The sequence below is a fragment of the Stygiolobus azoricus genome (assembly GCF_009729035.1).
Lineage (GTDB): Archaea > Thermoproteota > Thermoprotei_A > Sulfolobales > Sulfolobaceae > Stygiolobus > Stygiolobus azoricus.
Window position 1 is genome coordinate 1080866 of sequence record NZ_CP045483.1, and the last position, 57671, is coordinate 1138536.

At 37.9% G+C, this 57671-nt stretch carries 46 protein-coding genes (2 of these 46 running past the window's edge); 30 read left to right on the forward strand and 16 right to left on the reverse strand.

Features of this window, described 5'->3' with window-relative positions; all coding sequences use genetic code 11:
• The 4 genes in view from D1868_RS06110 to D1868_RS06125 are tightly spaced (at most 7 nt apart) and all read left to right on the forward strand, a layout consistent with a single transcriptional unit that may run on beyond the window.
• Positions 1-524, forward strand: the 3' portion of a protein-coding gene (locus D1868_RS06110) for an ABC transporter permease (RefSeq protein WP_156006559.1). Its footprint begins 478 nt before the window's first position; 524 of the gene's 1002 nt are visible here — the last part of the coding sequence; the start codon falls outside the window, past its left edge; its stop codon occupies positions 522-524.
• A 7-nt stretch (positions 525-531) separates the two neighbouring features.
• Positions 532-1497 carry an ABC transporter ATP-binding protein gene (locus D1868_RS06115; RefSeq protein WP_156006561.1) on the forward strand — a complete coding sequence of 322 codons (966 nt, stop codon included), beginning with the start codon at positions 532-534 and terminating at the stop codon, positions 1495-1497.
• Entirely contained in the window at positions 1478-2437 is a 960-nt protein-coding gene (locus D1868_RS06120) for an ABC transporter ATP-binding protein (RefSeq protein WP_156006563.1), read from the forward strand. Before D1868_RS06115 ends, D1868_RS06120 begins: the two co-directional genes overlap by 20 nt.
• Before the next feature lie 2 nt (positions 2438-2439).
• Positions 2440-2928 carry a hypothetical protein gene (locus tag D1868_RS06125; RefSeq protein WP_156006565.1) on the forward strand — a complete coding sequence of 163 codons (489 nt, stop codon included), beginning with the start codon at positions 2440-2442 and terminating at the stop codon, positions 2926-2928.
• Between the two features lies 1 nt (position 2929).
• On the opposite strand, the gene D1868_RS06130 is transcribed toward D1868_RS06125, so the two are convergent.
• A complete protein-coding gene (locus tag D1868_RS06130; RefSeq protein ID WP_156006567.1) occupies positions 2930-3118 on the reverse strand; it encodes a hypothetical protein in 189 nt (62 codons plus the stop codon).
• A gap of 129 nt (positions 3119-3247) precedes the next feature.
• Between D1868_RS06130 and D1868_RS06135 the strand changes: the two genes are divergently transcribed.
• From D1868_RS06135 to D1868_RS06145, 3 genes are read left to right on the forward strand one after another with little or no spacing between them, the layout of a single operon-like run.
• Positions 3248-4108 carry an ABC transporter permease gene (locus D1868_RS06135; protein WP_156006569.1) on the forward strand — a complete coding sequence of 287 codons (861 nt, stop codon included), beginning with the start codon at positions 3248-3250 and terminating at the stop codon, positions 4106-4108.
• A gap of 34 nt (positions 4109-4142) precedes the next feature.
• The gene (locus D1868_RS06140) at positions 4143-4598 is read left to right on the forward strand and encodes a hypothetical protein (protein WP_156006571.1); all 456 of its coding nucleotides are present in this window, start codon (positions 4143-4145) and stop codon (positions 4596-4598) included.
• 58 nt (positions 4599-4656) lie between these two features.
• Positions 4657-7533 (forward strand): alpha-mannosidase, encoded by a 2877-nt coding sequence (locus D1868_RS06145; protein ID WP_156006573.1) that lies wholly within the window; start codon positions 4657-4659, stop codon positions 7531-7533.
• A 114-nt stretch (positions 7534-7647) separates the two neighbouring features.
• On the opposite strand, the gene nagA is transcribed toward D1868_RS06145, so the two are convergent.
• Positions 7648-8766: an N-acetylglucosamine-6-phosphate deacetylase gene (nagA, locus tag D1868_RS06150; protein ID WP_156006575.1), complete on the reverse strand. Its 1119-nt coding sequence runs from the start codon at positions 8764-8766 to the stop codon at positions 7648-7650.
• A 34-nt stretch (positions 8767-8800) separates the two neighbouring features.
• Between nagA and glmS the strand changes: the two genes are divergently transcribed.
• Together glmS and D1868_RS06160 are read left to right on the forward strand one after the other, a co-directional pair.
• Positions 8801-10564, forward strand: a complete 1764-nt coding sequence (glmS, locus tag D1868_RS06155; RefSeq protein ID WP_156006577.1) for a glutamine--fructose-6-phosphate transaminase (isomerizing) — start codon at positions 8801-8803, stop codon at positions 10562-10564.
• 297 nt (positions 10565-10861) lie between these two features.
• Positions 10862-12688, forward strand: a complete 1827-nt coding sequence (locus D1868_RS06160; protein WP_156006579.1) for a S53 family peptidase — start codon at positions 10862-10864, stop codon at positions 12686-12688.
• A 58-nt stretch (positions 12689-12746) separates the two neighbouring features.
• Here D1868_RS06160 and D1868_RS06165 read toward each other — a convergent pair whose 3' ends face one another.
• Entirely contained in the window at positions 12747-13682 is a 936-nt protein-coding gene (locus D1868_RS06165) for a dipeptidase (protein WP_156006581.1), read from the reverse strand.
• Positions 13683-14123: 441 nt separating this feature from the next.
• Here D1868_RS06165 and D1868_RS06170 point away from each other — a divergent pair, with 441 nt between their 5' ends.
• The 5 genes from D1868_RS06170 (at position 14124) to D1868_RS06190 (ending at position 21782) form a co-directional block, all read left to right on the forward strand.
• On the forward strand, positions 14124-14792 hold the full coding sequence (locus D1868_RS06170; protein ID WP_156006583.1) for a phosphorylase family protein: 669 nt from the start codon (positions 14124-14126) through the stop codon (positions 14790-14792).
• A gap of 597 nt (positions 14793-15389) precedes the next feature.
• Positions 15390-16571, forward strand: a complete 1182-nt coding sequence (cpsA, locus tag D1868_RS06175) for a carboxypeptidase CpsA (RefSeq protein WP_156006584.1) — start codon at positions 15390-15392, stop codon at positions 16569-16571.
• A 442-nt stretch (positions 16572-17013) separates the two neighbouring features.
• Positions 17014-18252 (forward strand): MFS transporter, encoded by a 1239-nt coding sequence (locus tag D1868_RS06180; RefSeq protein ID WP_156006587.1) that lies wholly within the window; start codon positions 17014-17016, stop codon positions 18250-18252.
• Positions 18253-18360: 108 nt separating this feature from the next.
• Positions 18361-19689 carry an aspartate aminotransferase family protein gene (locus tag D1868_RS06185; protein ID WP_156006589.1) on the forward strand — a complete coding sequence of 443 codons (1329 nt, stop codon included), beginning with the start codon at positions 18361-18363 and terminating at the stop codon, positions 19687-19689.
• 236 nt (positions 19690-19925) lie between these two features.
• On the forward strand, positions 19926-21782 hold the full coding sequence (locus tag D1868_RS06190) for an APC family permease (protein ID WP_156006591.1): 1857 nt from the start codon (positions 19926-19928) through the stop codon (positions 21780-21782).
• Between the two features lie 104 nt (positions 21783-21886).
• Here D1868_RS06190 and D1868_RS06195 read toward each other — a convergent pair whose 3' ends face one another.
• Both D1868_RS06195 and D1868_RS06200 read right to left on the reverse strand, forming a co-directional pair.
• On the reverse strand, positions 21887-23425 hold the full coding sequence (locus D1868_RS06195) for an amino acid permease (RefSeq protein WP_156006593.1): 1539 nt from the start codon (positions 23423-23425) through the stop codon (positions 21887-21889).
• Between the two features lie 788 nt (positions 23426-24213).
• On the reverse strand, positions 24214-25014 hold the full coding sequence (locus tag D1868_RS06200; protein ID WP_156006595.1) for a BtpA family protein: 801 nt from the start codon (positions 25012-25014) through the stop codon (positions 24214-24216).
• Positions 25015-25256: 242 nt separating this feature from the next.
• On the opposite strand from D1868_RS06200, the gene cynS reads away from it, so the two are divergent.
• Complete coding sequence (gene cynS, locus D1868_RS06205) at positions 25257-25706, forward strand: cyanase (protein WP_156006597.1); 450 nt, start codon at positions 25257-25259, stop codon at positions 25704-25706.
• Positions 25707-25856: 150 nt separating this feature from the next.
• On the opposite strand, the gene D1868_RS06210 is transcribed toward cynS, so the two are convergent.
• On the reverse strand, positions 25857-26168 hold the full coding sequence (locus D1868_RS06210) for a hypothetical protein (protein ID WP_156006599.1): 312 nt from the start codon (positions 26166-26168) through the stop codon (positions 25857-25859).
• A 469-nt stretch (positions 26169-26637) separates the two neighbouring features.
• Here D1868_RS06210 and D1868_RS06215 point away from each other — a divergent pair, with 469 nt between their 5' ends.
• From D1868_RS06215 to D1868_RS06225, 3 genes are all read left to right on the forward strand, one after another.
• A complete protein-coding gene (locus D1868_RS06215) occupies positions 26638-28302 on the forward strand; it encodes a hypothetical protein (RefSeq protein WP_156006601.1) in 1665 nt (554 codons plus the stop codon).
• Position 28303: 1 nt separating this feature from the next.
• Positions 28304-28813, forward strand: a complete 510-nt coding sequence (locus D1868_RS06220; protein ID WP_156006602.1) for a hypothetical protein — start codon at positions 28304-28306, stop codon at positions 28811-28813.
• Positions 28814-29027: 214 nt separating this feature from the next.
• Positions 29028-31145, forward strand: coding sequence for a molybdopterin-containing oxidoreductase family protein (locus tag D1868_RS06225; protein ID WP_156006604.1), 2118 nt, complete (start codon positions 29028-29030; stop codon positions 31143-31145).
• On the opposite strand, the gene D1868_RS06230 is transcribed toward D1868_RS06225, so the two are convergent.
• From D1868_RS06230 to D1868_RS06240, 3 genes are all read right to left on the reverse strand, one after another.
• Positions 31137-31517, reverse strand: a complete 381-nt coding sequence (locus D1868_RS06230; RefSeq protein ID WP_156006605.1) for a hypothetical protein — start codon at positions 31515-31517, stop codon at positions 31137-31139. The genes D1868_RS06225 and D1868_RS06230 overlap by 9 nt on opposite strands.
• Positions 31518-31663: 146 nt before the next feature.
• Positions 31664-32797: an arginine deiminase family protein gene (locus tag D1868_RS06235; protein ID WP_156006608.1), complete on the reverse strand. Its 1134-nt coding sequence runs from the start codon at positions 32795-32797 to the stop codon at positions 31664-31666.
• Positions 32798-32843: 46 nt separating this feature from the next.
• On the reverse strand, positions 32844-34430 hold the full coding sequence (locus D1868_RS06240) for an APC family permease (RefSeq protein ID WP_156006609.1): 1587 nt from the start codon (positions 34428-34430) through the stop codon (positions 32844-32846).
• Between the two features lie 301 nt (positions 34431-34731).
• Between D1868_RS06240 and D1868_RS06245 the strand changes: the two genes are divergently transcribed.
• The 4 genes from D1868_RS06245 (at position 34732) to D1868_RS06260 (ending at position 39410) form a co-directional block, all read left to right on the forward strand.
• Entirely contained in the window at positions 34732-35655 is a 924-nt protein-coding gene (locus D1868_RS06245) for a metallophosphoesterase family protein (RefSeq protein WP_156006611.1), read from the forward strand.
• 657 nt (positions 35656-36312) lie between these two features.
• Positions 36313-37638, forward strand: a complete 1326-nt coding sequence (locus tag D1868_RS06250; RefSeq protein WP_156006613.1) for an aminotransferase family protein — start codon at positions 36313-36315, stop codon at positions 37636-37638.
• A 125-nt stretch (positions 37639-37763) separates the two neighbouring features.
• Positions 37764-38933 (forward strand): FAD-binding oxidoreductase, encoded by a 1170-nt coding sequence (locus D1868_RS06255; RefSeq protein ID WP_156006615.1) that lies wholly within the window; start codon positions 37764-37766, stop codon positions 38931-38933.
• A 195-nt stretch (positions 38934-39128) separates the two neighbouring features.
• Positions 39129-39410, forward strand: a complete 282-nt coding sequence (locus tag D1868_RS06260; protein WP_196770210.1) for a hypothetical protein — start codon at positions 39129-39131, stop codon at positions 39408-39410.
• Positions 39411-39651: 241 nt separating this feature from the next.
• Here the strand turns inward: D1868_RS06260 and porB are convergent, their stop codons facing one another.
• The 5 genes from porB to D1868_RS06285 form a co-directional block, all read right to left on the reverse strand.
• Complete coding sequence (porB, locus tag D1868_RS06265) at positions 39652-40557, reverse strand: pyruvate synthase subunit PorB (protein WP_156006620.1); 906 nt, start codon at positions 40555-40557, stop codon at positions 39652-39654.
• The gene (locus D1868_RS06270; protein ID WP_156006621.1) at positions 40526-41713 is read right to left on the reverse strand and encodes a pyruvate ferredoxin oxidoreductase; all 1188 of its coding nucleotides are present in this window, start codon (positions 41711-41713) and stop codon (positions 40526-40528) included. The genes porB and D1868_RS06270 overlap by 32 nt, the downstream gene beginning before the upstream one ends.
• A complete protein-coding gene (locus D1868_RS06275) occupies positions 41710-41970 on the reverse strand; it encodes a 4Fe-4S dicluster domain-containing protein (RefSeq protein WP_156006622.1) in 261 nt (86 codons plus the stop codon). The genes D1868_RS06270 and D1868_RS06275 overlap by 4 nt, the downstream gene beginning before the upstream one ends.
• On the reverse strand, positions 41960-42511 hold the full coding sequence (locus tag D1868_RS06280) for a 2-oxoacid:acceptor oxidoreductase family protein (protein WP_156007970.1): 552 nt from the start codon (positions 42509-42511) through the stop codon (positions 41960-41962). Before D1868_RS06280 ends, D1868_RS06275 begins: the two co-directional genes overlap by 11 nt.
• A gap of 64 nt (positions 42512-42575) precedes the next feature.
• Positions 42576-43796, reverse strand: coding sequence for a DmsC/YnfH family molybdoenzyme membrane anchor subunit (locus D1868_RS06285; protein WP_156006624.1), 1221 nt, complete (start codon positions 43794-43796; stop codon positions 42576-42578).
• Positions 43797-43900: 104 nt separating this feature from the next.
• Between D1868_RS06285 and crn1 the strand changes: the two genes are divergently transcribed.
• From crn1 to D1868_RS06300, 3 genes are all read left to right on the forward strand, one after another.
• Positions 43901-44449 (forward strand): CRISPR-associated ring nuclease Crn1, encoded by a 549-nt coding sequence (gene crn1 / locus D1868_RS06290; protein WP_156006626.1) that lies wholly within the window; start codon positions 43901-43903, stop codon positions 44447-44449.
• A 66-nt stretch (positions 44450-44515) separates the two neighbouring features.
• Entirely contained in the window at positions 44516-44653 is a 138-nt protein-coding gene (locus D1868_RS06295; protein ID WP_156006628.1) for an aCcr1 family cell cycle regulator, read from the forward strand.
• A gap of 686 nt (positions 44654-45339) precedes the next feature.
• Positions 45340-46659, forward strand: a complete 1320-nt coding sequence (locus D1868_RS06300) for an outer membrane protein assembly factor BamB family protein (protein WP_231112316.1) — start codon at positions 45340-45342, stop codon at positions 46657-46659.
• Here the strand turns inward: D1868_RS06300 and D1868_RS06305 are convergent.
• Positions 46638-47765: an MFS transporter gene (locus D1868_RS06305; RefSeq protein WP_156006630.1), complete on the reverse strand. Its 1128-nt coding sequence runs from the start codon at positions 47763-47765 to the stop codon at positions 46638-46640. The two genes, D1868_RS06300 and D1868_RS06305, sit on opposite strands and share 22 nt — an antisense overlap.
• A gap of 699 nt (positions 47766-48464) precedes the next feature.
• Between D1868_RS06305 and D1868_RS06310 the strand changes: the two genes are divergently transcribed.
• The 5 genes from D1868_RS06310 (at position 48465) to D1868_RS06330 (ending at position 56875) form a co-directional block, all read left to right on the forward strand.
• The gene (locus D1868_RS06310; RefSeq protein WP_156006632.1) at positions 48465-50324 is read left to right on the forward strand and encodes a thermopsin; all 1860 of its coding nucleotides are present in this window, start codon (positions 48465-48467) and stop codon (positions 50322-50324) included.
• Positions 50325-50428: 104 nt separating this feature from the next.
• Complete coding sequence (locus D1868_RS06315; RefSeq protein WP_156006634.1) at positions 50429-52075, forward strand: ATP-binding protein; 1647 nt, start codon at positions 50429-50431, stop codon at positions 52073-52075.
• Positions 52076-52080: 5 nt separating this feature from the next.
• Complete coding sequence (locus tag D1868_RS06320) at positions 52081-55026, forward strand: P-loop NTPase fold protein (protein ID WP_156006636.1); 2946 nt, start codon at positions 52081-52083, stop codon at positions 55024-55026.
• The gene (locus tag D1868_RS06325; RefSeq protein ID WP_156006637.1) at positions 55013-55819 is read left to right on the forward strand and encodes a hypothetical protein; all 807 of its coding nucleotides are present in this window, start codon (positions 55013-55015) and stop codon (positions 55817-55819) included. Before D1868_RS06320 ends, D1868_RS06325 begins: the two co-directional genes overlap by 14 nt.
• The gene (locus tag D1868_RS06330) at positions 55820-56875 is read left to right on the forward strand and encodes a DNA double-strand break repair nuclease NurA (RefSeq protein ID WP_156006638.1); all 1056 of its coding nucleotides are present in this window, start codon (positions 55820-55822) and stop codon (positions 56873-56875) included.
• Between the two features lie 255 nt (positions 56876-57130).
• Here D1868_RS06330 and D1868_RS06335 read toward each other — a convergent pair whose 3' ends face one another.
• Positions 57131-57671, reverse strand: partial view of an ATP-binding protein gene (locus D1868_RS06335; protein ID WP_196770211.1) — the end only. 1328 nt of this gene lie beyond the right edge of the window; 541 of the gene's 1869 nt are visible here — the last part of the coding sequence; the start codon falls outside the window, past its right edge — the gene reads right to left on this strand; the stop codon is at positions 57131-57133.

Consider the following 57671-nt stretch of genomic DNA (forward strand, 5'->3'; position numbering starts at 1 on the left):
GGGCTATACTTTTGTTCATTCTAGGTTTCGAGCTTCATATATTCCCTGCTGGAGGAGCGTATTCCCCTACAATAACTCCAGGCTTAAGCTTAGCATTTATAGAGAGTGTTCTTTACCATGCCGTTTTACCAATTTTTACTTTAACCCTTGCTAACCTAGCTGGTTGGGCTCTTCAAATGAGGGCTAACACTATATACACTTTGGGAGAAGACTACGTAAGCTTTGCAGAAATAAGAGGAGTAAAAGATAAATTAATAGAGACTAAATACGTGGGTAGAAATGCAATTCTTCCTCTCTACACCAGTTTAATAATTTCTATTGGATTTTCCATCGGAGGTTCTGTATTCGTAGAAGAGATCTTTAGCTATCCGGGGATCGGTAATCAGCTATATTATGCAATAACTAATAACGATTACACGCTGGAAATGGGAATATTTATTATCATTATAACAGCAGTAGTGGTTGGAGTATTACTGGCTGACCTAACATATTCCTTAATAGACCCAAGGGTAAGGAACGAGTGACAACGTTATGGCATCTTCAGACTTCTTAGAGGTTAAAAACCTCTCAGTATCTTACCGGGTTTATAATACTGAAATAAAGGCTGTGAAAAACGTTAATTTTACGATGGAAAAAGGCGAAATACTAGGAGTCATAGGAGAGAGTGGCTCAGGAAAGTCTACAATGGCAAAGGCCATACTTAGGGCTATCAAACCACCTGGGTTTATAGATCCCTCGTCTAAAATAATGTTCAAGGGAAAAGACCTTTTGTCTATGAAAGAATCCGATTTTAAGAAGGAAGTCTTGTGGAAGTTGATATCATATGTACCTCAAGCTTCACAAAACTCTCTGAATAACACTATGAGAGTAATAGACCACTTTTACGACACTGCTTATTCTCACGGTGTAAGCAAAGAGGAAGTGACTGAAAGAGCTATAGAACTTCTTAAATTGGTGAAATTAGACGTTGATAGAGTAGCTAAAGCTTACCCCTTTCAGCTTAGCGGAGGGATGAAACAAAGAGTGTTAATAGCCTTGAGCTTGTTACTCAATCCTGAACTCATAATAATGGACGAAGCAGTGAGTTCCCTTGATGTAGCAACACAAAAGTATATTCTCGACATTATAAAGGATATTAATAAAAAGTTAGGTACTTCAATAATATTCATTACTCACGAGATTCCAGTAGCTGCGTATATTTCCACAAGAATGTTAGTAATGTACGCTGGAGAGATAGTAGAAGAGGGAAAAGTTGAAGAAATATTAAAGAATCCTTTACATCCTTATTCTAACGCTCTGATAAATTCAGTGCCGTTAATTAGAGGAAGCATGGAGAGGGTTAAGCCTATTAAGGAAGGGCTACCTTCAGAGAAGGGCTGTCCCTTTAACACTAGGTGTGATAAGGTAATGGAAATTTGTAAGGTAGAACATCCAGAGATTTACCAAGTTAACGATAGAGGAGTGAGGTGCTTCTTATATGCTAATAAAGCTAAGTAACCTCACTGTTAAGTTTACTCAAGGAAGATTCAACAAGAGAATTATTTACGCCTTAAATAACGTAAACTTAACTGTGGAAAGAGGTGAAACTGTTGCCATAATAGGGGAAAGTGGAGCAGGTAAGACAACTCTGGCTAGGGTTTTAGTAGCGTTAGAAAAACCAACACAAGGTGAGTACCTATACAAGGGTAAGAACGTCTGGAGGGACAGAAGTACTAGGAAGCTCATAAGGAGGGAAGTTCAGTATATATATCAAGACCCTATAAGCGCTTTAAACCCTTCCAAAACTATAGGTGAGTCATTATCGTATCCTATAAAAAAGCACTTAAAACTTAAAGGAGATAAACTTAGGGAGAAAATAGAAGAACTCCTTAGGGCAGTAGGTTTAGACCCATCGTTAGCAGAGAGATATCCCAGCCAATTATCTGGAGGTCAACTGCAGAGGGTCAACATAGCCAGAGCAATCTCAATAAATCCTAAAGTGGTAATAGCTGACGAGCCTGTAACAATGCTTGATGCATCTTATAGGGTTGGAGTTATTGACCTTTTGGCAAATCTTAAGAAAAAGTTTGATATTACACTGATCCTAATAACTCACGATCTAGCAATAGCAAAGTACCTTAACTACAAGATTGAAGGAGTGAGGGGAGTAGTTATTTACGGAGGTAGAATTGTGGAGGAGGGAAGAATTAACGATATAATAAGTGCCCCATTACACCCCTACACTAAGTATCTAGTAAACTCGTATATAGACATCAACAGTGACGGTAAGAGTAAGATTGAAATAAGAGAGGAATTAAGTACTACCAACGTTTTCTCACCTAACGGTTGTCCTTTCAGTAACAAGTGCCCTTACGTAATGGATAAATGCACTAAGACATTTCCTAACTTTTCCGTAGACCGAGATAGAAAGGTAGCATGTTACTTATACGGTGAGTGAGTATGAATAAGTTGTTAATGATCTCACTTGCATTTTTGATCGTAGGTACACTGATGATCCCTTTAACTTTTTACTACTCAAATCTAGTAATATATACTAAATCCTTTCATATTTTTCTTGGAGAAAGGAGTGGATATTCGATATCCTTTGACGGAAACTCAGGGGATCTAGCTGAAATTAAGGGATTCTCAAGTTCTCCAATCTTAATTTACGAGGAAAATCCACCAGAAGGCGGAGTTTACTTAGGGACTTTTCAAGGTAACTTTAGTAAAAGTTTTGAAGTCTTACCTTTTAAGCAGATATTAATAGAGGGTGGGAATTATCCGTCAAACGTCTCGGCTCAGATTATAGTATACAATACAGATTTCTCACAAGTTGGCTATACAATATCAGGGTTGTTTATATCTCTAGGATTAATACTATTAGGATACTATTTCGCTTTAACGAGAGGGAATAATAAAAGAAGAAAGAAAGAAGGTAAAAATAAATAAATCATAAAGAGCCTTTAGCTTCTTTCCTTATCTTGTAAATTGAATACACTATAGCAAATACTGAAATGCCTAAGGTGAAGAAGATAATTACATCTAGATATAGAATTTTATAGTCAAATATTAAGGAGAATAAGGACAAGAAGAGGAATATATAACCAAAAGCCATTAGACCCCTATACTCGTTTGTCATAGTGTATATCTATCCCAACATCTGAAAATTAAATTTTTCATTGGAAATTAGATATATTATCACTTTGTCCTTCGTTTTTACCTGCAAATTTGTTTAAGTTTTTAAATTTCAAAGCTGATCTTTATTTACATGAAGTTTCTCAATTACCTTAAACTCATATGGAGGAATAACAAGGGCAAGGTTGGACTCATAATAACCGTGTTTTTCATTCTTCTGGGCACTGTCGGACCGATTATAGTACCCAAGCCCGTAGTTGTCAACGTTAATCCTAACATGGTCTTTAGACCACCTAGTCTAAACTTAGAACATTTACTTGGGACGGGGCCATTAGGTGACAGTATCTTAGGGGATATAGTATGGGGTGCTCCGTTTATATTAGAAATAAGTTTCTTAACTGGTCTTTTCACAACCCTCATTGGAATAATCGTAGGTATGATATCAGGCTACTTAGGAGGTATAGTGGACAATATCCTAATGTCAATTAACGATATAGTCATGACGATGCCGAGCTTAATCCTTATACTCATCCTTGCCACTTCGTTGAAGACTACAAATCCCTTCATCCTGGCTGGTATATTGAGCATAAGCGGTTGGACTGGTTTGGCGAGATCTGTAAGGTCTCAAATTCTCCTTATGAAAAATCTACCATATGTAGAAGTCTCGAGGATATTAGGTTTAGGAAGTTTCCACATAATCTTTAGAGAGATAATGCCGACTATTGCCTCTTATATCGCTATACATTTCATATTTAACGTGGAGGGAGCACTATACGCCTCTGTTGGACTGTATTTCTTAGGAATATTACCAGTAAGCCAATACAACTGGGGAGTGATGATTAACGAGGCACTACAAGACGGTGGAATTTACGGTAACCGAGCATTTTGGTACTTATTCTGGCCATCATTCTTCGTAGTAATGTTTATGTTCGGCCTGATAATGTTAAGCTACGGTATTGACGAGATCTCGAACCCAAGATTGAGGAAGATATAAAATGCTTATCCCTTTTTACGTTGTAAATAATATCATGATAGATGCTTACTTTATGGACAAGCTTAGTAATAAAGAGGATAGAATATTGTTAATAAAAGAAAGAAGACAAGGCTTCAGTTCAGGTGAAGTGAAACCAATTCCCTATGAAGCCTTAATATACTATCTCGAAGAGGGATTTTCTGAAGTGAAGAAAAGAGAAAGAAGAAACTTAAGGATGAGTGAAGTATTAGAGTCTATATTTTATAATCAGTCCGTGTATTTAAGGAATAGAGAAAAGGAAATATTAGAGAACACTATGAAAAGGTTTTATGAAGAATTATATTCGCGATTATTTTCAATAATAAGGAAAGCAAATACATATGAAGTAACCTGGCATGATATAAGATTAAATAACGGAGAAGTCATTTTTAATGGTGTGGTAGATAGAGTTTATACGAAACTTTACGTTAACGACCCCGTGTTTAGGAGTGAGTTAAATAGACTACAATAGAACGTGGCCTTATTTCTTGAGGCAACTCTTATTAGCATAAACGACACTACATTTCCTAATGAGAAAAGAGAGCGAAATTCTGACTAGGATTTCTTACATATTAGCTAACTCTTTTTATGACATTAATTATGCTCAATGGAATATTATAGACCATTCTACTTACTCACTGGAACTCGAAAATAAATATGAAGACAGATACCTCATGGTTATTGACTATCAAGGCTCAGCACTCGTAAAGTTAAACTCCGAGCCCTATTACGCTCTTGACGACTATCACAATACATTCCCCTTACCTTTAGGTAAACTCAGAATAGAAGTCCACTTCTCTCCTTTTAAGGCGTTCGGTGAGAGGGTAGAGATCAATCCCGGAACTCCAGTTACGTTCAGGAGAAATAAATCAGCATACGAGTTTTGGATATACGCAAACACAATCTTTCAACTGGCGAAACTAAGTCAAGGCTATTTAAGAGAGAAATTGCTCCAGATATTGACCGATGCCTTGTCCTTAGCTCCTTTTGTCTCCGTGTCCAGGCAACAACTAGTTTTAGCATCGCGGTATTGGAGGGATTTCCCTAAACACCTATTGGACTTCACTCAGGAGATGAAGTACCAAGAGTATACTGGTAACTACGATGACGCACTTAAGTTCTTAAGGGATAAGATGAGTGAACTAAGAAAATATTTCGGAAAAACTGGAACTATTAGTTCAATAGCACATGCACACATTGATACTGCGTGGCTGTGGAACTTTGACGAGACAAGAAGGAAAGTGGCAAGGACGTTTTCAACAGTTCTTAGTCTAATGGAAAAATATGATTTCAGCTTCATACAAAGCATGGCATTGTATTACGAGTGGATAAAAGAGGATTATCCATCTCTCTTTGACAAGATAAAGGAAAAAGTTAAGGAAGGAAAGTGGATTTTAGGAGCTGGATGGGTTGAGTTCGACGCAAACCTTCCCTCAGGTGAGTCTATTGCAAGACAACTACTTTACTCACAGCAGTTCTATATAGAGAACTTCGGGAGGAAAGCTGACGTTCTCTGGCTACCTGATACCTTCGGCTTTTCTGCTCAATTACCACAACTCATGAGATTAGCTAAAATAAAACTTTTCGCAACCCATAAGGTGTTCTGGAATGATACTAATAAGTTCCCTTACTCTGTGTTTAAGTGGATAGGAATTGATGGAAGTGAAATTACTGCAGTCGCTTTTGGGAACGGAAAGGGTGGATATAACTCCGATTTCACCGTGGAGAGCGTTTTAGAGCAATGGAACAACTGGAAGGACAAGGAGCAACCTTTACTTTACGCTTACGGCTATGGAGATGGAGGAGGAGGTCCCACAGAGGATATGATTAATTACGGTAAAGTGATAAATGAATTACCATCACTACCTAACGTGGAGTTTAAAGGTTTACCAAATTACGAGGCTAAAGAGAGCTGGAACGGAGAGTTATATGTAGAAACCCATAGGGGAGTTTACACTTCTCACTCCAGGATGAAATATCTTCATAGAAAAGCTGAAGTAGCGTTAAGGGAGGCTGAGATCTGGTCGAGTATTGCAGAGAACTATGACGAGAAAAAGTTCAAAGCACTTTGGAAGATATTATTTAAGAACGAGTTCCACGACGTTTTGCCTGGATCAGCAATAAAGGATGTTTACGAAACCGTTTATCCCGAGCTTGAAGAGGTAATCAGGGAAGCAGAGGAAATATCCTTTAGCTCTATGAAGAGACTCGTCGGTGAGGGAGATAAGTTAATTGTCTTCAATTCCCTATCATGGGATAGAGAAGATTACGTGTTTCTAAACACTTACATAGAAGGATCACAAAAGACGGAGGACGGTTACCTTGTGAGGGTTAAGGTACCTTCTGTAGGTTATTCTGAGGTAAAGATTGTTAATGTAAATCCAGTAAAAGTAGATGGACTTACGATGGAAAACGAGTACTTGAGAGTTGTCTTAGATGAAAAAGGTAAAGTTATCTCAATCTATGATAAAGAAAATCAAAGAGAGGTACTGAAAGCACCTTCTAATAGACTCGTGATCTACGAAAATATACCGGGTTGGGCTGACGCATGGGATATTGAACCTTCTTATAAGGATACTCAATTCGAAATTAATGCAGAGAAATATGAAGTCAGGGAAAAGGGACCTTTAAGAGCGTGTATAAGATTTAATTATACTTTCAGAAACTCAAGAATAACACAAGATATTTGCCTATACGCAAAAAGCAGGAGAGTAGACTTTAAGACTACTGTTCAAATGTTTGACAGAGAGCTGTTACTGAAATCTTGGTTCTTCTTCGATTTAAACGTAACAGAAGCTACCTTCGAAATACCTTATGGCGTAATAAAGAGACCCACAACTAAAAACACTAGTTGGGAGAAGGCAAAGTTCGAAGTACCCTTCATAAAGTGGTTAGACCTATCTGAGGACGACTACGGTGTAGCAATTTTAAACGACGGAAAATATGGTGCTGCAGTGGAAGGTAGTAATGTGGGAATTTCCTTAGCTAAGACTCCTATTTACCCTGACTATACTACTGACATAGAAACCAACACTTTCATTTACTCTATCTATCCTCATAAGGGAGATTGGAAAGAAGCTAAGGTATATCAGAGGGCTTACGAACTTAATTATCCATTGAGGATCGTAAAAGGTAAAGGTGGTGAAAAGAGCTTTATTAAGGTTAGTCCCGATAACCTGATATTGGAGGCAATAAAGAAATCTGAGGACGGTAAAGGTTTAGTTTTGAGGCTTTACAACATACTAAATAAAAGAGGAAAAGGAGAGGCAGAGCTGTGGTTTAAACCCAGAGAAGCTGAGCTTGTTAATATACTCGAAAATACTATCTCGAAAGACATCAGAGTTGAAGGGGAGAAGTTGGAATTTGATTACCGTAACTATCAAATAATAAGCATTAAAGTGACGTGAAGTTAGCAGTTTTCAAGAGTGAGAGTTTCTTTCTAGTCCAGATACTAGAGTAGACCGAAAGGAGTAGATGTATTATTTTCGACTCCAGTTGACGAGACTTTCTCCTTAAAAGTCTCAGTACTTAGACACCTCGACCTCTTCACCTTTAACGAAAACCTTTACAATTCTCAACTTCTCATCGAGTAGTACTAAATCAGCTCTTTTACCCGGCATTATTACACCCCTATCTGATAAGCCTATTGCTCTAGCTGGATTATAAGAAGTCATCTTTACTGCAGCTTGAAGTCCAGCCAAACTAGCCAGGTTTACGAAGGCTTTGTCCATGGTCAAAGTACTTCCTGCTAGCTTTCCGAACTTCGTTAAAGCCCTACCTCCTTTTACGGTAATACTCATTTTTCCTAAACTGTATTCACCATCCCCTAATCCCGCTGCCATTATAGAATCCGTAACACTAACCAATCTATCCTCACCTACAACCTTTATCAGAAACTTGATCAATTCTTTATCAACATGAATGAAATCTGGGATTACTTCCACAAATGGTGAGAAATTAATAGTGGCTAAAATTACCCCGGGGTCTCTGTGGTGAAGAGGTCTCATAGCATTAAAAATATGGGTTGTACGATCAGCACCTAAGAGAAATGCCCTTGAAGCTATTTCGTAATCAGCATCTGTATGTCCTATAGACACGTGTATACCTAGTGCTACCAAAGAATCTATGAACTCCAGACCCTTCTCAGGAGCTAAGGTAATGGTTTTCACTTTATTCCTACTAAGTTCCATACATTGTTTAACCTCACTAAGGTCTGGAGCACGTATATACCTGATGTCTTGAGCTCCTGCATATTTCTCGCTTATAAAAGGCCCCTCTAAATGCATACCGGGGATTGAATCATCTTGAACTTTTCCTACTGCCTTACAAGCCTCTAAAAGCACCTCTTTCGGAAGCGTGACAGTGGTGGGTAGAAATGTGGTAACTCCATGTTTTATATACTCCTCTTTCATTTTAGTTAAATTGTTAAGAAACTCCTCTTCAGAATTCCATGATGTGAAATCATACCCTCCTATGCCGTGTGTGTGAATGTCAATAAGCCCCGGTACTGCTATAAGACCTTTCATGTCTTCCCCTTCTTCTTTACCCTCAATAACCCTTCTTATTATTCCTCTCTCTATTTCTATCGTCCCTAAGAAGTCCTTATAAGGAGTAATTATTCTAATGTTGGTTATCTTCATAATGTTTAAAGTGTTTAGATAAAGTATAAAACTTATGGGAGGAATCTTCGGCTTCATATGTAAAGAACCTAAGGATGTTTCACTCATTAACATAGGATTGAGAAGATTAATTTACAGAGGTTATGACAGTGCGGGGGTTGCTTACCTTGGTAACAATCTAACTTTGAACGTTATGAAAATTTTAGGTAACGTATCTAAAACACCCCTAAATATAAGCGATAGATCTACTGTAGCATTAGGACACACTAGATATGCTAGCAGAGGCTGGCCTACTATAGATAACGCTCATCCTTTACTAGACTGTAAAAGAAAGATAGCCGTAGTTATGGATGGTATAATCGATGATTACGATAAGATAAAAGAACTACTAATTAAGCGAGGACACGTGTTCGTTTCTACGACAGACACTGAAGTAATTCCACACCTCTTAGAAGGAAGCAAGGACTATGTAAAGTCCGCGTTGGAAGTTATTAGAGAAGTAAGGGGAATATACTCTTTTGCCTTTTTAGTTGAAGGAGTAAACAAGATATTTGTTGCCTCAGCAGGTCAACCAATAGTAATAGGCTTAGGAGAAAATTGTAAGTTTATTTCAAGTGACTTGCCCTCATTGACTGGATTTGCAGAAAACGCCCTAATCATTCCTGAGAATTCAGTAGCAGAGATATCTTCAGAAGACGTTAAAGTCTACGACGTGAATTATAATCTTGTTACTCCTTTAACTAAGAGGGTTAAATATCAAGAACAAATTGCTGAAAAGGGAGGTTTTCCTCATTACATGTTAAAGGAGATTTATGACATACCGTCAAGCCTCATTAGTTCCTTCTCGTCACTAATGGAGAAGTACCTAAGTTTGGCAGCAATGATTGTTTACGGTGCTAAAAATGTTTATGTTATAGGAAACGGGACTAGTTTACATGCAGGATTTATCTCCTCTTACTACTTCTCCGAGGTTGGGATAAACGTTAACGTGGTAAGTGCTGCAGAATTTCCTTACTATGCATTACAGAACGTTAGCACGGGTTCTGTGATAATTGCAATAAGTCAAAGTGGAGAAACCTCTGACGTAATAAGGAGCGTTAAGATGGCAAAACTGAGAGGTGCTGTAATAGTAGGTATAACAAACTCCGTTGGATCTAGACTAGCCTTAGAATCTAACATATATCTTCCCATTACTGCAGGACCAGAATTAGCTGTCCCTGCTACGAAAACATTCACTTCAACATTAGTTGTGCTCAGGACCCTATCGATATATACTGGATTAAATTCAGGAAAAAAGGATAGGAAAGATATTAATGAGTTCAAGGAGAATTTGGAGGAACTTTCCAAGAATTTACTTTCCAGATTACCCCAAATGGAGAGACAGGCGGAAGAGGTAATCTCGAAAGTTGAAAAAGAGAGCCTTTACATAACGAGTAGTGGAATAAACTTTCCAGTTGCTCTTGAAGGAGCTTTGAAGTTCAAAGAAGCAGCTTTGACGCACGCTGAAGGTATACAGTTAGGTGAACTCCTTCATGGTCCCATTGCGTTAACTAATAAAGGATATCCAATAGTGATTGTTAAACCCTCTGAAGCACAAGCCGATGACCTATATAATAAGGTTATAAGATCAGTTTTGGATAGGGGTAGCCCAGTAATAACCGTATCTCCAGAAGGCGATATTAAGAGCTTGGAAACCTCAAGAGATTTAAGCCCAATATCAAATGTTATACCACTTCAGCTTATGGCCTACAAATTAGGAGTGAAAAGGAATTTGCCGATAGATACTCCACCAGGTCTTGTAAAGGCTGTCGTTAGCTGAAATCTAAAAACTAAGCTTGTTTTTTTAACCACTTGAAGCTAAATTTAATGCTTTTAATATTCCTTTTACCAAAATGTGGTAAAACATTAAACAATTTTCTCAATTACTCAGCTTTTCCTTAATTAAGTTTTAAATAACAATCGTGAATTTTTATTTATAGCGGAAATTTTACCGATGCTATTTTACATAAACGATTTTTAATTTTCTTAAGTCCTTCATAAATATTTTGTATTCTAAGATTATTAATTAATACGTAAAGTATTAAAATTAAAAAAGATAATTCCAATATGACTAGTGATGAAAGTAAATATTACTACTCTAAAGAGGAAATATTTTCTATCTTTTTTAGCTGTAATTTTACTTGTAACACCATTGTTATCAACTGCAGACAATGGCGGCTCTGTCTATTATATCTATAACAATTCTCCACAATATTCAATACTACCAGGTTCAATATATGTTCAACCGTTACCACAGAATTACACACTCCCTATCGCAATCTTGTTAAACTTCACTAATTATCAGAAATTAACTTCTATTACTAACGAAATCTCTAACCATGAAGCAAATTACCTATCACCTTCACAGTTTAGAAACGAATTTTATCCTTCTCAGTCGTATAAAGAAGAACTAATAAAATATTTAGAGTCCTACGGAATTAATTTCACCGGTGATTACGGGCTAATTCTCACCTTCCAAGGAACTGTAGGGGAAATAGAGAAAGCGTTTAACACTTACATAAACATATATTACTATCCTCTAAAGAATATTTACTGGTTCGGATTACCGGGAATTGTAAATGTGGGACCCTTCTACTATTTCTCTAATAATGTGACCCCATCTCTACCGTACAACGTAGGTAAATACATAGTAGGTATTGTAGGCATTGACAGTATAGACCCCAAGGTTTATCCGGTAATTAAAGAGGCTTGGAACTTAGAAATTGATAGTCCAAATTTAAATAACTTATCTCTAGTCTCCAGCGTTTTGGTAACGCCCAATGCAATAGCGGATTACTTTAATTTCACTGAGTTGTATAATGAGGGATACCTTGGACAAGGTACAAAGATAGCAATAGAAGGTGTTCCCGAATCATTTGTTAATGCTGACGACATTTATACATTCTGGAAAGAATTTGATATAGTACCGAGAACTGGAGGGTTAAACGTAATATACTTAGGGAATGTAACCACCTCAGGTCAATCCGGAGAAAACGAACTAGATGCAGAGTGGTCTGGTGTGTTTGCCCCTGCATCTGACGTATACATTGTGTTCAGTAACGGATACGTTGGAGGACCAGCCCTAGTCGGTAATTTACTTAACTACTATTATGAATATTACTACATGGTTAACTACATTGACCCTAACGTGATCTCCATCTCTGTATCAGTACCGGAGTCATTTTTAGCCGCTTATTATCCTGCTATGTTATGGATGATACATAATATTATGATGCAAGCAGTTGATGAAGGGATTTCTGTAGTAGCTGCATCAGGAGACTGGGGATTTGAAAGCGATCATCCCCCGCCTAATTTCATTATAGGAGTCTACAATACTATATGGTATCCTGAGAGCGATCCATATGTCACGGCTGTTGGTGGAATTTTCGTTAATGCTACATCTACCGGTCAAGTGCAATCCATTTCTGGCTGGGATTATAGTACTGGAGGAATTAGTGTAGTATTCCCAGTCCAGAACTTCGAACTAACATCCCTCATACCTTTCACTCCGACCATTCAAAGGACTTATCCCGATATAGCTTTCGTATCAGCTGGCGGATACAATATAGTAGAGTTCGGTTTCGGATTACCGTTAATATATCAAGGACAACTGTATTTGTGGTACGGAACTAGTGGAGCTGCTCCTATGACTGCTGCCATGATAGCACTGACTGGAGTTAGACTAGGAGACCTAAACACTATACTCTATCACATATCTTACTCAGGAAGTATATTAACACCTAAAGGCATAATTACGGGAATGGAAGCATGGATACCTATAACCTCAGGTAATAATCCGACGCCAGCTCATTACGGATGGAATTTTGTCACTGGTCCAGGAACTTATAATGCATATGCAATGGTATACGACCTTAGATTGTTTTATACAGTAACTTATTCTTAATATAGAGAAGAAAGATAAATTTTTCTTTTTATTTTTCCGTCTTCCTTCTATAGCCACATTACGTGCCTAAATTATCCATTATGACTCTATAAGCGTTCTTCCACAGAACCTCTTCCTCATGACCTTCAATAGCCTTAGCTAAATCCTTGACTTTCAGTATATTCTCAAACCCTCTAGGAACTTCACTTATTCCCAGAAAGTCCGTTCCTATTGCCACGTGTTCCCAACCGTAAGATTCCCCAATATATTTTATATTATCTATGATGGAATTTATATCGCCTTTCCCTAAAGTGGAAACTATAGCAGTAATTCCTATAACTCCATTAGTTTTAACAATAGCCTCTATTTCCTCATCATCTAAATTCCTCTTATGATCTTTTAATCTCTTCACATTAGCATGAGATACTATAACTGGCTTTTTACTCAAATTACATACGTCGATAACTGTTCTCTTACCTGCGTGAGCTAAATCAATTATAATACCCAAGGAATTAGCAAGTTTAACTAATTCCTCACCCTCTGACGTTAAACCATAATCCTTCTTAGACATACAAGAGGAGGCAAATTTATTATCATAATTCCAAGTTAAACCTAAACTGTAAATATGAAGCTCCTTTAATATGTAAATATCAGTGTAATCTCTTAATACATCAGCACCCTCTAGGGATAGTAAAAGTTTCACTTCTTTACTAGATAAATCATTCTTATCCCTAATAACTTTAGCGAAACCTCTTCTGTCCAGATAATAATAAAATTTAACCTGATCAATAAATAAGTCAAAGGAGAAATATGTACTATGAGTAGGAGTACCGTAAAGTGAAGTCAAAGACTCGCTTCTCTCATCTAAAGTTTCAACATGAGGAAAAATAGAAGCAAAAACTAATGAGTCAAATTCCTTAAGCATTTTAATGCTTGACTGAACATTACCATTTATTACATCAACCTTCATCTGATTTGAATAAGCTAAATCCTCATGAAGATCTACTAATTTCACCACTACCACCAATGAATCTACTAAAAAAAAAAAAAATTTAAAAGCAACAAGCCCTGAGCCGGAAAACTACAAACCAAAGTCCACATTAGACAACGATATATCTCGCTATTACCCTAGAAGAACGTAAAGCATAACTAAATAACTTAGAACAAATTTTACTCTGATAGTGACTCCAAACTCAAATGAAATAAGACAAGTCCTTCGCTATAAGTGTAACCTTACATAAATGTATTTAAGGGCGAAATGGTTAAGACACCAAAGCTAAGCGAGGAAGAAGCAGAGACCCTTAAGAGGACAGAAAGACTTGGAAAAGAAGAGATTTGCCCTGCGTTTAGAAAGCCAATATACCACGTGTAGTAACATCTATGAATTTCTGATTTAAGACTTTAATGAAACAAGCCTAGTTAAATATTAAATATTCACAAACAACCACATATAATAATGCTAGTATTAAACGAGAAAATTCCTGAAAAAGTGATCTTAGTTGAGGAACCTGAAATAGCAGATCTAATCTCACGTTACATGAAAGTCGTAAAGACAATAAGGAGTAGGGGCTATACTATCCATATAGGACTTTACAATAACTCACCAGTTGCAATCTCATCTCACGGCGTAGGTGGGCCATCGTTAGCATTAATCCTTGAAGAACTAATCCAGAACGGAGCAAAAGTGATTTTAAGGTATGGAACAGCTGGTGCAATTGAGTGTAGTAATGTTGGTAAATATCTAATACCACTAGGAGTATCACACCACACTCAAAGCTCTCTGTACCAAAGGATCAGAGGCGATATTATTCCCTCTCTATTTCCAGATCTAGAACTTGCCTTCGGTCTCTATAAGTTTCTTAAAGAGCGGAGAAGAAATGTAATCTATGGCTCTATTTTCCAGAGTGATGATTTCTATGCTGAATCCCATATAACCAATGACGATGCAATAGACATGGAAACCGGTACCCTATTCCTCATTTCGAGGCTTAAGAAAGTAAGAGCAGTTTCACTGGTCATATTAGCTAACTGTAAAGGAAAAGATTGGATCGACTATGAGAGCATTTACTCTGCTGACGCTCCACTTATACTTCAGTATATGTCTAACATAGACTTGAGTGAGTAAACTTCTTTAGAATTACAAAGTCTTAAAGTTAATTTATCGTATCGTAATTACCTTTCTCTCTCGGCAAAAGACAGTTTCGTAACATCTTCTCAAACCATATTGATGTTAAATCACTTGCCCTTCTCAACTGGTTATTATGAACCTTATAATCCGACTTTCATTATCAGTAATTATTAGAGATTAACATTTAAAGGAAGAACCGTTTAAACTGAATTATTTACATTTACTAGGTTTAGCATAAAGGAAAGTTTTCAAAAAACAATTTATAAAAATAACGATACTATATGCTAATTTTTGGAGTGATCCCACCTATAAGACAGAAATATCCTCCAACTGTATAAATAAATTCACTCTTACGTAGTTAGAAGAAGTTGTCATCAACAAATGATCTAAAACACCTCAAAATGCAGGCTAATAGGATAACTAGGTTACTGTGTTTACCAACACCGAAAGACCCTTTTATCCCAAACCTATATAATTCTCAACATGTTACTAATCCCTGAGTTAATAGCTGGACTTGTGATACTGCTATTTGCATTTTTACTTACTTTCCTTTTAGGAAAGAAGTTTTTAAAGAGAAAAGAGAAATAATGTTTTATGAATTTACAAAAATTAAAAAACGACGTGTTAGAGATAGAAGATGAAATAATAAGAATTAGAAGACAAATTCATGAGTACCCAGAACTTTCTTACAAAGAATATAACACGGCTAAATTAGTAAGTGAAGTTCTCAAAAAACTTGGAATAGAAGTGAGAACTGGTGTAGGCTTACCTACAGCTGTTGTTGGAATACTGAAGACGTCAAGACCAGGGAAGGTAGTAGCATTAAGGGCTGATATGGACGCACTACCAGTTGAGGAAATGACTGATTTACCCTTCAAATCCAAAGTCAAAGGAGTGATGCACGCTTGCGGACACGACGCTCACGTTGCAATGTTGCTAGGTGCAGCGATGCTATTAGTAAAGAACATTGACATGTTAGCTGGAGAAGTTAGATTCATATTCCAACCTGCTGAGGAGGATGGAGGTTTAGGAGGTGCGAAACCTATGATAGAGGCTGGAGTAATGGACGGTGTAGATTACGTTTTCGGTATTCATATATCATCAAGATACCCTGCAGGAGTTTTCGCCACAAGAAAAGGGGCTATAATGGCGACTCCTGATGCTTTTAAAATAACCGTTCACGGTAAAGGTGGACACGGTTCAGCTCCTCATGAGACAATAGACCCTATTTACATATCATTGTTAATTGCTAACGCGATTTATGGAATAACTGCGAGGCAAATAGACCCAGTTCAACCTTTTGTGATCTCTATAACGTCGATACATTCAGGCACTAAGGATAACATAATTCCAGACGATGCTGTAATGGAGGGAACAATAAGAAGCCTGGATGAAAACGTTAGAAAGAAGGCCTTAAACTACGTGAAAAGGATAGTTGAATCCATTTGCAGTATTTATAATGCAGAATGTAAGGTAGAATTCATGCAAGATGTGTATCCTATTACAGTTAATGACCCTGAGGTTACTGAAGAGGTAATGAAAATCCTTAGTGGAATATCTAAAGTTGAGGAAACGGAACCAATTCTAGGTGCAGAGGACTTTTCGAGATTTTTGCAAAAAGCTAAAGGTACTTACTTCTTCCTAGGGACTAGAAATGAAGAGAAAGGATGCGTGTATCCTAACCACAGTTCTAAGTTCTGTGTGGACGAGAGTGTGTTAAAGTTAGGTGCATTAGCTCATGCGGCTTTAGCTATACACTTCACGAATAAAAAATGAAGGGAAATTTTTAACCTCGTTTTTGATGCTTCATACTTTCACCTAGAGGTCATAATAAGCCAACAGCTAAAAATGCATAGTGACGGAGAAGGTAAAGCACTAAAATACTCTAGATTATGTAGAATTATACTTAACTAACTTGTTATAGGCCTTATATAGCGTATGAAATCATAACTAGACTAGGGTTTGGGAACAAGTTTTCATGTAGACGGTTGTCAGTAGTAGGAGTGCTAGTAAATAATGATATATGCCACCCAAAGAAAACACTTCTATTTGACTCATACACGGTTGATTCTGGACTAGGAGTGGTATTGGGCTCTATCATCTTTAAATTTTTATGATAGAAGTAAACTCACAATGGATAATGCATTATTTTATACGTGTTATTAATTATTACATCCCATTTGGAAAGTTTATTTAGCCTAAACAGTATTATCAATCTATGAAAAACACGATAATAATTGCATCAATGGTCGGAACAATAATAGAATGGTATGACATATTTATATTCGGTACTGGGGCATATTATATCTCAAAAGAACTCTTCCCACCCACAAATCCAACAGTAGCATTGCTCAGTACATTTCTAGTTTTCGCGCTAGGTTTCATAACAAGACCTGTAGGGGCACTGTTCTTCGGTCACTACGGTGATAGGATAGGGAGGAAACAGATGTTAATAATAACGTTGATGTCATCGGGAATAGCAAGCGGTTTAGTTGGGTTGTTACCAACTTATGCACAAGCAGGTGTAATTACAATTTATTTGTTAGTGGTTTTCAGGCTAATACTAGGTTTTGGGTTAGGAGGAGAGTGGGGAGGAGCTGTACTATTAATGGCTGAGAACACTGATAGTAGGAGAGGCTTCTGGGTTTCCTTTGTACAAACAACTGTGGGAATAGGTCTAATCTTAGGAAGTTTACTGTTCCTAATCCTCTCCTTAACAACTTCCCAAACATTCATGCTAAGTATTGGTTGGAGGATACCATTTTTACTCTCATTCCTATTGGCTGTTATAGGTCTTATAATAAGGCTTAAAGTTGAGGAAACTAAGGCCTTTGAAAAGGCTAAGGAGAATAAAGAGATTCTACAGTTTCCAGCAAAGGAGTTATTTAAGAAGAACTGGAGGGAGGTATTAATAGGTACTATATTAGCCGGTTCTTTAGGAACTATATTTTACGTTGGTGCAATACTAGTTCCAACTATCATGGAGTCATTAAAAATGATACCATTACAATTGGGCTTCTTTGCAACACTATTAATGGGTTTAATGGACTCGATATTCGTGTTTGTTGGCGGTATATTATCAGACATTATGGGGAGGAAAGCACTGCTTATAGTTTCTAATGTATTAGGGCTAATCCTCTTATACCCGTCATTTTATATTCATAACGAGGCTGCTATAGTAGCAATGATAGCACTTTATGGCGTAGCCCACGGATTGGGTTATTCACCTTTAGCCGCTTTAATTTCAGAAATATTCCCGACCAACGTTAGGTACAGTGGTTCTTCATCAGCTTATCAATTTGGCAACTCATTTATAGGTGGTCCAGCAAGTTATGTTTCTGATTTTTTAGGGAGTGTAAGTTATGCCTTATATCCTCTTTACGCCTTAATAGTGATCCTGATATCAATAGTGTCTCTAACAAAAGTTAAGGAGACTAAGGGAGTTAGAATCACATAAAAAAGGAAGACTTTTTACACAATATATTCCAAACATATTAATTGTTATATCGATCTGACTAGAGCAAACGTGAACAAGGTTTTTAAGTTAGGTCTTCAATTCCTTTTTATGGAAAATTTGGATGGTAGTATCTTAGAAGCCCCTAAAATAGTAGTCCCTCCACCCGGTCCAAAATCTAAGGAGATACTTAAAATGCAAGAGGAGATGGAGACCTCAGCCTTAAATTACCCCAAATACTTTGAAATCGCAATAAAGGAAGCTAAGGGTTCGACTATAATTGATGTAGATGATAACGTTTATATCGACTGGTTTGCGGGTGTTGCCGTAGTGAATTTAGGACATAGAAATCCAGAAATAGTTAAGGCACTAAAAGACCAGATTGAAAAGTACTGGCACTTCGTGGAGGTCCCATCAGAGGTCAGAGTCAACTTCTTAAAGGCTTTAAGAGAGACACTTAACTTCGATTCCAAAATACTCTTTACAACTACCGGGGCAGATGCTGTAGAAGCTGCTATTAAAATAGCTAGGTGGAATACTGGGAAGAGGCTTATTTTAGCCTTCGATAACGCTTATCACGGAATAACTGCTGGTACTCTGGGCTTTACCACATATCCCCCAGCTAAGAAGTTCCAACCTTATTATGATAATAACGTGATAACAATCCCTTACCCCTACGAGTATAGATGCCCCTTTAAGGACTGCCTAAATGAAATACTGAGTTTAGTCGAGCATGAAGTTAGGACTCACGATGTTGCCGGAATTTTGGTTGAACCAGTTCAAGGAGAAGGAGGGTATATTGTACCACCAAAGGGTTTCTTGAAGGGCTTGAGGGAGATAGCTGATAAATACGGTTCTCTACTTATAGTCGATGAAATACAGAGCGGTGTTGGTAGGACTGGTAAGATGTGGGCTTATGAATGGGAGGGCATTGTCCCTGATTTAGTTACCATAGCTAAGGGTATAGGAGAGGGGATCCCTTTATCTCTTGTCGCTTATAAAAGGGATTTGGATAAGCTTCCTCAAGCTTTTCATTTAGGAACTTATAGAGGTAATCCTTTAGGTTTAGCTGTGGGGAAGGCTACGATAGAGTACATTAAATCTCACGGAATATTGGAGAGGGTTGTATCTTTGGGCGATTACGCTAAGAAAAAATTCAATGAGATTATGGAGGATAATTATAAAGGTTCTTTTGATGTTAGGGGTTTAGGGTTCATGATAGGGGTCGAGTTTTCTGACGCGAAGAAGAATCCTGCGTCGGATTTTGTTAAAGGTATGATTAAGGGATTACTGAGGAACGGTGTGATAATGTATAAGGCGGGTTTATATAATAACGTACTGAGGTTTATGGCACCCCTCACAATACCTAAAGAGCTCTTATATAGAGGTTTAGAGGTGTTTGAAGAGGTATTGAAAAGAAGTGTTTTTAGTTTCCAATAAGTTTTGGAATTAAACTGAAGCCCTAAGGTATCTTAATATTGTGCAAGCTTCTCACATTTAACGTTAAAATAACTTTAATTCTCTTCCAAGGAAGTTACTTAACTGAACCTATAAGTATTTAAGCGGCATTTAATTTTTATATTTTAAACATTTCAAGCATTATATAATAATATTAAATTGTCTATATATAGAAATTAGAAATTTACATATAAATATCATTTTTTTGTTTGTCATTTATGGAAAGCTCTAAGGCACAGGCTGCAGATTTAGGAATAAAATCGGATAAAATGTTGAGAAAAACATTATCTAGATTAGAACTTCTTTTTCTTTCATTACAAGGTATAATAGGTTCTGGATGGTTATTTGCACCTTTATACACTGCAGCATATGCAGGTGGGGCAGGAATAATATCATGGATAATAGGAGGAATCCTGTTAATATTTATAGCTTTGACTTATTCAGAAATATCTTCATCAATACCAAAGTCTGGTGGAGTAGTAAGATATCCTCATTATACACATGGTGGTATAGTTGGTTATATTATTGCATGGTCGTATTTTGCTGCAGGAGCTACTGTACCAGCAATAGAGTCTACTGCTATTGTAACCTATTTAAGTAGCCTTTTTCCATCATTGACTATTAATGGTCATTTAACTACTACTGGACTTGGTCTAGCCTATGGGCTTTTATTTTTCTTCTTTATTATAAATTATCTAGGAGTTGGGTTAGTTGGAAAAGTTGCACATGGTGTAGGATGGTGGAAGTTAATAATACCAAGTTTAACAGTAATTATGCTATTAGCATTTGATTTTCATCCTTCAAATTTTTACGCTAATGGCTTCTTTCCTCCTTCTCAATACTTAGCATCTGGATTCTCAGGCTGGTCTTCTGTTCTTTATGCCATTCCAGCTGCTGGAATAATTTTTGCTTATACAGGTTTTAGGCAAGCTATAGAATATGGAGGAGAAGCTAAGAATCCGTCTAAAGATATTCCTTTTGCAGTAGTAGGCGCGTTACTTATATCTATAGTTCTTTATACATTACTTCAAGTTGCGTTTATAGGAGCCATAAATTGGTCATCTATTGATGTGAAAGTCGGAAATTGGACAGGGTTGCAGTATTCTTCCTTATCGTCAGGTCCATTTTACGAGATATCTAAAAGTTCAAGCGTTACTGGCCCAATTCTTTTACTTTTTGATGCCTTTGCAATACTATTATTGATAGATGCAGCAGTAAGTCCAGCAGGCACTACAGTAACTGGCATGGGTACTGGAACTAGGGTACTTTATGGTTTAGCTTCAAATGGATATTTGCCAGAAATCTTTCTTAAAATAGGAAAAACTAGGGTCCCTGTAATTTCTTTAATAACAGTTACAGTATTAGGTGGGATATTTCTTCTTCCCTTCCCTGCATGGATAGCATTAGTTGGAATAGTATCTTCAGCAGCAGTGTTCACATATATCATGGGTGGAATAGGCTTAGAGGTTTTAAGAAAGAAAGCTCCAGAACTACATAGACCTTATAGATTGCCTTTAGCTAGAATTCTTTCTCCTATTTCTACTCTTGTAGCTCTACTTATAGTATACTGGGCCGGTTTCGTTACTTTGTTTGAAGTCGTCACCATAATATTTGCAGGATTTCCAATATTTTTCGGATATTATGCTAGAAGAAACTGGAATATATCAGTTAGATTAGCTACTTTGCTTGGTGTAGCTAACGCATTTATAATTGGCATTCTAGATCTTTATTTCTTCATGGTAACTAACGGATTAAGCGTGGGTAATACATTTGCTTTTATAATTTATTTAATAATAATGAGTATTTTGGTATTTTCAGATATGGTTATAATATATCTAAAGAGTGTTACTTCACGACAAGAAATAAAATCAGGAGCGTGGATGCCAGCGCTAATACTTAGTGTTCTTGCTCTATCTTATTTCGGTAGTTTTGGGCTTGACGTATTAATACCGTTTCCTGAGGATCTAATAGTACTAGTAATTATAGGTCTGTTTTTCCATTATATTGCAGTAAAAAGCGGAATTAAAACAAAAGCTATTGAGGAAATAATAGACAATATGAAAGGTTTAATATAATTTTATATTGAAATATTTTTAAGTTAAAATTTTTTAGTATTTTTTATAGAATAAAATATTGATTTCTGGTCTAAATTCTCGGAACGACTTCTATTCTCGAGGCATTATTCAGGTGGAATTTCCTTAAATATTAAATTAAGATCTATTCCTTGTTTTTTCCTTATAAACTTTGAGATGTAAAATATTGCCAGTAGAAATACTATAGTACCAACTAATAACGCATAACCTAACACCGTGTTTGCACCCAATGCAGGAACTGTAAGGTATTGATATAAAGTGAAGAGTAAATAAGGAATAGATATTCCTGCGAACAATCTCGGAATCGCCTCTTTACTTTTCTTTATTACAGCAATAGATACTACTGTCATAGGGAAGAGTAGTAAAAGCGCTACAGCTATACTAGAAAGAACAAACGCAAAGGCAGATGTCACAGGTAGGCCGAAGATTATTAAACCTATTAAACCTGTTATGGTACTAAGGAGTACAGCGTATTTTGGAACATGAGTTCTCTCACTAACTTCTGATACGAAATTAGGCAGAATCCTATCTATAGAATATGATAGTAATAACCTTGATCCTACAAAGGACGCAGCTATCAGATACATTAGTAACTGTATCAAGCTTATTAACGCTAGGAACGCCGCTATAAATTCATTACCACTGGCTATACCCTCTAGCAGGTCTAGGTACGGTGTAGGTGCAGAGAATTGTCCCGAAACCGACAAGCTCATTATTTTCGAAATTAAATTATAACTCCATTGATTGTACTCTAGGATGACAGATAAAGTCATTAATACTGAACTTATAACTAGAGTACCTAGTATGCTTGTCCAGAGCGATTTTTTAACGTTCTTAACCTCACCTGCTATGTAAACGGTATTTATTATGTATGAAAAAGCAACTACATATACCGGGTTTAATGATATGGAGTTATATAAAGATGTAAACGAGGGGACTGTAACATTAGAAGCTAATATTTGACTGACAGATGAATTATAATAGGAAAGGAATTCGTTTAGTCTAGTCGTTGCTATGTTACTCGGTACTATTGCTTCGATAATTATCATAACTATTGCAGCTATTAAAACTAAAGGTATTATAACTGCTTGAGTTACTCTATAGACCTTATTACCGAATAAAGGTACAAGTCCCATCAAAATAATCTCTATCCCTCCTATTAGTATGATATAGTACGGATTACTACCTATAGTAGCACCTAGCTGTATTAAGGATTGGTTATGACTGTAAAATCCTAACATATCTAATAAAGGAATTAGACCGAAAGTCTGCAACGTTATCCCGGATATGCCCATAAACATGAATACTGTTGCGGCAAAATATCCAGCGTTGCCTACAAATCCTAATGCGGGATGTAAATACCTACTTACATATACATAGTCGGCAGCTGTTCTAGGCACTTTCGATCCTATATAAGAAAATGTATAGCCTACAAAAAAGAACCCTATCGTTGGCAATATGGCACCAATTATTGGATTTCCTCCTACTAGAGGAGATGTTGAGGCTACGTAGTACATCGAGAAGAGAAAACCTAGGAGAGAAATATTAAACCACATAGCGTCTAATATTGAAAACTCTCTAACGAGACCAGAACTCTCCCTTAAGAAGGGACCTCTTTTCTCCATAAATATAATTTTTTAACTCGCGTATAAAAAGATTCACTGAAAAAAATTCATATTATACTGTAAACACCTCCTTTAAAAATATCATAAAATTTAGTGTGAAATAAAGGTATTAATCTAACTACTTTCTCATAATTTAAAAGATTTTTTGAACAATATTCCAGTAAACCACCTAATAACTAGAAAATTTTCAAGGATAAGATGATTAACATCTTATCTCGTCATAATGGAAATGCTGTAAATAGTGATAAACGATAAACTTCAGAAAGCTCATAAGCTCTTTATTTTTTGTATAAATTCAAATATAACAGTCCAGTTACTTTTGGAAAGTTTTACAGCATAAAATTCCGCGTAACAAGTTATAATTCGTATCATTAGACCATATATTTTCTTCCATGGATTTTATAATACCTGTTAATTTGATTAAAAGCCGTTTATCCATCTAAAAGATTCATGAAGCCATATATTCTTCGACAACCCTTACAAAGGCGAGAAATTACTGAAGATAGCCTCTACATCTGGTATTAGCAGTAATTAACGTCAACGAGAAAGGTGAGGTCATAAGAGAAAAGATAAACTTATCGGACTTACCCTTTGAAGTGGGTTAAGAGTTAATGTATTACAAAGTTCTAAGGGATGAGTACGGCTTAGGTGAGATGGAAGCTGAAGTAATAGTTATAGCAGATAAGGGTGCTCCTAGGATTTCTATTACCTCCCGCTTAGGCTCATAATGAAAAGTTGAGAGGGTTTTGCTCCTTGTATTTAGTGATACTTGATATATTGCTCAACTACTACTTCCTCTTACATTCCTTAACTAATATCTCATAAGCCTCCTTTTTACTCGGTCCTCCTATAATTCCTCCTTCCTTAAAGTCCTTCTCCCCAATGATCAGCCCATCAGCCACCTTGCAGTAAGACCTGAAATTATCTAGAGATATTCCACTCCCTATAACTACGGGTAAGTTTACGTTTTCCTTAACTTTCCTCGCTTTTTCTAACTCTGGTGGAATATTGCTCCTCTGCCCTGAAACGATCACGGCGTCTACTCCTCCTCTCTCTGCTAGGTCTTGAGCCGCAAGTTCTATAGGCAAGTTGTAAAGAGGATATGCGTGTTTTACGTGGATATCTGCAGCTATCATTACGTTTGAATTTAGGAACTTCTTAAGCCTTAATACCTCAGCAGCCTTACCTTCAATTATACCTTGATCTGTTACATAAGCTCCTATGAAAACATTACACCTTATAAACTGGGAGCCCGTAACGTGGGCAATTGAGAAGGCTTGAACGCAGCCATTTCTTAATACGTTTACACCTACAGCTTTTAACTTAGAATTTCTCCTTACCTCCCTTACTATAACTGACATTGAAGCAACAGTAATTGGTGGTATGTCGGAATCTTTGAAAAAAGGATAGTCTCCAAGATTTTCTACTATAACTCCATCAACTCCAGCCTCTTCTAATTTTCTTGCCTCATTTATTGCGTATTCTACAATATCATCAAGACTTAGCTTGTTGAAAGGTGAACCTGGAAGAGGAGGTAAGTGAATCATGCCTATTATGAAAGGAGTTTCTGAGAATAGTTTTGTTAGCATAGAGATCATTAGCAGTTTTTAATTTTATACTTACCCCGCTTACCCCTGATCCTCACAATTTCAGTTCTTCTTTATTTCGACTACTTACCGATACGGAGAGCAAGTATTGGAAAATAAACTTTCAGTTCTTCTTTATTTCGGCTTATCTTGAATTGCTTAGTATATTTTCACCACACGTGATTAAATACTTTAAATCCGTTATGGAAGTAATATTTAATTACCAGGTTAGAGGAATTTCTTCTATGCTAGATAAGTCTAAGGCTAGAGAATTTATGTTGCAGAGAAAAAGGGAGAAGAAGTTAACTTGGGAGGAGTTAGGGAAGATGATTGCTAGGAGTCCGGTTTATACTGCTATGTTGTTATATGGTTATGGACAAGCTACTGAGGAAGAGGCTGAGAAATTGGTTAAGATTTTAGAGTTACCTCCTGAATATAAGGAAATACTGATGGAGGTTCCCATGAGGACACCCGCACAGCCTTGGCCTCCTACAGATCCGTTTATTTACAGACTTTATGAGGCTGTATTGTTGTACGGTCCAGTTATAAAAGATGTTGCACATGAAATGTTTGGTGATGGAATAATGAGCATGATAGACGTAACTATAGATGTGGGGAAGATAACAGATGAAAAGGGAAATGAGAGAATGATACTAACGTTCAATGGAAAATGGCTAAAATACGCAAAATGGTGAAAATAAAAATCTGAAGAATATTTCCTAAAGTTCGTAAATGAATACTAAGGAGGTGCTTTATTGCCTAAGTACTTTTTGTATTAATGTATACGTGGACTAAAAAGACAGAAACAAAAAATCATGAAAATAGTAAAATTATTAAATAAAAAATCATAACTTAGTAGCTTGTTTTTCAGCTTTCATACTAAGTCCTCCAATTATACTTAGGAGTGAGAATTCTGTAGGAGTAGCTAATCCTATTGCTCCTCCAGCTATAACAAAGTCCCTATTATTCTTGTATGTACCGTATAATGTCATTAATCCAGACACTATTCCTAATATACCGAGGTATATCATTATAGATCCGCTAATGATGTTCAATCCATAAATATAGTAATCTAATGGATGTCTAGTTATTATGTCTACTAATCCTGCTATTAATGTTACTATTCCTCCAATTATTGAAATTACTTTGCTTATCATTATTTTTTCACCCTATAATCTCTCTTAGCTTAAGAAGTATATACACGTTTCTTTTATAACTATAATACGATGAAAAGTTTTTATTAAATGGGCATGATAAACTATAATTATATATTATATACTCGTTGATAGTTTAAAATCTATGTAAAAATTTGATCATAGTTATTAACCTAATAATTTATAATATAATTAATATTGAGGCATATTTAAGTTTTGCTTTGTATACAATATTTTTATTAAAATAGTTTTAATTCCTAAAACTAATTTAAAGTTAGTTTTTTGATTTATAACAATTAGAGAATGATCGTATTGATAATAGCAATTTCATAATGTGAACTACCACCGCCTTAACTGGCGTGGCTTCCTTGCTAGAGGGAAGAGCTATACAGTATGAGAAGTGAGAAAATATTGATAAAAAACGAAATAATGATGAAGAAAAGTTTATATAAGTAATCTCGTATAATTGTTTATGAATTGGAGGATTAAGAAATTACTAGAGGAAAATTCTTTGAAAATGAAGATACTAACAGTGTTCACAATCACGATTGTGACACTAACGTCACTAATGGCAATACTTTACTTATTCACACCAATATTAATAGGATACCAAAAAACATCAAACGGAATAATTGAATACTTCGAAGATCCCATTGACCCATCATTCGTGATAAAAGTTTATTCAAATAATCAGCCAGTCAACGCTATAATATCAGTTTACATAAACCAACCTAGGAGAGTAGTATTTTACAAGGAGTTTTACGGTCAGTCAGTAAAAATACCATTCACAGCAATAGTGAATTACGTGGAACCGTGGGGAAAATACGAGAATGTGAATACTTCACTACTAGTAATAGCAACATATGTAAATGGGAATGAGACATACTCAAGTGCTGAGGAAATAGAATACAATCCAAGCTGGGTATTAGAAGACAAACCAATAGAGATTGTAGCAGATATTAACATAATACCAAAATTAATAAAATTGAATATGACGACTATCCAACAAGAAATTAACAAAATACAAACATTAAGAAAAGAAATATTAACAAACAATCAAGAGGAAAAACATCCTTACATACTAAACGTGAGCGAAGAAGAGTATGAAGGAAAACCAGTTCTTAAAGGATCATGGAAATTCAAACCAGTTACAAGCATAGTGTATTTCTATAACTTCTCAGTACCATTAAATTGGGTAACATTAAGCAATAACGTAAATGAATACGATAATTACTCTATGATAACTCTTTATACTGGTCTTTTTTATGAGGTTAGTTGGCTTGCAGTAAGTAATTCTACTAATTACGGTGGTCCCTATATAGGAGTTTCCTACTCAGCCAAAGTAAACTGGAATACTATGGTAATCTATGGTGAGTATCTTCTTTCTAAGTTGTATGATCCTACAATTTATACTTATTATAATGCTACGATTGCAGTAGTTATTTACAGAGTGTATGAGGACAATCCTTCATATGCTAAATTTGGTAACCCCTATGTTCCATATGTTACTGTTTTTGAAATTTTGTGGGCTAGTCCAAATCTTGGTGCTGCTGTTGAGAGTGGTAATGGTATAACGTGTGTTATTTACACTAATTCTAGTGGCGAATATCGTTATCCTTTGGCAGTGGGTAATGGTAGTGTGACATTACTATATACCTATTTTAGTAAATTATTTATTGGTAAGCTGGAAAGTGGTCCATATGGTTTTGCTCGGTGGGAGAATGGTAAAGTTTCGACTTCAGGGAATGTTGAACCAGATGAACCAGGCGGCGGAGGTTTTTGGTTTAATGCGCAGTATATAGATCAATATGCGAAAGATAATAGGACGACTGAGACAGTTTTTGATGCTGCAGCTCTAGTTCTCAGTCTTCTGGCTCCTGAATTAGAGATTCCGGAAGATGTTGTTGCTGCAATAGATATTGGTCATTCTATTGTATCTTTCTTATTTAGCAGTAGTACTCAAATAGAATATTACTTTATAAATACTTTTGTAACTGTAGATCTTCCGGCTACTACTACGGGTCGGGCTTTGGGTAGTGGTCAGGTTTATGTTAGTTATTTGAATTATTCCAGTTCCTTAGAGACGCCTTTATTAGGCTTTATAATGAACTATTCTTACTATTATGATGGTGGTTAGTATGATGAACAAGAAGTTAATTTATTTTTACATTTCTTACTTGTTATTCTTTTTCTTGATTTTGTTATTTTATGAGTTGAGTGCTTTTTTAACTGTTAGCACTTTCCCCACACCTTTCCCCTTATTTTATACCCCTCTTACGCCTGAAATATTTTTAGGCATACAGTTTCTTGGCATTCCCTTACTCTTCATAATTTTATTCCTCACCTCTCGTGAGGGTTACGTTATTGGTTTATTAGTTGTATATTTCACATTCCTCGTGATCTTCTATCTTTTTCCTAACATTTACGCCCTTTTCAGTCTCGCTTTAGTAGGTATTGGTCTGTTTGCTTCCGTAATTCCTAATTGTATTTCAAGGTTGAGTAAGGTTTTGTGGGGCATATCATCACTGTACTACGTGATGATTATCGTTAACTACATCTTCTCTCCTTCCTTACAATTTTACCCAATATTTATTATACCTAGTGTAATAGCCTCTGGTATAGAAATAATGAAAGTGAGACAATTTTAAGCAACTTTCCATTTTTAGTTTACTTTCTATATCTGGATCACGAAATAGAAGGAAAAAGTATAAAGTGTATTTCCATTAATTAACGAATAAGAACTTTATGAGTGGGAAAAGCATAAAAATTGAATAAATGTACTCTTTCATGTTACTATAACCCCTCTTTAAAGAAAAGACATTGTTCATTAATCTTAATATCATGGAATTGAATAATATTTTCATGCCTTTTGCAAGATGTTACATGTGTAAGAACGCTTGCGGAATTATAACATCAGTTGAAGGAAAGACAGTTAGAGTTGCTCCAAACAAGAACCATCCACAGCCTGGAATTTGTGGTAGGGGTGCAGCCGGACCCTTCCTTCTAACACATCCTGATAGGCTCAAATCACCTCTTATAAGACAAGGTGACATCTTAGTCCCAACAACATGGGATAAGGCGCTTGATATCGTAGCTAAGTATTTGAAGGAGTTATTAGATGAAGGTCATCCTGAATATCTTGCTATAACTTTTCATGATTATGGGAAAGAACTCTTAGAAAGGTTTGCAGCTCTTTATGGAACTCCTAATTTAATTGGGCATGAATCCGTATGTCATGGCCCAAGAACTGTAGCTTCAGAATTAGTACTCGGCACCGAAGGGCCTAGGAGTGTAGACCCCGATTACCCTAACTCCAAGTTCATAACCTTTATCGGAAGAAATCCGTTAGAAGGCATAGTCCCAGATATTGTTAGAAGAATAGACGAAGGTAGGAAGAAAGGGTTAAGAATAGCTGTAGTAGATCCTAGAAAATCCGCTATAGCAGAAAGGTATGCGGAGAGGTGGATACCCATCAGACCTGGAACTGATACAGCTTTTTTACTAAGTGTAATATATTACATGAACAAAAACGATATGTATGACCAGGACTTTTTGTTGAAGTACACTAACGCGCCCTTATTAGTATATGAAGACGATCTAACTTCTACTGGCATTTACTCCGATAGACTTCTAGATGAAAGAGTGATAAATGGGAGAAAGGCAGTTACAGTATTCTCCTTACTTGAAAAGGAGGGTGAAAAAGTGTATCCGAGACTTCAGCAAATTACTGGAGTGAGTTACGACGACGTTAAGTATGTGGCAGAAAATCTATGGTTAAATAGACCTGCAGCAGCTATAGATGATGGTTGGCACACGTCATTCTCTAGTGACTCGACTTATACGTGGATGGCGGCCTTTACAATTAATGCTATGATTGGTAATATCGATAAGAAGGGAGGATTAGTTATAGCTAAGAAAGCCAAGGTCAAACTTTACGAAAAGAGTAACGTTAAAGCTCCTAGAATTGATAAGATCAGGTACCCACTAACTTATGCAGCATTTCAGGAAGTGTATAGGGCAATCCTTACTGGTAGTCCTTATCCTATTAAAGCACTAATGGTAGTCGGTACCAACTTAGACGGTAGAGATCCTAACTCGGAGTTCGTAAGAAGAGCGTTAAAAGCTGTGGACTTTCTAGTCGTTATCGATATAATGCCATCTGAGGTAACTGAATACGCGGATGTAGTATTGGCGGAATCGACGTATTTTGAGCGGGATGAACTTCCTTTACCTGTAGGTTGGACTTTAGAAAACTGGGTTGATATTCATCAAAAGACGGTAGATCCTTTATATGACACTAAACCATTATGGTGGATTTTGCTCGAATTAGAACACAGATTGGGCTTGTCAAACGCAACTTTTGAGGATCTAGAGGAGATGATTCTAAAACAGTTAAACGTAGATCGGAAGGAGTTGATTGAAAAGGGATGTGTGAGAATTCCAGAAGAGATATACGAAGTTTATCCTTACAAAAAACCGTTAGGAACGCCTTCAGGTAAAATCGAGATCTATTCTGAAACTCTGAGGAAATATGGTTATTATCCTATACCCACCTACGTCGAAAAGAATATTATGCCTAGAGCTCCTGACGAGTTCTTCTTAACTACTGGTCATACGTTATACCACACGCAAGATAGCATAACTTTTGACATTCCAACGCTCATTAAACTTGCCCCCGATAATCCAGTAACGATAAGTAAGAACAAAGCACTACAGCTAGGAATCAAGGATGGAGATGAAGTTGAGGTTATATCATTAACTACGGGACAAAGGGTTAGATGCAGGGTGAAAGTCAGTGAGGGTATAAGGGATGATACTGTGTTTACTTATTTTGGTTTCGGTAGGCACTCAAAAGGGGAGAGATTTGCTTACGGTCACGGTTTCGACGTTAACAGTTTGATAAGTGAGCAGATTACAGATCCTATTTCAGGTAGTATTGCCCAGTCGTTGAACATTGTGAAAATAAGGCCTTTAAGGTAATTCGTTATTGTGAGAAATTTTTACCTCCTTTAGTTTGCTTATTACTTCTTCGAATAGTTTTAACATCTGTTTCTCGTTTTTACCCGTGTAAGTGAAATAAACATTTATTGTGTCCTTTTTGATTTTACTTAAAGTAACAAAAAAGCTTCCCCGTCCGTCTTTTCCTTCGAATTTATATTCTACAAACCCTAAACCAGTCACCTTGGTTAGTTTAAATTCGAGTATATCTTCATAAACGAACTTCCTTATTTTGATCCGTAGTATATCTTTATCTAATTCTGATTTGTGCGGTATAATTTCTAGTAAATTCTTTACACTATAAAACAACCTAAGTTCGACATTACTCAGTTCTTCTCTATAAACAACAGTCATTAATATTACTTTAGCAAGATATACTATTTAAGCTTATTTTTAATATATATATAAAACCTATGATTATACGTTAAAAAATTTTTATAGTATTAAAAAAATTTATATTTTTTATAGATATAAATACAAATAATTTAAGGAGTAAAACTTTATGTTTTGATTAAAGGTAACGTCATACATCTAGGGCCGCTTCTCTCACCGCCTTCTTTAATTATCTCGTTACCTCTGAATGTGATAACTTTAATTCCTACTTCTGTTAGCAACTTGTTCGTAATTCTATTGTGTTCATAAGCTATGATCTTGTTATGATCAACAACAATAATATTACTAGCTAATAACCAATGTTCTCTTTCTTCCGCATAATACTCTCTGTTACCTATGAATACTACCCTTAAATCCCTCGCTAGATAATCTTTCAATACTTCTCTAAGAGGTTTTTCAACTTTTCTTGTCCCGCTTTTGGAGTATATGTAAACCTTCATAGAATCCAGATAGGAATAATATATTATTACATCCTTAGACGGAATTCCCATTACCGTGTCAAGATGTCCTATGCCCTTATTAGGATGGTATTCTGGTGTCTCAAGTCTAACAAGTATTGCTTCATCTAATTCACCTAGTTGTACTAGTTTAGGTAATACGTCGTTTATTCCTAAAGCACTAGATCTAGTACCGAATCCCATTAACAGTTTTCCGTAATCTAACGGCATAAAATCCCCTCCTTCAAAGAATCCTTTTTCGGCCTTTACTACATTATCTGGCTTAAGTACTTTCAGTAGAAGTTCTGGTTCAGTTCTTCTGCTTTCCCATCTCATTTTCCCAGCTATATATGTTTTTCCCATAACCATTCCAGGGTCTCTTGTGAACATTATATTAACCAGTGGTCTAAGACAGAGATCAGCATCTTCACCTATTATTGAGTCCTTTAATATCCCTAATGCATTAGCTTCAGTATACGTAAGTCCTGATATTGCAATATCTGCTAAAGTAGGTAAGTCTAAATTTTCGAGAGAAGTTAAAGCACACTCGGAGCGTTTAGTTATGTAGTCCATAAGTTCCTCCTTAGGTAACTTCTTTATTTCCTCTCTTATATCAACTACTTCTGCACCTGCCTCAGCTAGCTTCCTCTTAAACTCGTTATGTTCACTTCTTAATTCCTCGAGATCAGGTATTTCCGCATATTGGAGCTCATACAAGGTTTTAGGAGTTAGTCTTTCCTTTTCTCTTCCAGGTGTTGCGACAACTACTTTTTTCAAGGGGGAGAACTCGGATTTTAAGTCCATATAATAAAAATAATTGACTTGGTATAAAAATCTTTTCCCATTATTATTACTCTGGTGGTATTTCTTTGAAGGTCATAGATAGGTCTATTCCTTCCTTCTTAGCTCTATAGAATTTCATGATATAATAGCTTGCAATGCCTGCTAAGAAAGGTGAAGCTATTATAGCCCATGTGGCTGGGTTCATCTGTATACCAAGGTATATTGTGGAGTTACCGAACCAGTAGTATGCGTAAATGGATAGAACTACAAAGTCTATTACACCTATTAATAATATTAGACTTCTATTTCCCTTAAGGGCTGAAGGTAAATTCCTTACAGAGGAGTATATAACAGCAAGTACTACTATTATGAAACCGAACAATAGTGCCATAGCATCAGCTGTATCCATACCATAGAAGAATGCACTACTTAATGGTGTTACTGTTATTATAGCTAAACTAGATATCGTTATTACCTCATCTATTAGGTGAGCTACTACGGGACTATGGAACTTCTCACTCACGTAAGATACCACTGTAGGTAATGCCTTATCAAATGCAACAGCCATGAAATACCTAGACACGAATAGGGCAACAGCAAACATTACAGCAATATACCAGAAGTAAGATCCAATGACTAGGAATAAGTCAAGTGGTAAATTCTTATTGGCTAGCACTACGTCAAAAGTTGGGTTAGTTAAGGCAGAGGCTGCGGAATTAGTGGAGGCTAAGACTCCAGCACCTATAAAGAACTTAGTTCCTAAAGACATAATGCTTGCAGTAATGAAGAAGGTAATCAATATTCCAGAAACTACTAATGCCATAAATACCCCTCTTGTAAAGGCTTTACTACCACCCCTAACTTCTCCTGCAACGGAAGTTGCTCCGTTTACAAATGGAAGGAAAGAAGCGGTAAACACCATTAACCCTATTGTCGCTAGACCTACGTTGGAGAATAGAGGAGTGACTTTTGTAGATGCACTCACCAATTCTTGATAAGTTATTCCAGATGCTGCTATACTCTGAGGGGTAACAGTAAACATTAGCGCACCGTTGATTATAAAAGTAACAAGGGCTATACCGGTCACGATACTCATAAGTTCATTTGTGAACTTGGGTGCAAATATGTTCAGCAGGATAACTATCGTAAATGTAATAGCTCCTATAAAGAGAACTACGTAAGGATTAGAAAGCGTAGAGGCTATTCCGCTGTAAGGCTGGCCGAAGTTAATACCCATAGCAGAGAAACCGGAGGCAAGTTGTCCTACACCATCATATACAATTGCAGCGTCAAATATCATCTGAGAGATTCCAAAAACTAAACCTACACCTATACCGATTGCAGGGTGAAGAACTCTACTTGCAAATACATAATCAGCTGCTGTCCTCTGATAACTTTCACTTATTTTAGTCCAAATGAAAGCGTGAGGTAATAATACTATCCAACTTAATAATGCAGCGAGAATTGCTATTCCATTTGGTGAGACATAGAGACCGGATAAGAATGATACGGGTAAAGCGTAGAACGCTATAAATCCCATGCTTATAAACATAGCTGTAAGCCAGTTTATTTCTCTCACTAAACCAGACGATTCTCTTGCGAATAAACTTTTTTGAATATTATTTTCTTTTTTTAACTCTTTATCCTCGGCCATTTTACTCTTCTCTATCTTGGACCATTATTAAAACTTTAAAATGAGTATTATTAAAATACGTAAAAAATACGCGATGCGATCTGATAAAATTGTTAAAAGAAGGGAGAATCCTCATTATAAAAAAATTTTATTGTTATAAAAATTTTTTCAAAAATTTGGTAATTACTAATTATTTTTAACTTTCATATTCGATGATCTTGTGAAGTGTTTAATTGAAACGTATATCTAAGTCATGAAATATTGTTAAAGTTTTAATCAGTTTAGAAAAAAGCTTAAAATTTAAATTAACTAACCACATTCTATGCCGCTAGAAACTAAGATTTTATTCGTGTCAGATATTCATGGTTCTGAAACAGTGTTTAGGAAGGCGTTGAATGCTGCAAAGATGTTCTCAGTTAACTATCTAATTTTCGGTGGAGATTTGTTCTCAAAAGATTTTATCCTTGTCATGAAATCAGGTAATAGTTACTATGTGGGACAACAAGAGGTTTCACTGACTGAACTTCATGAAGAATATAAGGTCTCAGGGATTGCACCTTTATTCTTTGAAAAGACTGAGGAGATGGAGGAGTTCAAGTCTAATCCATATTTTAGAAAGGAGAAAATACTAGAATTTATTGATGGTCAAATAGCTGAATGGAGTAAAATATTTGTTGAGAAGAAACAGCCAAACATAAAGGTGATATGGAACACGGGGAATGATGATCCTTTAGAAGCTGACGAGATGATGAAAAGGTATGGATTCGAGGTAAGCGAGAATAAAATAGAAGAGCTTGACGATTTATTTCTTGTAAGTTGCGGTTACGTTAATCCAACTCCTTGGAATACGTATAGAGAACTTCCCGAGTCAACGCTTTATAATAAAATTAGTGATAAACTAAAGGGAATTGAACATTTCGATAATGTTATCTTTAACTTCCACGCTCCACCATATAATACAAAACTGGACTATGCAATAGTGGGTAATAAGAGGGATCATGTTGGTTCCTCTTCAGTAAGAGAAATGATTGAGAAGTATCAACCTTTGCTAGGATTGCACGGTCATATACACGAATCAGCTGGTGTTGACAAAGTAGGAAACACAAAAGTCGTAAACCCCGGTAGTGAATATAAGGACGGAATCCTTGACTATGCTCTGATCGTAATAAAGAGAGACATAAAAGGATTCGGAAAGTTTTACGCTAAGAAATATGACGTGAAGACTGTTCATCTTGGAAGAGGATAGAACAAAAACTTGCACATTATACATTTTATTGATAATTTTTTACTGCAAAAATTAATTGAACGTAATTGGATAGTACCTTATGATTACAGTTAATAATCGATGTGTGAATGATATGAACTATCTTTTCACTTTTTAATTCTTTAACGTAAAGTGATAAATCAATCTTTTAAGACACTGGACAAAGTTAAACTCTTTTTAAATTTTTCATTAAAATTATATGTACTTTCTATGCAGATAATTTTTGGATAAAAAGTTTAAGAGTGGCTAAACATTATGTAAACAGCTTACGATACCTGTCACTATTGAAATGTCTTTACGTATTCAATTCAAAATTTTTAGTTATTACTCCTACCCCCAGTTGTTTTGGTCAAAAATTAGAAGGCTAGTTGAGAAATAGCTCCTTTTTAAACGTTAGTTAGCTGGAGTTTTAGGTATTTTAATGTGAGTTGTTAGACAATAGGAAATCTCAATTCCCTTAAGTATTCGCTTTAAAGTCGTATCGTTAGTCTTTTAATATTAGCTTATTCTTAATTAGGAGTTACTAAGGCCGTGTCTTAACATTTTAGTTAAAAATTTACGCGTGAATACGTCTCGAGTTATATTATTTCTAATTTATCCTCTACAAAATTTATATATTATTCAATTGTCATACCAATTATGGATGACATAGCTAAAGTTGTTAAAGAACACACTTTCGGCACATGGAGGAAACAAAGGGATTGGAATCCTATAACAGTGACAAAGGCTGAAGGCGTGTATTTTTACGATTCACAAGGAAAGAGGTATTTGGACTTATCGTCCCAATTGGTTAATGTAAACTTAGGGTACGGAAATAAGAGAGTGATAGAAAGTATAAAGGAGCAGTTGGACAAATTACAATATATTTCTCCTGCATTCGCTACAGAAGTTAGAATGAAAGCTGTGAAATCCCTACTTAAAGTGATGCCAAGGAGCATTACCAAGTTCTTCTTCTCTACCTCAGGTACAGAAGCAAACGAAGCTGCTATTAAAATAGCCAGACTAGTGAAAAACCCAAAGTATAAGATCATAGCTAGGTATAGATCCTATCACGGTTCTACATATGGCTCCATCTCTCTCACTGGAGACTATAGGAGATGGTTTGCAGAGCCACATATTCCCGGCGGTGTTGTGAGGATACCAGAACCTTACTGTTTCAGGTGTCCACTTAAGTTGAAGTATCCTGACTGTAATCTAGCTTGTGCAAACTACGTTGAGTACGTTATAAGAAATGAACATAATGTTGCAGGGATAATATTGGAGCCCATAACAGGTACTAACGGGGTAGTAGTTCCGCCGAAAGAGTATTTACCTACTGTTAGGAAAATAGCTAATGAAAATGACGTATTGTTTATTGCAGACGAAGTAATGACTGGATGGGGGAGAACTGAAGAATGGTTTGCAGTAAACACATGGGGGATAGAGCCTGATATTTTGACTACTGCAAAATCCGCTACTGCATCTTACGTTCCAATAGGCATTACTGGGGTAAGTAAAGAAATCGGAGAATTCTTCGAGGATAATTTCTTTGCCCACGGTCATACGTTCGAAGCTCACCCCATCTCTCTTTCTGCAATACCTGCAGTAATTGAAGAGTTTGAAAGGTTAGATCTCTTATCTCATGTAAAAGCTATGGGGAAGTATTTGGGCGAAAGGTTAATGGAGCTTAAGGAAAGGCACAAGAGCATAGGTGATGTAAGAGGTGTAGGCTTATTCTGGGCAGTGGAGTTCGTGAAGGATAAGAATAATACGCCTTTTGCCACGTACGAGGATAAATACAAGGGAAATACATCTTCTGTAGATAAGGTAGCAAAGAAGCTTTTAGATGAAGGAGTCTATGTCTTTAATGGACCATCGTGGTTTGTGATTTCCCCTCCGCTCATAATTAAGAAGGAGGAGATTGATGAGGCTATAGATAAACTAGATAAAGTAATCTCTGAGTTGGATAAGGAGTACAGAGAATAAGGTATTTAAAGCCATACATTTTCTTTTTAAACAGAGTACAATACCTCAGTCAAAAATTTAATAAATAGTTTAACCGAAGAGGTTGCTTATGTTAACAAAAGCGTTTCTTGAAAAGATAAAAGGAATTGAGTACTCCCAAAACAGTCTCAATGCTATCTAGAGACTTCAGCCATACTAGTCCCATTATTTCTCCACTTCTTTCCAAAACTGCTGACGCTGTTATCTTCCCTAAGAGTGAAGAGGAAGTTAAAACTATAGTAGAGGCATGTATTGAAGAGCACGTTCCTTTAGTACCGAGAGGTGGGGGAGTAAATAACGTGGGAGGTATTATACCGTTAAAAGGGGGAGTAATAGTAGACCTTTCAAAAATGAAATATTTCAAAGAATATGAAGATGAGGTTGAAGTTGAGCCGGGAGTTTCATTCTGCAAAGACGGTAAGCTGAGGTTTAATGCTAGAGTTTATCCCTCTACATATTGTGAAGGAGCAACCGTGGTAGGGTTTTTTAGCGGTGGATCTGGGGGGATAGGAGAATTTAGGTATGGCAGAAACTGGGATTACGCTACTGAAGTTACTATGGTGAACCCTCTAGGTAAAACGGTAAAGTTAAGAGGTGGAGATGTTAAAATAGCCGCTCATGCCGAGGGAACTACTGGGATAATAACTAAATTGAGAGTTCAAAAGAGGGAGGAAGTAAAGGATGTACCGGTAGTTATAGAATTCGAAAGTCTAAGGGAGGCCATGGGTTTCATTCAAAGACTATATGACGAGTACTCCCATGTAGTGTACCACGTTACGCTGAGGTCACCTGAAATGTCACAACTCACAGCTAATATCACGGGATATTATACTAATAAGTGGAATGTGTTGGTAGTGTGTGAAAACGAATGTCCGTTCAAAGGTATTAAAGGGGATGAGGTATGGAAAAAGAGGTTTCTCTTCTTCGGAGGCACGATAACAACTGCAATGGGTATAACTAAGAGAAAATACTACTATGTAGTGAAAGATATTCCTTTAGAGGAGACTGAGGAAAAACTTACCAAGATCATAGAATCCAAAAAGGGGTTTATTACTGACGTAGAATTCGACGTGGGTAGGAAATCGCACCCCTTTATTTTGACAGATAGTGAGAGAGAGTATTATGAGCTCCTTAACATTTTAGGAGGAACTAATTTCAACCTGAACAGTATTTATATAAACTCGAGGTTACCAAAAGATCACTTACATAAGATTTTACTTTACAAGAGAATGTACGACAAGGAAGATCTGTTTAACCCCGGTAAAGTAAAGTTTTAAGATAACAACAAGTGTTTGCCTAGTTTTTGGAAACCTAAACCACCAGTATATTTATAAGGAACTTAAAACTGATAGCCCTTAACTGCCGTTTGATCAAAACCGAACGTTTACTTAGCTGAGCTCTCGATTATGTTGATTTAAACTTAAAAACAAGAAATAATTTAGGGATAAAGTTTTTATCTGTAATGAATATGTATGGTCATGGATCTGAAAGTAACATTAAATAAAGTTACTGCACGTGCCTTACTATTCCTGATTTTCGTGTCTCTGAGGTTGCTTAGCCTTGAGAAACTAGCGATACTATTCTTACCATTTATTCTTGTCAACGACTCGACATCATTTCTCCTCAACATAGGTCTCATACCCATAGCATTCTTATTACTTGTAATGGTTTCCCTAATAAAGTTCGGGATACTATTGAGGGACAAGGTCTACTATATTTTCAAGAGGTCTAGAAGTAGAAATTATGACGTATAGAGATTAGATGTAGGAATAGGCTGACCCATTATCAAGTAGTTTTTAATGAAAGTTGAGGGTGATTAATGAGTTGAAAAACTCTTATTCAAGGCTGACTCTATTCATAGTGCCAAACTTTAACATTTGGTCCATAAAGGGTAAGGCTTTCAATCTCTTGTAAAGATCATGTAAAGGTTATTGAATAGGGAACGGAAAAAAATTAGGAGTACTGTAAGCTATAAAAAAGAGTAGCGTAACGGTGCTATAACTTCAGATTTCCCTTATACATCAACCTGAGCTTCTCCCACATCTCATCTACATATTCTTCAAGCTCCTTTATCTTCTGTTGGTCTACATGTTTAAATCTACCTTGTATTTTTAAGAACTCCTCAATAGGCTTTCTAGTCCTTTTATCTAGACAATGTAAGCATTCGTCAGAGATCCTCAATACGCCGTTCTCGTACTCAAATAACGGCCAGTAGCAGGTTTGTACGGCGAGCTTTGCTACTTCGGCTGTCTTTGAGGGTTCAAACATCCATCCATAAGGATCAGGACATAAGACTTGTACGTAGGAGAAACCGCGAATTTCCTTAGCCTTCTTTATCTTCTCCATTAAGTCGTGGGGATATCCTACACTCGCAGTCGCTACATAAGGTACTCGATGTGCCATCATTATAAACGGTATGTTCTTTTTATTATGTCTTTTACCACTAGGCGTGGTAGTTGTCGAAGCCCCTATTGGTGTAGAACCGCTCCTCTGTCCACCAGTGTTCATGTAAGCCTCATTATCTACGCATATATATAGAATGTCCTCATTCCTCTCAGCAGCCCCACTTAAGGACGCCATTCCTATATCTGCAGTACCACCATCTCCAGCCCATACAACTGCCTTGACGTTCTTCCCTTTAGTCCTCATTGCTGCTGCAATACCTGAAGCTGCCGCGGGACCTGCAGCAAAGGCAACGTTTAGAATTGGATAGTTATAAGCTGAGTTGGGTCCCATGCCCTGAATCACAGAGGAACAACCTGCAACTACTACGAACACAGCGTTTTCTCCTAATGCAGTGCTTATGATTCTCATTGCTATGTTCTCAGGGCAGCCTGGACAGGCTGATGTCCCAGGCATAAGTTTGTGTTTATTTAATATATCTCGGACTCCTAAGCTCAATTTTTCCCACCTCCTTGGGGTAGAACCATTCTATACCTTGTGGTCTCTCTACGAACTTACGGATTATTGCCTTCATCTCGTTCTTTCCTATTGAAACCCCTCCCAACCCGGTTATTACACCCTTTATATCAGCGTCAGGTAACGAAGCTTTTACTTCAGTGTATAACTGCCCTCCCCTACCGAAGCTAACGGATCTGTCGAGGACTAACACACTCTTATCCTTGAGTGCCTTGACCACCTCTTCCTCTGCCCAAGGTCTTACAAACCTGATTCTGTAAACCCCTACCTTAAGCCATTCTTTTCTCAACTCGTCTACAGCCTGCATAGCGTCTAAAGACCAAGCTCCCATAACCACTACAGCGTAGTCAGCGTCTTCTAATTTGTAACTCTCGTTTAGCGTCGAGTAAGACCCTATAGGTACTACTCTCTTCATGTATTCCTTCCCAGCCTCTACAATCACTTCCTTAGAGGCGATCTGGGCTCTATGTATCGACTCTCGAAGCTTCATGTAATCCTCTGGCGAGAACATGTTACCCATAGCTATTGGGTCTTCTGGGTCTAACACGTAAGGCTGTCTTCTTGGAGGGAGATATGAGTCGACTTCTTCTTGTGAAGGCACGTAAACTCTGGTCTTCGTGTGGGATAGAATGAAACCGTCCATTCCGACCATCATCGGTAAGAACACTCTCTCGTCTTCAGTTATTCTGAAGGCCATTATACTCAAGTCCATGGCCTCTTGAGGCGTAGAGGCGAAAGCCATTATCCACCCGCTATCCCTTTCACTCATGAAGTCAGTATGCTCATTCCATATGTTCCATGGAGGACCTACAGCTCTAGTCCCAACAGTCATTACAACTGGTATTCTGCTCCCGGCTACCCACCATACCATCTCATGCATGTATAGTAGTCCCTGCGATGCAGTAGCAGTGTAAGCCCTCACACCGGCAGCTGCTGCACCGAAAGTCGCAGCCATTGCAGAATGCTCGCTTTCTACCCTGATTATTTCAGTCTCGAGTTCTCCTCTATCCTTCATTTCACTGAGCGACTCTATAATATAAGTCTGCGGAGTAATAGGGTAAATTCCCGTGACCTTAACTCTTGACAGTTTTACAGCCAAAGCTACAGCATCGTTTCCTGAAATGACCTTCTCCATCATGACTCGCTCACCATCTCAATTGCTTTTGCCGGACACACGTTGGAGCAAACTCCGCATCCTTTACAGTATTCGTAATCAACAGCAACTTTACCATCCTTGATGATTATGGTTCCCTCGGGACACCATATGTAACAAGCCTTACATCCTACACATTTATCCTCGTGTACTAAGGGTCTCACTATTCTCCAGTTACCGGTCTTTCCTCCTGCCCCTTTAGCGGGTTTGCTTATTGGGAATAGCTGGTAATTAAGTGACAACCTGTGACACCTCCATTAACTCCTCGTAAGCTATTTCTACGGCTTTCTTATTGAGCTCGGCGATCTTCCCCTCAAACTCCTCCTCTATCGCCTTCTTCAAAGAGTCTAGAGTAACTACCTTTAGTCTTGCCAGACTTCCTAGCATAATAATGTTAACTAGGGGCCATCCAGACTTGACTAAGTTAAGATTTAGGGCGATTTTCGTAGCGTTAACCACGAAAGTGTGGTAGGGGAGGGTTACGGGGGAGGGGGAATTAATGATGACATACCCTTCGTCTTTCAACCCTCTGAGTGGGTTAGAGATCTTTAGTAGAGAAGGATCTAGGATAACAACAATGTCCGGGTTTTCTATGGGGGAAGTAACCCTAATTGGAGAGGAGTCAATTCTACAATAAGACTCTATCTCAGCCCCCCTTCTTTCGGCACCGTAGAAGGGGAATGCGGAGGACCAGTTCCCGTCTAGATCTGCCGCAATTGCAAGTAAGTTAGCGGCTGTAACTACTCCCTGCCCTCCTCTCCCGTGAAATCTGATCTCGAGCAATAAGGCACCACTTCCGATTATACAATTTCTCTTGAACATTAAAAAAGTTTCCTATTAAAAAAGTTTAATGTTTTGGGAGGCCGTAATATGAAATATTTTCATAAAACCTCCTTCTTTCAATAAACTCCGATAATATTGCTACTGGAGTAGCTATAAGACTAATTAATGGGATTAGAATAGATAATAGTACCATGATGAGATAGAATGAATTTAAGATCAACCTAGGCTTGTTTCCCTTACTGGCTGCGAATATCTCAGCTATACTAAAGGCTACAGCTACAAGCAAATACAAGTAGTTATGAGTGAGGAAATAGCCTAACGGAAATACGGAAGTAAAGGCTGTACCTAAGAACGATATGACAGTATTGGGGGAATACCAAGACGGTATAGTCTTTAGTATATAAAGCATTATTGAAGATATGATCGCTAACGAAAGAATGACAAGTGACGATGCAAAAGTCAACACAGAAGGATAGAGCGAATAAAATATTAGTGAAAGAACGGAAAGTGACGAAAAGAATACTTCTCTGCTCAGCCATGAAGTTCTTAAGTTCTTGATCACCTTGTAAAACCTTTCCTTTCTGTTTATATGCAAAATCGAAGGAATAAGTCCTATAAGCATCAAGAGCAAAGGTACTATGCCTTTAACTGGAATGAGAAGAGAGCCTAAGGCAAACTCTGAGAATAAAGTGAAGATAAATAATTGCCAATAATTTTCCTCTTTCCTTGTCTTCAGTGGTGAAGCCTCGACTTTAACTTTGCTCTGTCTCACTACGAGGTTAGGTCTAGTGAGTTCGTACGGTGCTAAGAACGGAGCGCTGTACTCTTTCTTATCAACCCATCCGAAGGATAGGGCACCGGTAGGACACGCTTCTACGCACAACGGTAACCCCTGCTTGTTCATAAGCCTTTGCCTACAGAAGTCACACTTGCTCATTACACCATCTTTAGTAAATTTCGGCTCTTCATAAGGACAAGCCCAAGTGCAATAACCGCACCCTATACACTCTTTAGGGTCTATGTAAACAATGTTCATCTCATCTTTCTTTATCGCGTTTGAAGGACAGACCTTCATGCATAAGGGGTTCTCACAGTGGTTACAAGCTATAGAAACACCTACCTTCGTGTCTCCCTCGTCAAAGACGAGTAGGGTTCTCCAATTTAGACCTCCGTAAGCCGAGTTACAAGCGTTGACGCAAGCATTACAGATAATACACTTATTGGGGTCGAAAATGAACGCCAATTGGAGTTTATCATCTTCAGTAGTTTTCAAAATCTCTTCCATACATTAAATATCGAATTTAAACTAAATAAAGCTGAATATAAATCATATCAGGACTCAACGAAAATTGTAAAAGATATAAATGTGCTCAAAGCAATACTCTCCATATGGCAAGGTTAATAGCCACGTTAGGTACTTCGCCAGGTGGAATATTTGAGAGTTATAAGAACTTAATTGAAGGCAATTATCAAGGGGATAACGTAGAGAAGGTAAAGATAGACGAGGTTTATATCATAAGGACATCTGATAAGGCTGTGGAATTCGCGTGGAAGTTAGTTAAGGCTATATTTACCTGTTGTGGTGCTAAGGATGTCCGTGTTTATGATATTCCCTTAAGCATAACGGACATTAACAGCAGGCAAGATTTTTTAACGTTTAAGAGGGAAGTCGAGAGTAAAATAAACAATGGGGACTTTGTGGACATAACGGGGGGTAGAAAATCTATGTCTGTAGCCGCTGCGATGTCAGCACGTAATAGAAACGCTAAGATTATTACTACAGTAGTCCCTCAAGCTGAGTACAACAGGGTTCAAAATCTCATAAAGCAACTTGAACCGAGAGAGAAGGAAATAGAGATGGCAGGGGAGGGTAAGTGTCAGACGATAGATATTTGTCAACTAGTGAGTAAATCAGCCCTAACTATTCTACTATCATAATGAAGAAAATTCTTAATATACTAGTATTGCGTAATACCTTTTAAGCTTTCTCTGTCAGTATTACCTATGAAAAAAGTTATCACCTTTAAGGTCGAGGACGAACTGGTAAAAAATCTCGATATTTATGCTAGAAAACACGGGTTAAATAGAAGTGAAGTCATAAGGAAAGCGATATTAAAGTTGATAGAAGAAGAAAGAAATTGAGAAATAAAAGAAGGGAAAAAGTTTTTGACTTTTTATTTATGGCTGAATATACCGCGTTAGTTGTTCTACGTTCATAGTGAAGCGGATGAACGGCATTGAATAGTTAAGTTGTGTGAACTTAGGCCATTAGGGATGGTCTGTCGTTATAGGCTGTTCCAAGGTTAATGATACATTTAAATACTTCTCTAGTTTCTAGTTACTTAATGATGAATGAAGAAACTGAATAATTAGTGAGTTCATTTCCTCGATGATCCGCTTTGCGGTGAGAAGAAGGTGAAAGTAATGGGATCAAAGTACCTATCCTCAGATGGGAGCCCGATGGCGTTGGGCTCGACTGAGCCCCATGAGGTGCGGATGAAGCTAATGAATCCGCACCAAGGGCTAACCCCGCTCACGGAATTAAAAGTACCGTGAGTGGGGAAACGCTGCAGTACTTTCGAGTATCTGAGTCTCGTTAGCCATGTATTGAGAAATTGAGTTAAGCACTAAAGATTGATCTGTTGCGTTAATAGGAAGTAGTTCCTTAATGAAATCGCCATCTGTGCATAATAGTTAGCATAGAAATCATAATCATATATAACATATAGATTTTTTAGTCCATTAGTTATCTTATTTTTGTGGTAAAGTTTAAATCAATTATTTTGATAATTGTAGTTATTTTTTTATTATTATCAGAATATCTGTTTTTGAACGCTTTTTACTTCTCTAAAACCTATTCAGTTCAAGAAAACGGAAGAGTTAACATAACAAGTTTGCCTTCACTAACGAAATCTCCCACCCCTACATACTCCCTCATACAGTCAATCCCGAACAAGCCTAAGGGTTATACGCCTGCAATTTACATGTTTGAGGGTGGTCCTCAACACATATATTATGTACCGATAAAAACCGGTTACTTTATGCTGAATGTCACCGGAGCTATAGTGGTTCCCCCTACGATATACGGAGACCTGATGTATGTAGTAACTTCAGGAGTTATGAACATGACAACGGGTGAGATGAACGAATTGATGGGTTGTCTCTTCGCAATTAACATTTCGAACGGACAAGTAGTATGGGTAGACAAATTCCCTAACCAGATCATGACTACGCCATTGGTCTATAATAACGAGGTTATAATAGGTCTGGGAAACGCGTGTTTCCTCAACGCCACTGTTAGGGGTACTGGAGAAAATGCAGTAATAGCTGTTAACGCAACAAGCGGTGAAGTAATATGGAACTATACGACTCTCGGGGAGGACATGCCGACCCCAGTGATTTACAGAGGAATGGTAATTGAAGCAAACGGGAACGGTGAAGCCTTTGCACTAAACGCAGATAATGGTAAACTTGTATGGCAAAAGTATTTTGGCTCTTACGACAGTATGTCTTCACCCCTTTTAGTCGGGAATATAATATACTTCGGAACTGCAAACCCTTACGTGTTCTGGGCTATAGACGCGGATAACGGCACGATAATTTGGGATTATAACTTCTCTACTACTGGGTTGACTTTAGGTGGACTTGACGACTCATCACCAGCCTATTACGACGGGATAGTCGTAACTTCCTATACCGTCCATATATCTAACACTATAATGAGTGATTTCCTCGTAGCGTTTAACGCGTCTAACGGTAGAATGTTATGGTACTTAAACGAAGGAAACGCCCCAATACCCAGATATCTCGAATCTCCACCACCCGTAATTTATAACGGAATAGTTTATCATGATTCTCCAGCAGGAATACTATACGCAGTAAATGTTACTAACGGAAAAGTTATCTGGGAATTCTTGACGGGCCCAACGGTCAGCAACGTGGATATAGTCTACAATTCGTATATACTTATACAATCTAGAGAAGGTACCTTATACGTGCTAAAGCTAAACGGCCATATGGTAAAGTCGGTATTAACACCTGTCATACCTGGACCCGGTAATCTACTGGTAACACGAAACTCAGTAATAATGGTAGGATTAAACGGCATTATAGACGTAATACCAATCTACGCCTTAATAGGTTCGTGAAGCCTTAAGTAAAATAACGAAGCTAGTAATCTTAATAAGGCAATTACTAACATCATATTCCTTATTCCCTGAACTACGCCGAAATAACTCGTAACCAGCTGTGCCGTAATTCCGCCAATACTTGACCCTGTGAGGTCTCCAATAGCGGTTACCGCGTTATAAAGACCAACACTTTTCCTCGTGTCCTTTGAACTGTCGTAAAGATAAGAGAGGTATGCTGTTGAGTTCACAGAATTTGTGAAACCGGCTACTATGTTAGCGAGATAAATTTCATATGTGGATGTGGATAAGGCATAAGCAAGAGGAAAGGTAGCTAGAGCTAGCCTACCGGTAAACATCATTAGTTTTCTGTTCTTGTCTACTAATTTACCTACCCAGTTCTGCATTAAGAGGGTGGACACTCCCGATACTGTGTCGATGATAGCCACGTTCTCGAAGTTCATGTTGAAGACGTAAACTTGAGCCAAGGGAAATAAAGGCCAAGCTGACGACCATATCACGTTAAACATGAATGTGATCAAGAGAAAATCTCGAAATTCCTTAGTCACATTTAACCCATTTATGGGTGGTTTTTCGTAGTCTACGTCGAACTTAGAAGCTATGTAAGAATCACTCAAAATCAAAACTCCGGTCATTAGGAAGAAAGGCCTTATCAGAGCCGTATTATCACCTACGAGAAAACCCGTGATTAGAGTAGCTATGAGTCCGCCCAAGGTGGAATAAAATGAGTACTGGGCAAGTACTTTCCCTCTAGAGGATGTGCTCACTCTTTCCATTATCAAATACCATCCGAAAAGCGAAACGCCTAAGCTAGCTTCTAAAAATACGTATATAGCCACGAATGTCACACTATTGAAAGGGATAAATGATAATAAAATCCAAAGAATTCCTAAGATAGCAGAGCCTATTACTACAAGCTGTTTTCCCCTAGCTTTCACGAAGCCTAAAATGAATTGTACTAATGAAGGTAAAACTGAACCTGCTGAGGATACTATAGCTAACGCTTCTCCGTTTAATCCTGAGAGGGCTGAGAGAAAGGATATAAAAGGTTGCGATAAATTCAGCGCGAAGTTGCTGAGCAGGATATAAGTCCTTAAAGGTTTCACATACGAGAATTAGTTGATATAACTTTAAAGTTATCTGACGAGTGGAAGGACAATTACATTAGGGTAGTGTGTATAACGAGTTGGCAAAACCGTCATAAAGAGAATTTTAATGAGCTTACCAACGCTACCCCCTTCCGCTTAACGCGATTCTTAGAGGAGAATCTAACATCTCCTTCTTTCTCCTCAGAACTTCGGATTAGAGTCTATGTGGTCTTTTAGCTACGAACAGTCTCTTAATGTAGTCTCGAACCAAGGCAGGAACCATGAGGGAGAACTATCGTCCCTCTAACGTGGGGTTAGTTTTGATATTAATTTGAACTTCCTCTGAATTCTCTATAAGATACTATAATTATCCATACCAAGATAAACTGCCTTCCTATTAACTTCATTAAGGGAGTTGTGAAGCTCATTTTCGTCTACAAAGTCCCTCAATTTACCTACCGAGAGCATAGTCCCTACCAATACCGAATTTATAGCCTTAAGGCTTCCAGCTTTTTGGGCTAAGTTGAGGCTGTGGTAATAAGAAGGACGAAGACTTGCGCCTTCGTTGAGGTAAGGGCCTATGACGGTGACGGAACATTGTGTGCCTTAGGTAACGGTGTATGGCACATCTTGGAGTAATTTTGGCGTCTACACTATGACTTAGCAATACTTATATAGGGCAATACTTATAAAAAGCCCCCTTCGCCATATCTTTCAATGAAGAAACTTCCCCCAATACTATTAACGGTGTTCTTCGTCGCCTCTATCTTACCAGCTCACGCCCTCATTTTAAAGACAGGATACTTTTTATACATTCCAGTTCAAGTTAATAGCTTGTCGGCGATAGTTTACGCCGTTGAGAGCAATGCTATAGTGACAGTAGCACTTATGACTCCCAGTGAATTCTCTCAATTCAATAATACCGGGTTGCTCCAAGGGATCGTAGTCCAGAACGGTTCGACTGTAGTTAACGGGGTACTAGCAAACCCCGGTACGTATTACATAGTAATATACTCGCCTACACAGTACGCAAACATTTCATATTACTATAATACAACGCCCATCACACCCGAAAACTCCTCGACTTATGTGGAGGAGTTCGTGACAATACCTTCCTATGGAACCTATTCACTCCTGATTCACTTGTCTACACTGGGCTCTCCTTCGACTTTAGCACTTTTCGGTATCTCTAACCAGACTGTTTATTACACTGTTTTCAACAACGAGTCTCAGGTCTTCTTCAATTCCTCTCCTATCACCCTAACATGGAACTATACTTCTGAAAAGTGTTTCTACACTATCGATTTACCAACTGGCGTTTACTTCCTTAACATTACTAACCCCAACGACAATCCTGTGTATCTAGCCTTTGCATATAGGGTTGTCCCTAAATATGTAAACCCGTATTTATACATCGAGATAACGCATAGAAATGCTTATCCCATGGGGATAGCGAGTTACGGTGTATCAGGGACTCAAACTTACGTGATTAACACCACCTCAGTTTTAGGGTACTTTAACATAACCTCTCTTTTAGCCTATAACGGTTCTCAGAACCTCGTACCTGCATATTCAGCATCCCTTCAGCTGAACTCGGTGCTAGTCATTAACAATAACGATAACTCCACGTGGATATTGTGGCCGCAAGACGTATTATATTTCCTAACTAACGAGAGCATAGTACTTTATCACGATAACGTATTTAACATGACTAATCCCACGGCTACTCTAACGAACCAGAGCATAAAAGGAGACGGATACGTAGCACCTAGTCCTCAAGGAGGTAACTATTATGGCAACTACAACTCCTCACCTTGTTTCACCTATTCCCTTCCGTTTTCGGGCTATTTAGTAATGAACGAGAGCGTAATAAAAGGCAAGGGCGTATTAATCACTTTTAGCGTCATAGTGTTGGAGAACGGGTCTTCCACGGTCTTGTCTTCCCAAACGTTTGATAAAGTGCTAGTAGTCGATCCAAATGTAAGCTCTGCATATTTCCAAGTAAACGGTATGGAATACACACCTGCAGGTCCAACTGGTCTTTACGGTTCTTATTACGATACGGAACTAGTATTCGGAGGGGGAGGGAACGGCGAGATAACTACGTTTGAGAACCTCTCAGCTACTCTAGGTCTTTTCTACCTACAAAACAATGAGTATGTGGAATTCCCCTCTTATTACACTTTCGGAGGTGACACGGCTGAGGCAACTGATAATGTTTACGTGACCTTTACTCCCCAAGGTTATGCTAAACTAAGTGTAGGTCAACCGGACCTCACATATGTGGTTATAAATTCCCCGTTAACTCTTCATATAGGGACTACGACCTCGAGTGTTATCACGACCCAGAGCAGTACGACAACAACGACTACTAATGTAACACCTACACAGTCTACCTCAACCTCCACTACCTCCTCGTCAACGATAACTTCCTCTATTGTAACCTCATCAACTACAACCCAGACTACTACACCTCAGACCCCATCTAGCCAACAAACTAGCTACCTCATACCTATAGGAGGTCTCTTAGTCGCCGGTGTATTACTGGTGTACTACATACTGAGGAGGAAGAAATGATGAACACAAACTGACTGATTAAAGCATACCTATTTTTTCCGTTTTCTTCTTAATACCGCTTTACAATAATAAAAACCTAAATTCCCTTACGTCCAACCTCATCTGTGAGTAATGCTGATGCAATAGGAATAGTCCTTGAAGGAGGAACTCCTAACGTAGTGAAAGCTTTGATCAAGGCTGACCATGAAGTCAAGATAGGGGAGTTTCTGATAATACGAGATAGGGAAGGAAGGACGGGTCTAGTACAAGTAGAACACTACGAATACGGGAACGACTTTTATACAGAATCTTTGGGGATAGTAAAGAGTCTGATAGACAGCGAAGTCCTAGCTACCGTTCTGGACAAGGGTACTTACCTTACAGTGTGGCTAAGAGTAATAAAGGAGAACAACGCCAAGGTTCAAATGCCTGGGAACTTAGTGCTTAAGTTTCCCGAAATAAAAGACATAAATAAACTCGACCAAACACAAAGGAAGTTCCTCGAACTACTTTATGAGGAAAAACTTGAAGACCCTAGGTATGTAAAGTACGGGAGGATAATAAACACTAACATTCCCTTACTCCTCAGAATTAACGCCCTACCGATGCATATGGGCATTTTCGGAGAGACCGGTTCTGGGAAGAGTTATAACATGAGGTATTTAATAGACGTGTTTTCTAACATAGAATATGACGGTAAGCATTACGCAATACCTATGATAATCATAGATGCTAATGGTGACTACATAGACTTAGCTACGCTCTCTATGAAGAGAGAATACATTAACAGAAACGGTTCAAGGCAAATGATTACCCGCTATGCCTTTACCGACATACCTAATGCACAGAGATTCAGGCTCGATATGAACCTCTTTACCCCATCCGATATAGCCTACATGGTCGTAACGGCGAAATATAGGGATACCGACGTATCACAAGCGTCTTTACAAATGAACTTATTAGAAATGGCACTGAACGAGCTTAGGGATGAGGACTACAACACGTTGTTCACAGAGGACGGGTTCTCTGAACTCCAGCAAAAGGTGAATGAAATCGTAGATGAGAGGAAGGACGAATTAGGGTTCACTAAAAACACACAAAGAGCACTACAAAGTGCTTTACAGACCTTCAGGAGCAAAGTTAAGGAGTATGATCTGATCTCGAGTGACGGAGAGACGTTTAGCTACGACACGTTGGATGAGATATTCTTCAAGCATGGGCTCGTAATAATTGACTTTTCAGCTGACGGAGCCCCCGGGATGGATTTATTAACTAAACAAATCGTTGTCGGATACATCGCTAGGTTAATGTTAAACTACTTGGTTAAAAAGAAGATGAATAACGAGAGGAGGATCCTCTCGCTAGTGATCGAAGAGGCACAGAACTACATACCTAGTGAAAATTACCCAGTCAATGCCAGGCTAACTAAGGACGTTTTAGCTACTTTAGCCACTCAAGGTAGGAAGTTTGGAGCTTCGTTGATACTTATAAGTCAGAGACCTGCTTTCGTTGACAAAGTAGTGCTTTCGATGCTGAACTCTTTCATCTTTCACAGGGTATATCACGAAGACGTGAAATACATACAGTCAGTTACTGGAGGGATTTCCGAATACTTAGCTAAAGAGCTCATATCATTACCTAGGGGTCAGGCAATAGTGACGGGTTTAATAAACTCCCTCGAGATCCCGGTAAGGGTTCAAATAGATAAGAAGCCTGAACTTGAGTCAGATATAGGTTCTGAAGGTGATATTTTAGAAATCCTCTCAGGGTGATAGGTGTGTGTGAAAGGTTCATATCTGAGACGGGTGCGTGGAGTGAATTATTAGAAGTATACAAGTGCGTACTCTCTACGAAGTTCACCGATTCAATAACGTTCTACGAAAAGGAGAGGGAACTGATGGATTTCATAGATAGGAAGAAGTCCTCCCCTATGTTTGTTGTACTGATTGGGGACTGGGGTATGGGTAAGACGTTCCTGAGCAGGGTGATCGAGGACGAGGCGAGGAAGAGGGGCTATAACGTGAGGAGTGTCAAGATAGACGATATCATAGTAGTCAATGGAGGTTCTTTTGCAGTAAATGACAGAGAAGTAATGGTCATAGATGAGGTAGAGAACTTAGAGAACTTACAGTACAGATATAAAGAGGAGATAATAAACTTCTTCACCCACATGAAGAAAATAAGCGAGTTGAAAGACGTAGACTCCGTCATATTCTTACTTGCTACTCCTTCCGGTTACACAAAAGTATTTTCCTACGGTGGACTGTTACACAGCCTATTACCCGAGACGTACACGGCCTTTAAAGATAGGATAAGGGAAAGGGTACTTACGGAGCCTACAAAGCTCGAGTATTTCCTGATGTTGTACTGTATGTTAAAGAACGTTAAAAGTAAAGCGATATCCCTCATTGAATACCTAAACTTCTTTTATTACCTAATCCCAGTCACGAGGAGGAATATAACGAAAATAGTTAACAACTTCCTGTGCCAGCTACACGAAAATTCCCCCGAGGCCTTATACAAGCTATTAATCACCAGAAAAGAGGCGATAGTCGATCTCTATAGAACGGTGGAAGTCAGTGACGCGACCTTGTTTAAGACCGAACCTAAGGACATAGGCAGGATAATGAGGGGTTACGATTACTCATGTAGTAATGCAAAACTGGTAAAATTTGAAGAGTGGAGGAGTAGGTTCGCAAACAAGTTAGATCCTAACGTGAGGAGAGAGATCGAGGATGTAATTACGATAATGAGAGTAAGAGATGGTTTAAGCATTGATGACAATCTTTACGTAATAATCCCCAAGGAGCCGAGAGAATTCTACCCATTATTTCCTGACGAGAACGTGTTGAAAGAGGCTTACAAGTCACTGAAAGGAGAAGAGATATGCGCGGTTAAGTGGGAGGAAGTGGAGAGGTACCTCAATGTCCAGCTGAGGGACTTCCTACTCGAAGGCGATAAGTACGAAGAGGTTCAAAAAGCGATAGAAGAGTACAAGGAAGAGACAGAGAAGCTACTGAAACAAACTAACGTCGTTTACCCTAAGGTAGTTGAGGGATTGAAGAACTTTATTAAGGAAGTAGTTTCGATTGCCCAGACGGACGGTAAGTTAAATAACGTTAGTTGCTCCCCGTTATCGGAGGGGAAGAGCAGTGAAGTCGTCTTTGAGTGTAAGCATAAGGACGGCTTTTACTCGTTTGCATATAAGGTGAAAATAACGGACTTCCCGATGAACAATGCCCAGTCTGATTTCACCGTTTTGTACACAACGTCAGATAATGAAGGTGGTAATGTCACGATCAAATTAACCCACCCCTTACAGAGATATTTCCTTCAGTTATCATACCTCTCTAGGGGTTTGAGGGTAAGGGATCCAGCTTTCAGGCTTGTTTTTGCAAATGAGATAGCAAAGCTCGACCTTCTCATTAACGATATAAACGAGTTGAACAAGATATACGAGAACATTTACCACACTTTCTCTGCAGTGGAACAAGTCAAATACAGATTCCAAAGCATTATGAACTACGTGTTGTATTACAAAGGATTTACCGGAAAGAGGGGTAAAGTACACGTTAAAGAAGTTTACGAAACAGTTAGGGACTTAACAGACCAGTTCAGGACTTATGAAAAAAAGAACGTGAGGTTTACAGTTCAAGACATAGAGACTAGTACCAGGTTGCTGGAGTTCTTATCAGATCTAGACAAGAAGAAGCTGGTAAAACTGGATGGGGCGGAAATCGACTTAGACGACTTTTTGGGAGATTATACTAAAAAGGTAGTGGACAAGGTGCTGAAGAGGCTTAGTAAGGATGAAATTGAAAAGCTAGCCTCAGAGGTTGTGGAAGGCACTCACAAGGGTCTGGAAAAGATAGTGAGGAATATACTCAATGCAGACATAGTACAACTTGACGAGAGGATAATAGAAGGAGTTAGTGACTTAATAAGGGTTGCATTAAGGTCTGGCTATGTAAAAGTTGACGTGTTAAGGGACTTAGACAAAAAGCTAGAGGAGGTAAAGAGTAAAGTTCAGGAGTTAAAGCTAATCACAATAAAGGAGAGAGACGTCAAGGTCATAGACCTGAAGGAACTCTTGAGGATCGCTTTAGAGGTGAGGAAGAAAGCTGAGGACAACGTATCTTCTCAGTCGTTACTTTTCGATATGTTGGAAGTAATATCAACACTCTCCCAGATGAGGACTTCTATCAAGGGAGAGACAGTTAAGGTAGTAGAACAAGGGCTGACGACAGTAAGGGAGGTCAAAGAAAAAGTCAGTAAGTTCGTAAAGGATGTGAGTCCTATCCAACACGCTGAAGATACTTTACAACGGATAAAGAAGCTCGTCCAAGATGAACAGAAACTAACTGACTGTATCCTTGAAATAAGGAAAGACCAGAAGAATGTGGAAAAGTTGTACAAAGCGTTGAATAAATCCAAACTGTTTACTTACACGGAGTTCATAGACGAGGTCTTTAAAAATGAAGAGGTGAACTCTATAATGAAAGATGTTGGAGAGGAATGCCTTGAAATTGCCGAAAATATCGACGAGTTAAAATCGGTAAAAGATAGGATGGAGAAAATCAAGGATATTCTCGACACCATGTTAAACACTCCTTATGTCAAGGAGTTGGAAAATATCAGGAAGGATATAGGTGGTATAAAGGCTAGTATTAGCGAGATTTATGAGTGGGCTAAAAAGGAGGGGTTTATAGATGGGGGTAATTGAGGAACTAGATGGGCTAATAAATACTTTAAAAGAGGAGAATAAGAGGAATGAGGAGACTCTTGCGCTAATAAGAAGTATAACAGCTAACATAACCACGATATCAAAGGAACTTTATCAAAATAGGGTTAAGGAGAAGTTGTTCTCAGTCCTTTTATCTCTTAACGCGGTGCTAAAGGAACTGGAAGAGGCTCAGCGGTGTTGTAACTCGATACCTATAGATAAGCTTTTGTCGAGAAAAAATGAACTATCTAGAGCTGTAAAAGGTCTTTACGAATTGAGCAAGAGGCTAAACGTTAACAACATGGGGGAATTGAAGGAACTGTCATCAACGTTGAACGAGGTAGTTAAGACGTTGGAGTTCCTTAATGAGAAAGTAAAGGAAGTAGATGAGGACGTTAGGTCTGTAAAGGAGGAATTGGGCAAGAAAATGGAAGAGCTGAAGAAGGAGATTGAAATTAGGACTGAGAAGTTAAACTCCCTTAATGGGTTCTTAAGGGCTTTTGATGAAGAGGTGGACTTTGAGGTATGTGAGGGAAAGACATATTGCGATTTGAAAGACTGCTTAAACTACCTTTCTGAGACCCTTGGAGAAGCTGAGGAAAGGAAAAGGAAAATTGTCAGTAGAATAGGTTCAGAACTTGAAGAAGTGATAACAAAGCTTATTGACGAAGGGGAAGTAGAGATTAACGACATAACGAAGCTTGCCTCACTGCTGAAGAGGTTTGAAGAGGATGAAAAGCTCAGGAAGCTGAAGGGAAAACTGAAAGTAACATTGAAGCTGAAGGGTGAGTAAATGGAAGCCTTTCGAAAGATAGACGATATTGTGGAGAAGAGTATTGATAGATATAACGTTATAAAGACCGTGATAGAGAGCGTAGATCTGAGCGATCTAGGCTTGTCTGTTTATTACCCTAAATTCACACGTGTTAAAGGGGTATATTGTGCCATAGACGGTTCTAAGAATGTCCAAAACTTGGGTGATGTGTATCTCATCGTCGCTAAGGCTGTGAAGGTGATCGGTGAAGTAACCTTAGGAAAGAAGGTGATAAATAAAGACCCAGTATTCGCTGTGGAAATCGAGGACGATTATATGGGAGAGGACACCGTAAGCAACGACTCGATAAGGTTGATGATATACTTGGAAAGTCAACTTTTGGGGACTTGTGATGAGTGTGACTATGTATTGTTAGATGGACCAATAGTAGATCCTCCTATAATAGAGGAGAAGGGAGGGAAGCAATCGATTCCCTCTCTAAAAGAGCTTGCAAGTATGAGGTCACAGCACGTAGTGAGTCTACTGGAGAAGGGTAAGACGGTGCTTGGAATAGCTAAGAGGTTTTCGGAGCGATTCCTTGTCTCTTTACTCAAGGAGAGAGGCTATTTGAAGGACACAGACTATAGGGAAAAGATGGTAGTAGACAGTCTTCTCTCTCGCTTTGTTGGAGAGGGGATTACGGGAATTGGGGTAATAGAATGGGATAAAGTAAGTAGGGAAGTAAGTGAACTAGACAAGCTCATGTCAGCTTATGAAGCTTATAAGGAACATAGTGGTGGAAAACTGAAGATTGCTTCCGTTTACGTTAAGGCTTCTAAGATAGGTGTCCCAAGTAGGGTGGATATTGCGTACATTAACAATTATGATTTGGAAAAAGTCCTCTCACTTATTGCCACTTGGGAAGTCAAGGACAGGGCTGAGCTGAACTTACTAACAGTTATGGCTGATGCCCTTTCCACAATTAATAATCAAGAAGTTAAGCAGTTTAGGGAGTATTATACTATAAAGACCGTTGAGAAATTAAAGGATAAAGACTACATACTGTCTAATTTCGTGTTGAGGAAGAAGATTTAACAGCCCTACCGAGTTATTAGTGGTTAACAGCTTGACTCACCCCACATATCACGAGTTTCTAGTTTACTTAGTTGTATCTAATTTCTAACTTTTTTGTAAGGTGTTTAAACATCGCGTCTCTATCATCATGTGCTTTTTCCTATCCGCACTCGATACTTTAATCTAACGTCATTAAGTTCTCGTACTGGTTATTCGCATAGTCTGAGCTTACGGTTGTATTTCTGTCGTGACGAGATAAATATTTCCTCATCTCTTTCATGGTGGGTTTGTTTGCATCAATATATCGTTAAACCTTATTGACTTCACTAATGCTAAACCTGGTGGTGCACTTGTTAGGATATCTGCATAGTCCTTTGCTCCCATGTCCTCGAGTACGTCTTTGTTATTCCTCATAATTATTTTTGTATTAGTCAACTGTAATATCAGTTCGTTTAAGTCTTGAGGCATATGAGTAGCCAGTATGGCTCCTAAACCTCTGACCCTACCCAGCCTAAGGATCCTATTGATCATCCTTTCTATAGTAGATTTGGAAACTTCTCCCTTAGCTTGAGGGAAGAACTCGTGAGCTTCATCAATTATCAATAGCGTTAAGAAAGTTCTTTTAGGATTTCTCTTATACCACTTGTCCTTAAAGCTATATATCTCGTTTAGTATCTCGTACACGACTATAGAGATTGGGTCTGTGGACTCCGTGGACTCCAGAAGGAATGATAAGTCGATTATTAAGAGCTCTGAGTTTAGGATTTCTTCCGGTAATTCATGAATCGTATTTTCGACGTCGAATATGCCAAAATCC

Coding starts and splice junctions, on each gene's coding strand:
- D1868_RS06140 (WP_156006571.1), top strand. CDS start 4,143: ATGATAGATGCTTACTTTATGGACAAGCTTAGTAATAAAGAGGATAGA.
- D1868_RS06235 (WP_156006608.1), bottom strand. CDS start 32,797: ATGGACTTAAAATCCGAGTTCTCCCCCTTGAAAAAAGTAGTTGTCGCA.
- cpsA (WP_156006584.1), top strand. CDS start 15,390: ATGAATTTACAAAAATTAAAAAACGACGTGTTAGAGATAGAAGATGAA.
- D1868_RS06325 (WP_156006637.1), top strand. CDS start 55,013: ATGGGGGTAATTGAGGAACTAGATGGGCTAATAAATACTTTAAAAGAG.
- cynS (WP_156006597.1), top strand. CDS start 25,257: ATGCTAGATAAGTCTAAGGCTAGAGAATTTATGTTGCAGAGAAAAAGG.
- D1868_RS06260 (WP_196770210.1), top strand. CDS start 39,129: ATGGTCATGGATCTGAAAGTAACATTAAATAAAGTTACTGCACGTGCC.
- D1868_RS06180 (WP_156006587.1), top strand. CDS start 17,014: ATGAAAAACACGATAATAATTGCATCAATGGTCGGAACAATAATAGAA.
- D1868_RS06210 (WP_156006599.1), bottom strand. CDS start 26,168: ATGATAAGCAAAGTAATTTCAATAATTGGAGGAATAGTAACATTAATA.
- D1868_RS06285 (WP_156006624.1), bottom strand. CDS start 43,796: ATGGAAGAGATTTTGAAAACTACTGAAGATGATAAACTCCAATTGGCG.
- D1868_RS06190 (WP_156006591.1), top strand. CDS start 19,926: ATGGAAAGCTCTAAGGCACAGGCTGCAGATTTAGGAATAAAATCGGAT.
- D1868_RS06245 (WP_156006611.1), top strand. CDS start 34,732: ATGCCGCTAGAAACTAAGATTTTATTCGTGTCAGATATTCATGGTTCT.
- D1868_RS06200 (WP_156006595.1), bottom strand. CDS start 25,014: ATGCTAACAAAACTATTCTCAGAAACTCCTTTCATAATAGGCATGATT.
- D1868_RS06130 (WP_156006567.1), bottom strand. CDS start 3,118: ATGACAAACGAGTATAGGGGTCTAATGGCTTTTGGTTATATATTCCTC.
- D1868_RS06125 (WP_156006565.1), top strand. CDS start 2,440: ATGAATAAGTTGTTAATGATCTCACTTGCATTTTTGATCGTAGGTACA.
- D1868_RS06145 (WP_156006573.1), top strand. CDS start 4,657: ATGAGAAAAGAGAGCGAAATTCTGACTAGGATTTCTTACATATTAGCT.
- D1868_RS06220 (WP_156006602.1), top strand. CDS start 28,304: ATGATGAACAAGAAGTTAATTTATTTTTACATTTCTTACTTGTTATTC.
- D1868_RS06135 (WP_156006569.1), top strand. CDS start 3,248: ATGAAGTTTCTCAATTACCTTAAACTCATATGGAGGAATAACAAGGGC.
- D1868_RS06170 (WP_156006583.1), top strand. CDS start 14,124: ATGCTAGTATTAAACGAGAAAATTCCTGAAAAAGTGATCTTAGTTGAG.
- D1868_RS06330 (WP_156006638.1), top strand. CDS start 55,820: ATGGAAGCCTTTCGAAAGATAGACGATATTGTGGAGAAGAGTATTGAT.
- D1868_RS06270 (WP_156006621.1), bottom strand. CDS start 41,713: ATGATGGAGAAGGTCATTTCAGGAAACGATGCTGTAGCTTTGGCTGTA.
- D1868_RS06185 (WP_156006589.1), top strand. CDS start 18,361: ATGGAAAATTTGGATGGTAGTATCTTAGAAGCCCCTAAAATAGTAGTC.
- crn1 (WP_156006626.1), top strand. CDS start 43,901: ATGGCAAGGTTAATAGCCACGTTAGGTACTTCGCCAGGTGGAATATTT.
- D1868_RS06120 (WP_156006563.1), top strand. CDS start 1,478: ATGCTAATAAAGCTAAGTAACCTCACTGTTAAGTTTACTCAAGGAAGA.
- D1868_RS06295 (WP_156006628.1), top strand. CDS start 44,516: ATGAAAAAAGTTATCACCTTTAAGGTCGAGGACGAACTGGTAAAAAAT.
- D1868_RS06240 (WP_156006609.1), bottom strand. CDS start 34,430: ATGGCCGAGGATAAAGAGTTAAAAAAAGAAAATAATATTCAAAAAAGT.
- D1868_RS06115 (WP_156006561.1), top strand. CDS start 532: ATGGCATCTTCAGACTTCTTAGAGGTTAAAAACCTCTCAGTATCTTAC.
- D1868_RS06195 (WP_156006593.1), bottom strand. CDS start 23,425: ATGGAGAAAAGAGGTCCCTTCTTAAGGGAGAGTTCTGGTCTCGTTAGA.
- D1868_RS06310 (WP_156006632.1), top strand. CDS start 48,465: ATGAAGAAACTTCCCCCAATACTATTAACGGTGTTCTTCGTCGCCTCT.
- glmS (WP_156006577.1), top strand. CDS start 8,801: ATGGGAGGAATCTTCGGCTTCATATGTAAAGAACCTAAGGATGTTTCA.
- D1868_RS06230 (WP_156006605.1), bottom strand. CDS start 31,517: ATGACTGTTGTTTATAGAGAAGAACTGAGTAATGTCGAACTTAGGTTG.
- D1868_RS06160 (WP_156006579.1), top strand. CDS start 10,862: ATGAAAGTAAATATTACTACTCTAAAGAGGAAATATTTTCTATCTTTT.
- D1868_RS06250 (WP_156006613.1), top strand. CDS start 36,313: ATGGATGACATAGCTAAAGTTGTTAAAGAACACACTTTCGGCACATGG.
- D1868_RS06215 (WP_156006601.1), top strand. CDS start 26,638: ATGAATTGGAGGATTAAGAAATTACTAGAGGAAAATTCTTTGAAAATG.
- D1868_RS06225 (WP_156006604.1), top strand. CDS start 29,028: ATGCCTTTTGCAAGATGTTACATGTGTAAGAACGCTTGCGGAATTATA.
- nagA (WP_156006575.1), bottom strand. CDS start 8,766: ATGAAGATAACCAACATTAGAATAATTACTCCTTATAAGGACTTCTTA.